Source organism: Streptomyces sp. NPDC091281 (assembly GCF_044757425.1).
Taxonomy (GTDB): domain Bacteria; phylum Actinomycetota; class Actinomycetes; order Streptomycetales; family Streptomycetaceae; genus Streptomyces.
Map to the genome: position 1 here is coordinate 369296 of NZ_JBIVUY010000001.1, position 57671 is coordinate 426966.

46 protein-coding genes and 2 tRNA genes are annotated in these 57671 nt (G+C 73.3%); 39 read left to right on the top strand and 9 right to left on the bottom strand.

The genetic code is table 11. The annotated features are described in order from the left end of the window. The first annotated feature begins 385 nt into the window (after positions 1–385). From ACIQPQ_RS01585 to ACIQPQ_RS01595, 3 genes are all read left to right on the top strand, one after another. Positions 386–1885 (top strand): SDR family NAD(P)-dependent oxidoreductase, encoded by a 1500-nt coding sequence (locus ACIQPQ_RS01585; protein ID WP_383767546.1) that lies wholly within the window; start codon positions 386–388, stop codon positions 1883–1885. Positions 1886–2041: 156 nt separating this feature from the next. Beyond that, positions 2042–4132: a hypothetical protein gene (locus ACIQPQ_RS01590; protein WP_401298290.1), complete on the top strand. Its 2091-nt coding sequence runs from the start codon at positions 2042–2044 to the stop codon at positions 4130–4132. Positions 4133–4339: 207 nt separating this feature from the next. Continuing rightward, positions 4340–5569 carry a glycosyltransferase family 2 protein gene (locus tag ACIQPQ_RS01595; protein WP_401298293.1) on the top strand — a complete coding sequence of 410 codons (1230 nt, stop codon included), beginning with the start codon at positions 4340–4342 and terminating at the stop codon, positions 5567–5569. A 99-nt stretch (positions 5570–5668) separates the two neighbouring features. On the opposite strand, the gene ACIQPQ_RS01600 is transcribed toward ACIQPQ_RS01595, so the two are convergent. Further along, positions 5669–7069: a polysaccharide pyruvyl transferase family protein gene (locus tag ACIQPQ_RS01600; protein WP_401298296.1), complete on the bottom strand. Its 1401-nt coding sequence runs from the start codon at positions 7067–7069 to the stop codon at positions 5669–5671. 240 nt (positions 7070–7309) lie between these two features. Between ACIQPQ_RS01600 and proB the strand changes: the two genes are divergently transcribed. The 5 genes from proB (at position 7310) to ACIQPQ_RS01625 (ending at position 12600) form a co-directional block, all read left to right on the top strand. After that, entirely contained in the window at positions 7310–8416 is a 1107-nt protein-coding gene (gene proB / locus ACIQPQ_RS01605) for a glutamate 5-kinase (RefSeq protein WP_401299566.1), read from the top strand. 264 nt (positions 8417–8680) lie between these two features. After that, positions 8681–9205, top strand: a complete 525-nt coding sequence (locus ACIQPQ_RS01610; RefSeq protein WP_383767535.1) for a hypothetical protein — start codon at positions 8681–8683, stop codon at positions 9203–9205. Positions 9206–9372: 167 nt separating this feature from the next. Continuing rightward, positions 9373–10659 carry a glutamate-5-semialdehyde dehydrogenase gene (locus tag ACIQPQ_RS01615; protein WP_401298299.1) on the top strand — a complete coding sequence of 429 codons (1287 nt, stop codon included), beginning with the start codon at positions 9373–9375 and terminating at the stop codon, positions 10657–10659. A gap of 108 nt (positions 10660–10767) precedes the next feature. Further along, positions 10768–11406 carry a hypothetical protein gene (locus ACIQPQ_RS01620; protein ID WP_401298302.1) on the top strand — a complete coding sequence of 213 codons (639 nt, stop codon included), beginning with the start codon at positions 10768–10770 and terminating at the stop codon, positions 11404–11406. A gap of 123 nt (positions 11407–11529) precedes the next feature. Beyond that, entirely contained in the window at positions 11530–12600 is a 1071-nt protein-coding gene (locus ACIQPQ_RS01625) for a hypothetical protein (RefSeq protein ID WP_401298304.1), read from the top strand. Between the two features lie 119 nt (positions 12601–12719). Here the strand turns inward: ACIQPQ_RS01625 and ACIQPQ_RS01630 are convergent, their stop codons facing one another. Continuing rightward, complete coding sequence (locus ACIQPQ_RS01630; RefSeq protein WP_401298307.1) at positions 12720–13814, bottom strand: M48 family metallopeptidase; 1095 nt, start codon at positions 13812–13814, stop codon at positions 12720–12722. A 143-nt stretch (positions 13815–13957) separates the two neighbouring features. Between ACIQPQ_RS01630 and ACIQPQ_RS01635 the strand changes: the two genes are divergently transcribed. The 9 genes from ACIQPQ_RS01635 to ACIQPQ_RS01675 all read left to right on the top strand — a co-directional run bounded on the left by ACIQPQ_RS01635 (position 13958) and on the right by ACIQPQ_RS01675 (position 19422). Further along, positions 13958–14110, top strand: coding sequence for a hypothetical protein (locus ACIQPQ_RS01635; RefSeq protein WP_383767521.1), 153 nt, complete (start codon positions 13958–13960; stop codon positions 14108–14110). Positions 14111–14214: 104 nt separating this feature from the next. Next, the gene (locus tag ACIQPQ_RS01640) at positions 14215–14379 is read left to right on the top strand and encodes a hypothetical protein (RefSeq protein ID WP_383767519.1); all 165 of its coding nucleotides are present in this window, start codon (positions 14215–14217) and stop codon (positions 14377–14379) included. Positions 14380–14467: 88 nt separating this feature from the next. Further along, positions 14468–15106 carry a nicotinate-nucleotide adenylyltransferase gene (gene nadD, locus ACIQPQ_RS01645; protein WP_383767516.1) on the top strand — a complete coding sequence of 213 codons (639 nt, stop codon included), beginning with the start codon at positions 14468–14470 and terminating at the stop codon, positions 15104–15106. 16 nt (positions 15107–15122) lie between these two features. After that, a complete protein-coding gene (locus ACIQPQ_RS01650) occupies positions 15123–16982 on the top strand; it encodes a LytR C-terminal domain-containing protein (RefSeq protein ID WP_401298312.1) in 1860 nt (619 codons plus the stop codon). A gap of 184 nt (positions 16983–17166) precedes the next feature. Further along, positions 17167–17628, top strand: a complete 462-nt coding sequence (rsfS, locus tag ACIQPQ_RS01655; RefSeq protein ID WP_383767511.1) for a ribosome silencing factor — start codon at positions 17167–17169, stop codon at positions 17626–17628. Continuing rightward, a complete protein-coding gene (locus tag ACIQPQ_RS01660; protein ID WP_401298315.1) occupies positions 17625–18305 on the top strand; it encodes a histidine phosphatase family protein in 681 nt (226 codons plus the stop codon). The genes rsfS and ACIQPQ_RS01660 overlap by 4 nt, the downstream gene beginning before the upstream one ends. A gap of 128 nt (positions 18306–18433) precedes the next feature. Beyond that, positions 18434–18506 (top strand) — tRNA-Ala (locus tag ACIQPQ_RS01665). A gap of 472 nt (positions 18507–18978) precedes the next feature. After that, complete coding sequence (locus tag ACIQPQ_RS01670; protein ID WP_004001335.1) at positions 18979–19152, top strand: hypothetical protein; 174 nt, start codon at positions 18979–18981, stop codon at positions 19150–19152. Between the two features lie 197 nt (positions 19153–19349). After that, positions 19350–19422, top strand: a tRNA-Ala gene (locus ACIQPQ_RS01675). Between the two features lie 106 nt (positions 19423–19528). Here the strand turns inward: ACIQPQ_RS01675 and ACIQPQ_RS01680 are convergent. Together ACIQPQ_RS01680 and ACIQPQ_RS01685 are read right to left on the bottom strand one after the other, a co-directional pair. After that, on the bottom strand, positions 19529–21139 hold the full coding sequence (locus ACIQPQ_RS01680; protein WP_383767503.1) for an NADH-ubiquinone oxidoreductase-F iron-sulfur binding region domain-containing protein: 1611 nt from the start codon (positions 21137–21139) through the stop codon (positions 19529–19531). Beyond that, entirely contained in the window at positions 21136–22443 is a 1308-nt protein-coding gene (locus ACIQPQ_RS01685) for a cytochrome b/b6 domain-containing protein (RefSeq protein WP_401298319.1), read from the bottom strand. The genes ACIQPQ_RS01680 and ACIQPQ_RS01685 overlap by 4 nt, the downstream gene beginning before the upstream one ends. Positions 22444–22978: 535 nt before the next feature. Between ACIQPQ_RS01685 and leuS the strand changes: the two genes are divergently transcribed. The 8 genes from leuS (at position 22979) to holA (ending at position 34294) form a co-directional block, all read left to right on the top strand. Next, positions 22979–25846 (top strand): leucine--tRNA ligase, encoded by a 2868-nt coding sequence (gene leuS, locus ACIQPQ_RS01690; RefSeq protein ID WP_401298322.1) that lies wholly within the window; start codon positions 22979–22981, stop codon positions 25844–25846. Between the two features lie 345 nt (positions 25847–26191). Beyond that, a complete protein-coding gene (locus tag ACIQPQ_RS01695; RefSeq protein ID WP_401298324.1) occupies positions 26192–26917 on the top strand; it encodes a hypothetical protein in 726 nt (241 codons plus the stop codon). 98 nt (positions 26918–27015) lie between these two features. Beyond that, complete coding sequence (locus ACIQPQ_RS01700; RefSeq protein ID WP_401298327.1) at positions 27016–27861, top strand: DegV family protein; 846 nt, start codon at positions 27016–27018, stop codon at positions 27859–27861. 143 nt (positions 27862–28004) lie between these two features. After that, the gene (locus ACIQPQ_RS01705) at positions 28005–29231 is read left to right on the top strand and encodes a helix-hairpin-helix domain-containing protein (RefSeq protein ID WP_401298330.1); all 1227 of its coding nucleotides are present in this window, start codon (positions 28005–28007) and stop codon (positions 29229–29231) included. 47 nt (positions 29232–29278) lie between these two features. After that, positions 29279–31852, top strand: a complete 2574-nt coding sequence (locus ACIQPQ_RS01710) for a ComEC/Rec2 family competence protein (RefSeq protein ID WP_401299569.1) — start codon at positions 29279–29281, stop codon at positions 31850–31852. A gap of 4 nt (positions 31853–31856) precedes the next feature. After that, positions 31857–32777 carry an arylamine N-acetyltransferase gene (locus tag ACIQPQ_RS01715; RefSeq protein WP_401298332.1) on the top strand — a complete coding sequence of 307 codons (921 nt, stop codon included), beginning with the start codon at positions 31857–31859 and terminating at the stop codon, positions 32775–32777. Positions 32778–32989: 212 nt separating this feature from the next. Continuing rightward, complete coding sequence (locus ACIQPQ_RS01720; RefSeq protein WP_383767480.1) at positions 32990–33235, top strand: hypothetical protein; 246 nt, start codon at positions 32990–32992, stop codon at positions 33233–33235. Between the two features lie 66 nt (positions 33236–33301). Further along, entirely contained in the window at positions 33302–34294 is a 993-nt protein-coding gene (gene holA, locus ACIQPQ_RS01725; RefSeq protein ID WP_401298337.1) for a DNA polymerase III subunit delta, read from the top strand. Between the two features lie 343 nt (positions 34295–34637). Here holA and rpsT read toward each other — a convergent pair whose 3' ends face one another. After that, on the bottom strand, positions 34638–34904 hold the full coding sequence (gene rpsT / locus ACIQPQ_RS01730; protein ID WP_133041041.1) for a 30S ribosomal protein S20: 267 nt from the start codon (positions 34902–34904) through the stop codon (positions 34638–34640). A gap of 243 nt (positions 34905–35147) precedes the next feature. On the opposite strand from rpsT, the gene lepA reads away from it, so the two are divergent. The 4 genes from lepA to hemW all read left to right on the top strand — a co-directional run bounded on the left by lepA (position 35148) and on the right by hemW (position 42703). Further along, positions 35148–37016, top strand: coding sequence for a translation elongation factor 4 (gene lepA, locus ACIQPQ_RS01735; RefSeq protein ID WP_383767473.1), 1869 nt, complete (start codon positions 35148–35150; stop codon positions 37014–37016). A 269-nt stretch (positions 37017–37285) separates the two neighbouring features. Then, on the top strand, positions 37286–39160 hold the full coding sequence (locus ACIQPQ_RS01740; RefSeq protein WP_401298342.1) for an AMP-dependent synthetase/ligase: 1875 nt from the start codon (positions 37286–37288) through the stop codon (positions 39158–39160). A gap of 371 nt (positions 39161–39531) precedes the next feature. Next, a complete protein-coding gene (locus ACIQPQ_RS01745) occupies positions 39532–41430 on the top strand; it encodes a SpoIIE family protein phosphatase (protein WP_401298345.1) in 1899 nt (632 codons plus the stop codon). A 40-nt stretch (positions 41431–41470) separates the two neighbouring features. After that, a complete protein-coding gene (gene hemW, locus ACIQPQ_RS01750; RefSeq protein ID WP_401298347.1) occupies positions 41471–42703 on the top strand; it encodes a radical SAM family heme chaperone HemW in 1233 nt (410 codons plus the stop codon). 39 nt (positions 42704–42742) lie between these two features. Here the strand turns inward: hemW and ACIQPQ_RS01755 are convergent, their stop codons facing one another. After that, the gene (locus ACIQPQ_RS01755) at positions 42743–43558 is read right to left on the bottom strand and encodes a DUF3097 domain-containing protein (RefSeq protein WP_401298350.1); all 816 of its coding nucleotides are present in this window, start codon (positions 43556–43558) and stop codon (positions 42743–42745) included. Between the two features lie 107 nt (positions 43559–43665). Then, positions 43666–44376, bottom strand: a complete 711-nt coding sequence (locus ACIQPQ_RS01760; protein WP_401298352.1) for an MBL fold metallo-hydrolase — start codon at positions 44374–44376, stop codon at positions 43666–43668. A gap of 169 nt (positions 44377–44545) precedes the next feature. On the opposite strand from ACIQPQ_RS01760, the gene hrcA reads away from it, so the two are divergent. The 7 genes from hrcA (at position 44546) to ACIQPQ_RS01795 (ending at position 53255) form a co-directional block, all read left to right on the top strand. Then, positions 44546–45562, top strand: coding sequence for a heat-inducible transcriptional repressor HrcA (gene hrcA, locus ACIQPQ_RS01765; protein WP_383767455.1), 1017 nt, complete (start codon positions 44546–44548; stop codon positions 45560–45562). Next, entirely contained in the window at positions 45563–46696 is a 1134-nt protein-coding gene (dnaJ, locus tag ACIQPQ_RS01770; RefSeq protein WP_383767452.1) for a molecular chaperone DnaJ, read from the top strand. A 226-nt stretch (positions 46697–46922) separates the two neighbouring features. Continuing rightward, positions 46923–48071, top strand: a complete 1149-nt coding sequence (locus ACIQPQ_RS01775) for a nitronate monooxygenase (RefSeq protein WP_401298356.1) — start codon at positions 46923–46925, stop codon at positions 48069–48071. Then, on the top strand, positions 48068–48814 hold the full coding sequence (locus ACIQPQ_RS01780; protein WP_401298359.1) for a 16S rRNA (uracil(1498)-N(3))-methyltransferase: 747 nt from the start codon (positions 48068–48070) through the stop codon (positions 48812–48814). Before ACIQPQ_RS01775 ends, ACIQPQ_RS01780 begins: the two co-directional genes overlap by 4 nt. Before the next feature lie 30 nt (positions 48815–48844). After that, the gene (locus ACIQPQ_RS01785) at positions 48845–49240 is read left to right on the top strand and encodes a VOC family protein (RefSeq protein ID WP_401298362.1); all 396 of its coding nucleotides are present in this window, start codon (positions 48845–48847) and stop codon (positions 49238–49240) included. A gap of 100 nt (positions 49241–49340) precedes the next feature. Further along, on the top strand, positions 49341–49949 hold the full coding sequence (locus ACIQPQ_RS01790) for a hypothetical protein (protein WP_401298364.1): 609 nt from the start codon (positions 49341–49343) through the stop codon (positions 49947–49949). Positions 49950–50015: 66 nt separating this feature from the next. Further along, a complete protein-coding gene (locus ACIQPQ_RS01795) occupies positions 50016–53255 on the top strand; it encodes a S41 family peptidase (protein WP_401298367.1) in 3240 nt (1079 codons plus the stop codon). 21 nt (positions 53256–53276) lie between these two features. On the opposite strand, the gene ACIQPQ_RS01800 is transcribed toward ACIQPQ_RS01795, so the two are convergent. Continuing rightward, on the bottom strand, positions 53277–54128 hold the full coding sequence (locus ACIQPQ_RS01800) for a DUF3626 domain-containing protein (protein ID WP_401298370.1): 852 nt from the start codon (positions 54126–54128) through the stop codon (positions 53277–53279). Positions 54129–54256: 128 nt separating this feature from the next. Here ACIQPQ_RS01800 and ACIQPQ_RS01805 point away from each other — a divergent pair, with 128 nt between their 5' ends. The 3 genes from ACIQPQ_RS01805 to ACIQPQ_RS01815 are packed head-to-tail and all read left to right on the top strand — an operon-like array spanning position 54257 to position 56536. Continuing rightward, positions 54257–54610, top strand: a complete 354-nt coding sequence (locus ACIQPQ_RS01805) for an HIT domain-containing protein (RefSeq protein WP_401298373.1) — start codon at positions 54257–54259, stop codon at positions 54608–54610. Between the two features lie 10 nt (positions 54611–54620). After that, entirely contained in the window at positions 54621–55526 is a 906-nt protein-coding gene (locus tag ACIQPQ_RS01810; protein ID WP_401298375.1) for a ribonuclease Z, read from the top strand. Between the two features lie 20 nt (positions 55527–55546). Next, positions 55547–56536 (top strand): adenosine deaminase, encoded by a 990-nt coding sequence (locus ACIQPQ_RS01815; protein ID WP_401298378.1) that lies wholly within the window; start codon positions 55547–55549, stop codon positions 56534–56536. Between the two features lie 75 nt (positions 56537–56611). Here the strand turns inward: ACIQPQ_RS01815 and ACIQPQ_RS01820 are convergent, their stop codons facing one another. After that, a complete protein-coding gene (locus tag ACIQPQ_RS01820; RefSeq protein WP_401298380.1) occupies positions 56612–57613 on the bottom strand; it encodes a hemin ABC transporter substrate-binding protein in 1002 nt (333 codons plus the stop codon). Positions 57614–57671 lie beyond the last annotated feature (58 nt).

Sequence of the window (57671 nt, forward strand, 5' to 3'; positions counted from 1 at the left end):
TTTTGGGGGGGGTGGGGGGGGGGGGGTGGGGGGGGGGGGTGTGTGGCACGCCCCCCCCCCCCCCCCCCCCCCGGGCCCCACGCACATCCGCCGCCCGCCGGCCGCCCGCTCCCACTCATCCCCCCACTCACCCACCCACCCGCGATGAGAATTCCCTAAAAGTCGCGGAGCCGTAATCATTCGTCACTCTCGGCAGCCGATTAGGCCATGTGGAGTAACTCACAAGACGTTCCGCGGCATCTCCGCGCCCTCTTCCGCATCAACAGAACCGCCAGATGAATGGGAGATGGCGTGCACATTTGCGGGAGGCGGCGCTCACCTTGCATCGTGGTTACCGCAAGTGGGACCATTTCCCCGTTCCCTGTCGCCCCAAGGTAGGTCACCTGTGTCCCAGCGCATAGCCAAGCCCCGTACCACCGCAGTCGTCCTGGCCGGCGGCACCGGCCAGCGGGTGGGTCTGTCGATCCCCAAGCAGTTGCTGAAGATCGCCGGGAAGGCAGTCATCGAGCACACGCTGACCACCTTCGAGCAGGCGGACTCGATCGACGACATCATCGTGCTGATGGCACCGGGGTACGTCCCGGACGTCGAGAAGATCGTGGCGAAGGCGGGGTTCACCAAGGTCTCCCGGATCATCGAGGGCGGCACCACGCGCAACGAGACGACCGAGCGCGCCATCAGCGCCCTGGGCGAGGGCCTCGCGGACGGCGAGGACCTCAACGTCCTCTTCCACGACGCCGTACGCCCGCTGCTGTCGCGCCGGGTCATCGACGACTGCGTCGCCGCGCTCGACCGGTACCAGGCGGTCGACGTGGCGATCCCGTCCGCCGACACGATCATCGTGACCCGCACCCACGGCGACGACGGCGAGTTCATCACCGAGATCCCGGACCGCTCCCGGCTGCGCCGCGGCCAGACCCCGCAGGCCTTCAAGCTGTCCACGATCCGGCGGGCCTACGAGGTCGCGGCGGGCGACCCCAACTTCCAGGCCACCGACGACTGCTCGGTGGTCCTGCGCTACCTGCCGGACGTGCCGATCCACGTCGTCGCGGGCGACGAGTACAACATGAAAGTCACCCAGCCGGTCGACGTGTTCATCGCCGACAAGCTGTTCCAGCTCGGCTCCACCGCCGCGCCCGAGCAGCAGGGCGAGGACGCCTACCGCGCGCTGCTCGCCGACAAGACCCTGGTCGTCTTCGGCGGGTCGTACGGCATCGGCAAGGACATCGCGGAGCTGGCCGAGTCCTACGGCGCCCGCGTCTACGCGCTGGGCCGCTCCACCACCAACACCCACGTGGAGAACCCGGAGGAGGTCGACGACGCCCTGTCCAAGGCGTACGCCGAGACCGGGCGCATCGACTACGTCGTCAACACCGCGGGCGTGCTGCGCATCGGCAAGCTCGCCGAGACCGACAACGCGACCATCGAGGAAGCCCTCAAGGTCAACTACCTGGCGCCCGTGCAGATCGCCCGGTCGGCGTACAAGTACCTCGCCGAGACCAAGGGCCAGCTGCTGCTCTACACCTCCAGCAGCTACACCCGCGGCCGCGCCGAGTACAGCCTCTACTCCTCGACCAAGGCCGCCATGGTGAACCTCACCCAGGCCCTGTCCGACGAGTGGGCCGGGGACGGCGTCCGCGTCAACTGCGTCAACCCGGAGCGCACCGCGACCCCGATGCGGACCAAGGCCTTCGGGCAGGAGCCCGCGGGCAGCCTGCTCTCCTCCGAGGCGGTCGCGCGGACCTCGCTGGACGTGCTGCTCTCCGACCTCACCGGGCATGTGATCGACGTCCGCCAGCAGGACCCCACCGCGGACGCGAGCCGCGCCACCGGATTCGAACAGGCTCTGGCCGGTGTCCTGGACCGTCAGGACGGCGTGGCATAATCAATCTCCATTAGCCTTGAAATTCAGGCCTCTGTGGGTCCCCGTTAACCGGGAATTCACAGAGGCCTGAATCCGTAAAACTCCAGAAATCTTCACAAAGGATTTTCCGGACTTTTCGGGTCACCGACCGGCACCCCTCCCAGAGCAGGTTTCTCCGTGATAACGACCGCCATTCGCGTCGCCCGGGTGGGCGGCAGGGCCGAACTGGCCGCGGCGGCCCTCATGATGCTGGGCTATCCCTGCCTCATGCTGGCCGCACTTCTCCCGAGCACCCCCGCCTTCGCCGCCGCGGCCGCCGTGACGTATCTCGCGGACCTCTACCTCCACCGCAAGGGCAGCCGTCTCGTCGGCCTCCTCACCAAGGTGGGGGCCGGGCTGCCGACGCGCTTCCTGGTCCGGGAACTGCTGCTGGTCCTGCTGCTGGCCCGGCTCGGTGTCTCCGGCGAGGCGGTCTTCTACGCGGCGATCGGCTGCTTCATCGTCTTCTTCGGCCTCCAGGCCCCGCACGGCGCCCTGATCACCCTGATCGGCAAGCGCCGCCAGATGCCGGTCGTCACCCGCAACGTCGACCTCGTCTCCCGGCTGGCCGTCCCCGACGCCCCGCCGCGCCGCCTGCTGCGCCGGGCCGGGCTCAAGATGCTCCACCTCGACCTCGCGGCCGTCGTGGGCCTCCTCGTGTACGCGCTCACCGACGAGGCCGTCGCCGGATACGTCGGCGTCGGCGTCACCCTCGTCCTCGCCGCGGTCTACGTCCTCGCCCTCGTGCCGTACGTCCGCCCCCGGCGGCTGCCGCCCAAGGCCGACAAGGTGCTCGCCACCGTCAGCTCCTGGCTGCGCGAGTACCGCCCCGAGACGGTGCTCTACTTCTCCGGCTCCGCCGACTCCGCCTACCAGGTCAACATGTGGCTGGAGACCATGGAGCAGCTGGACACCCGGCCGCTGATCATCCTGCGCGAGCGCGCCATCATGGAGCGGATGGCCGCCACCACGGTCCCCGTCGTCTGCGTCCCCGGCGGCGTCCACCTGATGAACATGGACCTCTCCACCGTCCGCGTCGCCCTCTACGCGGCGAACGTCGGCAAGAACATCCACCTGCTGCGCGTCCCCACCATGAAGCACGTCTTCATCGGCCACGGCGACAGCGACAAGCTCGCCAGCGTCAACCCGTTCAGCAAGGTCTACGACGAGGTGTGGACCGCCGGACGCGCGGGCCGCGACCGGTACGCCATCGCCGACGTCGGCATCCGCGACGAGGACATCGCCGAGGTCGGCCGTCCCCAGCTCGCCCCCATCCAGCCCTGGCGCGGCACCCCCGCCGACCGCATTCCGACCGTGCTGTACGCGCCCACCTGGGAGGGCTGGGACGACAACCCGGGCAACACGTCGATCCTCCTCGCGGGCGAGAACATCGTGAAGAAGCTGATCGCCGCCGAGCCCCCGGTCCGCGTCCTGTACAAGCCGCACCCCTTCACCGGCACCCGCAGCGCCAAGGCGGGCGCCGCCCACCGCCGGATCGTCGCCCTGGTCAAGAAGGCCGCCGCCGACCGCGCCGCCGACGCCCGCTTCACCGCGGACCCGGCCGCGCAGACGAAGGCCAAGGCCGAGCTGACCCGGCTCAAGGCCCGCCTCGACGCGCTCTCCCTCGCCCACGACGCCCAGGCCGACGAGGCCGTCACCAGCCGCGACGGCCTGGTCGACCTGCGCAAGCACGAGGAGGCCGCCCGGCTGCGGACCGAGTGGAACGAGGCCTACTGGCGCTCCTTCCCCTCCTTCGAGCACCGCGTGATCACCGGCGCCGAACCGCGCCTGTACGACTGCTTCAACGCCTCCGAGGCGATGGTCTCCGACATCTCCAGCGTCGTCTCCGACTTCATCGCCAGCGGCAAGCCGTACGCCGTCACCGACTCGGCGGAACTCGGCGCCGACGAGTTCCGGCGGCAGAACACGGCCGTCCGGGCCGCCGTGATCCTCACCAACTCCGCCGACGACCTGGACCAGCTGCTGGCCGCCGTGCGCGACCCGGCCGCCGACCCGCTCGCCGAGGACCGCCGGGACCTGAAGAAGTACCTCCTCGGCCCCGACGAGCCCACCTCGATCCAGCAGTTCAACACCGCCGTCGCCGACCTCGCCCGCCGGGCCGAGGCCCGCAACGCCGGCCAGGCGTCCCACTCCGCGCCCTCGGCGGGCGGCACCGAGCTGCCCGACGACGTCACCGCCCCGACCCCCGGCCCCGCGGCGACCGCCTGAGCGCACCGACGGCGCCCCCGGACGCCGTACGGCCCGGCCCCCGGAGACTCACTCCGGGGGCCGAACCACTTCCCCCGTCCTGTGGCGCGGGACACACGGGGGGACCCAGGATGAGAGGTAACCAGGGCAACCCCGTCCCGTAATCCACCGTCTACCGGGTTGTCAGATCCTGGACCACCGGACCGTGGCCGTGACGAGGGAGACGAAGTGACCGTGGCGGAACCCGATGTCACTGTGATCATCGGGGCGTACGAGGCGATGCCCTACCTCGTCGAGTGCCTGGCCTCCGTGGAGGCGCAGACGCTGGACCCCGCGCGCTTCGAGGTGATCGCGGTCGACGACGGCTCCACCGACGGCACCGGCGCCTGCCTGGAGGAGTTCGCCGCCCGCTCCGCCGCGCACGTCACGGTGATCCGCCAGGACAACTCCGGCGGCCCCAGCGGCCCGCGCAACGTCGGCCTCGCCAAGGCCACCGGCCGCTACGTCTTCTTCCTCGACGCCGACGACCGGCTCGGCCCCGAGGCCCTGGAACGCATGGTCGCCGCGGCCGACCGCAACGGCACGGACGTCGTCCTCGGCCGGGTCGAGGGCGTCAACCGGCAGGCGCCCAAGTCGATGTGGAAGAAGAACCTCGACCGCACCGACGTCTTCTCCTCCAACATCAAGTTCACCCTCAGCGCGCAGAAGCTGTTCCGCCGCGCCCTGCTGGAGAAGCACGGCATGCGCTTCGACGAGTCCCTGTGGACCGGCGAGGACGCGCTGTTCACCATGGAGGCGTACTTAAGAGCGGACGGCGTCTCGGTGATCGCCGACCACACCTGCTACTACCTGGTGGGCCGCACCGACGGCAAGCACGTCACCAAGAGCGGCGGCTACCGGCTGCGCTTCGACTCCGCCCGCGCCCTGATGGACCTCCTCGCCCGCATGCTGCCGCCCGGCGCCAAGCGGGACGTGCTCATGGTCCGCCCGTTCCTGGTGACCGTCCTGCCGCAGTTCGGGCCCGTGTTCCTGCGCAACGACGAGGAGACCCGGCGCACCAAGATGGAGCTGGCCCGGCCCCTGATGGACGCCCACTGGAACGAGGGCGTCGCCCAGCGGCTGCGGGTCCACGAACGGCTGCGCCTGCACCTGGTCGCCGCCCAGCGCCCGGACCTGCTGGACGACGTCATCGCGTTCCTCCGCGACAAGCGCGAGCCCGAACCCGTCCTGCGCAAGCAGCGCACCCAGCTCTATCTGGCCTACCCGCACTTCCGGTCCCGGAAGGCGCGGGTGCCCGACCGCGTCTACCTGGCCGAGCCCCGTGAGGCCAAGGCCTACCCGGGCTGGCGCGAAGGCCCCGCTGAATCCTTCCTGCGCCGGGCGGTGCGCAAGGTGCGCCGCGAGGTGCGGCGCACGGCACGCAGAGTGCGGGCCCTCAGCACGTCCCGGACAGCCTGAGGGCGCGCCGCGCCTCGTGCGAGGGCACGCCACGTCGCCGGGGGGCGTGCGTGCCCCGCGTCGTGCATGGGCGTGCCCCCGTCGCCGGGGACGGGCGGGCTACTTCGAGGGCTTGAGGGCGCGCCGCAGCGGGCCGCCCACCACGCGCCGGGCGCGGCGGTAGATCGACGGCGAGGGCAGCGCGCTGCGGGCCGCCGCGGCGGCCTTCGCACCGGCCCGGCTCTTCGCCAGGTCCCGCTTCAACTGGGTGTTGTGCGCGTCCAGTTCGGTGATCCGCTGCTGGAGCCAGCCGAACCGGCCGGCGAGCGAGGCGAGGTCGGTGTCGAGCCACGGCCGGACCCCGGGCGGGAAGGACAGCGACCGCAGGCGCTTGTCGAAGGCGGCGCCACCGTCGCCGTGCGTGAAGGTGTTGCGCAGGCCGTTGCGGTCGAGGAACCCCGTGAAGCGGTCGAAGCGCTCCTTGTGGTTACGGGTCAGCGGCCCGAAGTCGGCCTCCGCGTACAGCTCGGCCGGGTCGAGGTCGGCCGGTACCTCGTTGAGCAGCCGGTGCGGGATCTCGAAGTAGCGGCACAGCTCCAGCGTGCGGGAGTCGAAGGCCAGCACGGTCGCGGGGGTGCCCGCCAGCAGCGCCGCGATGTTGCCGTGGATGCGGGAGCCGAAGGAGTAGTCGTAGCCGCTGAGGTCGTCGAACCAGGTGACCGGGTCCATGTACACGCGGACCTTGTCCTCGCGGTACATCGGGTGGTCGGGGTGGGTGGGCATCTGGGTGACCCGGCCGTTCGCCGAGTTCACGTCCCGCCAGTGCAGCTGCTTGGCGTCGGTGAGGTTCTGGCCTATGTAGGTCAGGTTCGGGTAGCGCGCGTGGGTGCGGGTGATGACCTTGTGCAGGCCCCCGCTGCGGACGGCGGTGTGCGAGCCGTTGATCGCTATGCGGGACGCGGCGGTCAGCTCCGGGACCCGCTTCTCGACGGTGAGCGCCTCGCCGTGCAGGAAGAGCGACGGACAGCCGATGACCTCGACGTCCCGGAAGCCCATGCCGGTGAGGTACTTCTCGGTGAACTCGCCCCGGACGCCGATGGAGGCGCTGCGCTCCAGCACGGCGGAGCAGAACGCCCGCACCGTGGGCTCCATGGCCTTCAGCCGCCCCGCGTCCTGGTCCAGGCCCGCCTGCGCGCCGACGCCCAGGATGACCACCGGGATCTTCAGCTTGCCTATGAGCCGGGTCAGCCGCTGGAGGCCCGGCTCGAAGCTGGGCCGGAAGGCGTTGGCGAGCGGGACGACGAAGGCGTCGTACTCCTCGTTGATCCGCCCGGCCGCCGCGACCTCGGTCCGCATGCCGTTGGACACCACCTCGGTGCCCGGCATCGAGAGGATCTTGTGAGCGGCATCGCTGAAGATCAGGTTGCCGGAGTTGGTGGCTATCACGTCTCTGTGCAGGGCTTCTTCGAGCGACAGGACGTCGAAGGGGCTCTTCCCGGACCTCAGCAGTATGCGCTTCACACGGCGAACTTTATGTGACTCAAAGTTCAAAATGAATTTGAGTTCTCTTCAAGTTTCCGGCGGAACCGGTACAACCTTTTTGCCGTACACATAGCGTGAGCGAACGGCGTGTCCGTCGTGACTGTCCGCCTCGTGAAACCCCGGCGCGGCCTCCGCCCCCCTTCGCGTAGATTGCCTGGCGGGCAGCCGTGGGGACCGGAGCGAGAGGCGCATCACAACGTGGCAGGGGCAAGGCAGGCCGTGGGCGAGGCCCGCAGGATCGTCGTCAAGGTGGGCTCCTCGTCGCTGACGACCGCCGCGGGCGGCCTCGACGCCGACCGGGTCGACGCGCTCGTCGACGTCCTGGCCAAGAGCCGCAGCGGGGGAGAGCGCGAGATCGTCCTCGTCTCCTCCGGCGCCATCGCCGCCGGACTCGCCCCGCTGGGCCTGCGCCGCCGCCCCCGTGACCTCGCCCGCCAGCAGGCCGCCGCCAGCGTCGGCCAGGGCCTCCTCGTCGCCCGCTACACCGCCTCCTTCGCCCGCTACGCCGTCCGGGTGGGCCAGGTCCTGCTGACCTCCGACGACATGAGCCGCCGCGCCCACCACCGCAACGCCGCGCGGACCCTGGACAAGCTGCTCGCGATGGGCGCGTTCCCGATCGTCAACGAGAACGACACCGTCGCCACCGACGAGATCCGCTTCGGCGACAACGACCGCCTCGCCGCCCTCGTCGCCCACCTCGTCCACGCCGACCTCCTCGTCCTCCTCTCCGACGTGGACGGCGTCTACGACGGCGACCCCGGCCGCCCCGGCACCTCCCGCATCGCCGAGGTCCGCGACCCCGGCGACCTGGCCGGCGTCGAGATCGGCAGCAGCGGCAAGGCGGGCGTCGGCACCGGCGGCATGGTCACCAAGGTCGAGGCCGCCCGGATCGCCGCCGCCGCGGGCATCCCCGTCGTCCTCACCAGCGCCGTCCACGCCGCCGACGCGCTCTCCGGCGGCGACACCGGCACCTACTTCCACGCCACCGGCAGACGCTCCGCCGACCGCCTGCTGTGGCTCCAGCACGCCTCCACCCCGCAGGGCTCGCTCACCCTCGACGACGGCGCCGTCCGCGCCGTCGTCGACCGCCGTACGTCCCTGCTGCCCGCCGGGATCGCCGGGGTCGAGGGCGAGTTCAGCGCGGGCGACCCGGTGGAGCTGCGGGACGGCTCCGGGAAGGCGGTGGCCCGCGGACTCGTCAACTTCGACGCCCGGGAGATCCCCCGCCTGATCGGCCGGTCCACCCGCGAACTGGCGCGCGAACTCGGCGCCCAGTACGAGCGCGAGGTCGTCCACCGCGACGACCTGGTGATCCTCCAGCCCTGACACCCGGCGCCCCGCCCGCCCGGGAAACCCGCCCCACCCCTGCCCGCCCGCCGTCCCGCCCGTACGGCTCCCGCCGCGCGCGCCGTGCGCGGGCGGCGCCGGGCACCGTCGAACGCGCCCGCGCCGACCCGGTCGAACGTCCCGTGCCGGTGGGGGACGTTCCGTGAAACCGCCCCACGGAGCGCTGCGGCCTGCTCCACTTTGTCTCGGGGACACATTCCGCGGGACACGTTTCCGCGCGAGCGCCGTGTGAAGGAGGCCGTCGTGAGACGAGTACGCCCTGGGGTGGCAGCCGCCCGTGGGAGTACCGGCGCCTCCGGCGCGCCCGCACCGCGCGCGGCGACCGCGTCCCGCGCGCCGGGTGAGGAGCGGGCCCTGACCAGTGTGGCCGCCGGGGTGAGCTACCTCGGCCCGGCCGAGGACGTCGAGCGGACCCGCCCCGAGGACCTGCCCCGGCTCTGGCACGTCACCCTCAGCGTCTCCGGCGACCGGGCCCCGCTGACGGAGGTCCGCCGCGCCCTCGAACAGCTCGCCCACGACCACCCCTTCCTCCTGACCAGCCGCTACGCCGTCGACCACGCCGAGATCCGCTACTGGGAGGAGGCCCGCGACCTGCACGACGCGGCGGCCGTCGCCCTGCGGCTGTGGGGCGAGCACCGGCAGACGGCCGGGCTGCCGCCCTGGGAGATCGTCGGCCTGGAGGTCATCGACCGGCAGACCTACCACCAGCGCATCGCCGAGGGCTACGGCCCCGCCCCGGCGACCCCGGTCGGGGTCCACCCCTACTGACCGGGGCCGGGTCCCTAGGGGGAGTCCGGGGCGCGCTCGGGGGAGTCCGGGGGCGCGCGCTGCGGGGCGTCCCGCGGTGGCGCCCGTACGTCTCGGGGCGGCGCCCGTACGTCTCGGGGTGTGGAACGAGCGGTGGACGCCTCCCGGCCCCGCACTACCCTTCCCGTATGACCACGCTCTCGCCGTACGACGCCCTCTCCCCGGTGACCCAGGCCGCCTACCGCGCCAAGGCGGCCGCCGCCGACCTCGCGCCGCTGCCCCGGTCCGCCAAGGACGACGCGCTGCTCGCCATCGCGGACGCCCTGGAGGTCCGTACGGCCGAGATCGTCGAGGCCAACGCCCAGGACATCGCCAAGGCCCGCGAGGCCGGCACCAGCGAGGCGATCGTCGACCGGCTGACCCTCACCCCGGAACGGGTGCGGGCCATCGCCTCCGACGTCCGGGACGTCGTCGCGCTGCCCGACCCGGTCGGCGAGGTCGTCCGCGGCTCCACCCTCCCCAACGGCATCGACCTGCGCCAGGTCCGCGTCCCGCTCGGCGTGGTCGGCATCATCTACGAGGCCCGCCCCAACGTCACCGTCGACGCCGCCGCCCTCTGCCTCAAGTCCGGCAACGCGGTCCTGCTGCGCGGCTCGGCCTCCGCCTACGCCTCGAACACCGCCCTCGTCCGGGTGATCCGCGACGCCGTCGGCGGCGCCGGGCTGCCCGCCGACGCGGTCCAGCTGGTGCCCGGCGAGGGCCGGGAGAGCGTGCGCGAGCTGATGCGCGCCCGCGGCCTCGTCGACGTGCTGATCCCGCGCGGCGGCGCCTCGCTGATCCGTACGGTCGTATCGGAGTCCACCGTTCCGGTGATCGAGACCGGCACCGGCAACTGCCACGTCTACGTCGACGCGCAGGCCGACCTCGACATGGCCGTCGAGATCCTCGTCAACTCCAAGGCGCACCGCGTCAGCGTCTGCAACGCCGCCGAGACCCTCCTCGTCCACCAGGACATCGCCCCCGAGTTCCTGCCCCGCGCCCTCGACGCGCTCGCCGACGCCGGGGTCACCGTCCACGCCGACGAGCGCGTCCTCGCGTACGCCAAGGACTCCCGCGCGACGGTCGTCGAGGCCACGCCCGAGGACTGGGAGACCGAGTACCTCTCCCACGACATCGCCGCCGCCGTCGTCGACTCCCTCGACAAGGCGGTCGAGCACATCCGGCTGTGGACCTCCGGCCACACCGAGGCGATCGTCACCACCTCGCAGCAGGCCGCCCGCCGTTTCACCCAGTTGGTCGACTCCACCACGGTGGCCGTGAACGCCTCCACCCGCTTCACCGACGGCGGCCAGTTCGGCTTCGGCGCCGAGATCGGCATCTCCACCCAGAAGCTCCACGCCCGCGGCCCCATGGGCCTGCCGGAGCTGACCAGCACCAAGTACATCGTCACCGGCGACGGGCACGTCCGCCGCTGATCCGGCCCCGCCCGGCGGCGGCGGGTCCGCAACCGGACCCCGTCTCAGCAGGCGGATGAATTTCCGTTCCGCCTGCCCAAATTGACCCCCCAGGTCTACTCTGGACGCGTGCCGGAGGACGTGGGGGGTACGCCGTTCCCTGACGGCTGGGAGCCCGACGACGACCACGACCGCGGAGTGTCGGACGAAGAGTTCGCCTCCGTGGTGTTCGACGAGGCCTTCGTCCAGGCCGCCGCCGTCCACGAGCCGACCGCCGTCGAACGCCTGCTGGCCGCGGCCCAGGCCCGCGCCGAGGCCTCCGAGGCCGAGGCCCGCCGCTCCCGCCGCGACCGCTACGACGACCTCCACGGGCCCGCCGCCCACCGCCGCCACGGCCCCGACGGCGCCTTCGACGACGAGGACGAGTACGCCGACGATCCCGACGACCCGGACGGCTGGGACGGCCGCCACGGCCTCTTCGGGACTTACGGCAAGCAGGTCCGCTGGCACCGCCCGGTCGCCTGGATCCTCGCCCTGCTGATGGGTGTCGGCATGGTCGTGCTGGCCTTCGCCGCCGTCTACCGGGGCGCCTCCTCGCACAGCCGCGACCAGGGACCCTCGCCCGCCCCGACCGGCCTGGAGCAGGGCGCCGCCCGCATCCCCGCCGCCTCCGCCCCGCCGCCCGACGCATCCGCCGCGCCCGGCGGCCCCTCGGCCGCCGCCGAACAGTCCTGGCCACCGGTCTCCGCGGTCCCGGTCACCCCCTGACGACCGCCGCCGGACACCCCGCCCACGGGGGCGCCGGACACCTCGCCGACTGGGTGAGAACATGTCAGAACTTGTCGTACGGGCGGGCGTTTACCCGCGCGCCCCGCGACCTACTCTGAAGGTATGGGCGGATCCGGAAAGCCACCGGAGGGAACACCCGAGGGCACCCCCGGCGGGAGCGAGGACGAGTACCGATCCGTCGTCTTCGACGAATCGTTCGTCCGCGCTGCCCGCCTCCAGGAGTACTCCGCCGAGGAACGCATCGCCGACCACGCCCCGGCCGTCCGCCGCCGCCCGCCCCTGCACCGGGGGTTGTCCCGGCAGGCCCTCGCCCTGGTCGTGCTCGTCGCGCTCGCCTTCGGCACCGCGATCTTCCTGGGCGTCCGCACCCCGTACCAGAACCCGGCCGCCCGCCGCCCGGCCGAGCCGCTGCGGATGACCGTCATCCCGCTCTCCCCGCGCGGCGCCGTCCCCGGCGCGGCCGACACCGACCTCCTCTTCGCGGCGAGCCCGGCCGCGCAGTACCGGGTGGGCGCCGAGGGCATCCCGCTGCCGCCCTCGCGGCGCACCGCGCACTTCTCCGACAGCCAGGTCGTCACCGCGCTGACCACCGCCAAGGACTACATCGTGCGGTCCTCGCTCTACCCCGAGGTGCTCACCGGGCAGCAGGTCCGGCCGGTACGGGTGCTGCTCGACCCCGACCAGCTCGACCAGTTCGACGAGAGCTTCACCCATCCGGCCGCCGACGGACGGCACGCGCCCACCGGCTGGCTGGTCCGCTTCGACCCCTCGCGGGCCGAGCTGGCGGACCGCCGCGTCCGGGTCCAGGGCACCCTCCAGGCCGCCGAGACCGACGCCTCCACCCTGGAGGTCACCGCCGACCACACCTTCGTCTACGCCCTGCGCCCGGCCGGCGCCGACACGAAGGCCCCGGCCTCCCTCTTCACCGTCCGGCGCGAACTCCAGTTCCGCTTCGACCGGGACGACCTGCGGCTGCGCCAGACCCAGCTGATCGTCTCCTACGTCCAGGCCGGACCGCTGTCCTGCGCGGAGGACGCCACGAACCATCTCCGGCCGCTGCTGGCCGGCCAGACCGCCAAGGAGGGCGGCCCGGCCGGCACCGACCCGTACGCGACGGGCGGCGCCACGGCCCTGTGCGGGACGCTCGCCGCCAGCGCCCAGCCGAAGGTCTGAGCCCGCGTCCGAGCCACGAGCCCGGCGGGCCGGACGCCGGGCCCGGCGTCCGGCGGGACCACGCGGAAGCCGCCCGGCGCCGGACCGGGCCGCGCCGGGGTCGCCTCAGCGAGGTCGCCTCAGTCGCCGTCGCGCGGCGGGGCGTCCGTCGGGCGGTCCTTCGGCGGGGCGGAACCGGTGAAGCCGTCGAAGCCGCGCCGCACCCGGCCGCCCAGCGTGCCCGCACCGCCCGCGATGTCGTTGACCAGCTTCATCAGCGGGTCCTTGGACGTCTTCACGTGGTCCGCGTAGTGCGAGGCCGACTCGCGGAAGGAGTCGGTCACCGAGGTGTCCTTGTCCTCGTCCCGGCGCGGGTAGTGGCCGTCCATGATCCGCTGGTGGTCGCGGGACTCGGCCCACTTCTTCAGCTCCGCCGCGCGCACCGTGGTGAACGGGTGCGAGCGGGGCAGCACGTTCAGGATCTTCAGCACGGAGTCGCGCAGGTCGCCGCCCGCCTCGTACTCCTCGGCCTGCTCCAGGAACGCGTCCACGTTCATCTCGTGGAGGTGGTTGCCGCCCGCGATCTTCATCAGGCCGCGCATCGACGCCTGGAGGTCCTGGCCGACCAGCAGGCCCGCCCGGTCGGCCGACAGCTCCGACTTGCGGAACCACTCGCGCAGCGCCGTCACGATCGCCATGATCGCCACCGCGCCCAGCGGGATCCACGCCACCCGCAGCGCCAGGTTCGTCAGGAACAGCAGGATCGTGCGGTACACCGAGTGGCCGGAGAGGGCGTGGCCCACCTCGTGCCCGATGACCGCGCGCATCTCCTCCTCGTCGAGCAGCTCGACCAGGCCGGTGGTGACGACGATGATCGGCTCGTCCAGGCCGATGCACATCGCGTTGGGCTGCGGGTCCTGGTTGACGTACATCGGCGGGACCTTCTCCAGGTCCAGGATGTGACAGGCGTCCCGCAGCATGTCGTGCAGGTGGTGGAACTGCCGGTCGGAGACGCGCACCGAGTCGGAGAGGAACAGCAGCCGCAGACTGCGCTCGGGCAGCAGCCCGCTGAGCGCCTTGAACACCGTGTCGAAGCCGCTGAGCTTGCGCAGCGCGACCAGGGCGGAGCGGTCCGCCGGGTGCTCGTACGCGCGCGAGGAGATGCCGGGGAAGCGCCTGCGCTGCCTGCTCGGCACGTGCTCGTGCCCGTTCTGCTGGTGGCCGTCGTCGGACATGTCTTCCCCCATGTGCGTGAGAGGTTGCCTGTCTGTGTGCGGTCCCTTTGCGGACCCTTGTGCAGCCCTTTGCGCCCCCGGAGCAGGTGCCACCCTAGGCGGAGTTACCGTGGACGGGCACCACACCGAAGGAGTCCCGCGTCATGGAGCACACCCCCGCCACCGCCTGGATCGCCTCTGCCGCCGAGCAGCAAGGAGCGGGGAATCTGCTCCGGGTCGTACTGATCGTGATGGTGCTGGGTTGCGCGGTGACGGCCTGGTTCCTGTTGCGGGGCTACAAGCGGGAAGACGACTGACCCGTCGCGAAGGTTCCCGGACCCGCCGCGGGCCGTCCGGCCGGTGCCCGCATACGATGGGCCGACGTCTTTATCCCGCCCACACCGGATAGGTCCTGCCGAAGATGAGCTTCCACAGCGCCGCTGCCCAGTTGGTCACCCTCGCCGCCGAGTCTGAGGAGAAGGGCGGCAACCACGAGAGCCTGAACCCGGTGGTCACCGGCGTGGGCGCGTTCGCCGTCCTGATGCTGCTGCTGTGGATCACCACCCGCTTCAACCGCGACCGCTGAGCACCTTGTTCGTACCCGGGGCCATACCGGGGCACTCCGGGCCCGCCCCGCGCGGGGCCCGCAGAACGGGCCGGTAGGGTCTGCACGCATGGGAGAGCAGGACATGCCGACCGGCCCGTCCACCGGTCCTTCGAACCCCGGCAAGCGCCGCCTCGGCGTCATGGGCGGGACGTTCGACCCGATCCACCACGGACACCTCGTGGCGGCCAGTGAGGTCGCCGCGCGGTTCCACCTGGACGAGGTCGTGTTCGTGCCGACCGGCGAGCCCTGGCAGAAGAGCCACCGCAGGGTCTCCCCGGCCGAGGACCGCTACCTCATGACGGTCGTCGCCACCGTCGAGAACCCGCAGTTCTCCGTCAGCCGCATCGACATCGACCGGGGCGGCCCCACCTACACCGTGGACACCCTGCGGGACCTGCGCTCCCTCAACGCCGACGCCGACCTGTTCTTCATCACCGGCGCGGACGCCCTCGGCCAGATCCTGACCTGGCGGGACAGCGAGGAACTCTTCTCCCTGGCCCACTTCGTGGGCGTCACCCGGCCCGGCCACAACCTTGCCGACCCCGGCCTCCCCGAGGGCGGCGTCTCCCTCGTCGAGGTGCCCGCCCTGGCCATCTCCTCGACGGACTGCCGTGCGAGAGTCGCCAAGGGCGACCCCGTCTGGTACCTGGTGCCGGACGGTGTCGTGCGCTACATCGACAAGCGCGAGCTGTACCGCGGCGAGTGAGCCGAGAGGGGTACCGGTGAACGACCGATACGACGCGGGCTACGGGAACGACCCGTACGAGCTGGTCGGCTACGACGAGTACGGGCAGCCGGTCTACCGGCAGGTCCCGCAGCAGCCGTCCCCGCACCAGCAGGCTCCCCACCACCAGGTCCCGCCCCAGGCCCAGGACCCGTACGGGCAGCCCCAGGACCAGGGCTACGACCCGTACGGCGGCGGGAGCGACCAGCAGCAGGGCGGCTACGACCCGTACGGCACCGGCCCGCAGCAGGCCGTGCCCGGCTACGACCCGTACAACCCCTACGGCCCCGCGACCGGCCAGCAGCCCCCCGTCTTCGACCCCTACGGCACCGGCGGCGGTCACCCGGGGCAGGGCGGCGACGCCACCGCGGCCCCCTACGACCCCTACGGGCAGACCACGGCCGGGCAGACCACGGCCGGACAGAGCACGGCCGCGGGGCAGCGGCCGCGGGGCGCCGAGCAGACGGCCTACATCCCGCAGCAGACCCGCCCGGAGCCGCCCGGCGAGGAGCGGTCCGCCGCGCCCGCCGAGAGCCCCGCCGAGGGTCAGCAGGACTACCGCACCGAGCAGTTCGCGTTCGTCGAGGAGCCCGACCAGGACTCCGAGGACGTCATCGACTGGCTCAACTTCACCGAGAACCGCACCGAACGCCGCGAGGAGGCCAAGCGGCGTGCCCGCGGCCGTCTGATCGCCCTCGTCGTCGTCCTCGCCCTGGTCGCCGTCGGCGGCGTCGGCTGGCTCGCCCTCACCGGCAGGCTGCCCGGCCTGTCGTCCTCCGACGACGGCAAGACCGCCACCGGCACCCCGGCCGCCGCCCAGAAGCGCGACGTGGTCGTCGTCCACCTGCACGACACCGCCCAGGGCGGCACCTCCACGGTCCTGCTCGTCGACAACACCACCACCAAGCAGGGCACCACGGTGCTGCTGCCCAACTCCCTGGTGGTCACCACCGACGACGGCACCACCACGACACTCGCCAAGTCGGTCGACGAGGACGGCTCGGCGGGCACGCGCGCGTCGCTCGACACCGTCCTCGGCACCGAGATCCAGGGCACCTGGCGCCTGGACACCCCCTACCTCCAGAACCTCGTCGACCTCGTCGGCGCCATCGAGGTCGACGCCGACACCGACGTGCCCGACCCGGACGCCAAGAAGGGCCAGGCCCCCCTGGTCCGCAAGGGCGAGGACCGCACCCTCGGCGGCAAGGCGGCCGTCGCCTACGCCACCCACCGCGCCGAGGGCGAGGACCAGAACGCCCAGTTGGAGCGGTTCGGCCAGGTCATGCAGGGCGTACTGCGCAAGGTGTCCTCCGACCCGCAGGGCGCCACCGTCACCGTGCAGACGCTCGCCCAGATCCTCGACCCCTCGCTCACCGACAAGGACCTCGGCGCCTTCCTCGCCCGACTGGCCGACCTCGCCAAGGGCGGCGACAGCCGGACCGCCCTGCTGCCCGTCCAGGCCGACGGCACCCTCGACACCGAGGCGAGCGCCAAGGTGGTCAAGGACGTCCTCGGCGGCACCGCCAAGAGCCCCGACAAGGACGCCGCGACCAGCGTCTCGGTGCGCAACGCGGGCGGCACGCGCTCCGACACCGAGGACGCGCGCGTGGTCCTCCTCAACGGCGGCTTCACCTTCCTCGACGGCGGCACCGCCGACGACACCCGCGCCACGTCCCAGGTGCTCTACGCGGACGCCGCGAACAAGGCGAAGGCCACCGAGGTCGCCAAGACCCTCGGCCTGCCCGGCGACGCGGTGGCCAAGGGCACGGTGCCCGCCAACGCGGACGTCACCGTCGTCCTGGGCACGGACTACGAACCCGCGGCGTCCTCGGGCGGCTCGACGCCCCCGGAGTCGTAGCGGGCGACGCGCGCGTGAGCCGTACCCTCCGGGCCACGCGCGCGAGGGCCGTACGCCGTGGGTCACGCGAGTGCGAGGCGCGCCCGACCCGGTGCGCCCGGCCGGTGCGGACGTGAACATGCCGGGCGGTGTCGGCGGTCGTGAGACCCTTGAGGTCAACCGACCGCCGAGGGAAAGCCACGCAGTGACCGCCACCGACCGCTCCACCGAGCTGATCCGGACCGCCGCCCAGGCGGCGGCCGACAAGCTCGCGCACGACATCATCGCCTACGACGTCAGCGACGTGCTCTCCATCACGGACGCCTTCCTGCTGGCCTCCGCGCCCAACGACCGCCAGGTCAAGTCGATCGTCGACGAGATCGAGGAGCGCCTCCAGAAGGAACTCGGCGCCAAGCCGGTCCGCCGCGAGGGCGACCGCGAGGCCCGCTGGGTCCTCCTCGACTACGTCGACATCGTCGTGCACGTCCAGCACAGCGAGGAGCGCGTCTTCTACGCGCTGGAGCGGCTGTGGAAGGACTGCCCCGAACTCGACCTGCCCGCCGACGCCAAGGCCACCCGCGGCAAGGGCGCGGAGCACGCCGAGGCCCGCGCCGCCCAGGAGGCCGAGGCCGCCGCGGACCCGGCGGAACCGGGAGGCGCGTGGTGACGACCGCACCGGGTGCCGGGGCCGGGGCCGCGCGCGCACCGCGCCGGGGGCGGCGCGTCATCCTCTGGCGGCACGGCCAGACCTCCTGGAACGTGGAGCGCCGCTTCCAGGGCTCCACGGACGTCCCGCTGACCGACACCGGCGTGGCCCAGGCCCGCCGCGCGGCCCGGCTGCTGGCCTCCCTCGGGCCGCACGCGATCGTCGCCTCCGACCTTCAGCGGGCGGCGGACACGGCCGCCGAGCTGGCCGCGCTGACCGGCCTGGAGGTCACCCACGACGAGGCGCTGCGCGAGACGTACGCGGGCGTCTGGCAGGGCCTGACCCACGAGGAGATCGTCGCCCGGTACGGCGACGAGTACACCGCGTGGAAGCGCGGGGAGCCGGTCCGCCGGGGCGGCGGCGAACTGGAGAGCGAGGTCGCCGACCGGGCCGCTCCGGTGGTGCTGCGGCACGCCGAGAAGCTGCCCGAGGACGGCACCCTCGTCGTCGTCAGCCACGGCGGCACGATCCGCACCACCATCGGCCGGCTGCTCGGCCTGGAGGCGCGCGACTGGGAGAGCCTGGGCGGCCTCTCCAACTGCTGCTGGTCCGTCCTCGGGGAGGGCGCGCGCGGCTGGCGGCTGCTGGAGCACAACGCGGGCACGTTGCCCGAGCCGGTGCTCGGCGACGACGACTGAGCGGGTCCCCGGACCCCCGGAGGGCGCTCCGAAGGGGCCGGTGAGCTGCCCGGACCCCGGATTTCACTTTCCGGCAGGTCGCAGGCTAAAGTTCTTCTTGTTCGCCCCGCCGAGCGGGAAGAACACTCGGGGCTATAGCTCAGTTGGTAGAGCGCCTGCATGGCATGCAGGAGGTCAGGAGTTCAATTCTCCTTAGCTCCACAGATGGACCGGTTCGCCGGACCGCGCCGAAGATCCCGCCCCTCAGGGGGCGGGATCTTTCGCATTCCCCGGGTGCGGCTTGAGTCGCCCGGCCCGCGCAGGCGTATACCTCTGTGGAAGCGCTGCTCGGGGGTCCGTGTCCGGACTGGTACTGAGGCGTCGCTGACCGTGTCGGCCGGTCCGTGGCAGAATCAAACGGCCGGAAGGGGACGCGGCCCGACGGGAGGGAGTTGCGATGCCTGCGAGCATCCTCGGAGAGGGTGGCCACCTCTCCGCGGCGGCGATGACCCGGGACACGGCCGTCCGGCTCAGCTGCCCTTCCTGCGGTTCCGCGTTCGTGGCCCAAGTCCTCGGCGACAACGGAGGAATTTCCTACGTGTGCACGGCCTGCGGCCACAGCTGGAGCTGATCGATGGGCGCCCACAGGCGGAAGTGCGACTGGTGCGGCAGCGGCACCCCCATCGTCCGCGACATGGAACCGGTGAACCCCGACTACCAGTACTGGTGCGAGGAGTGCGCGCGGGCGCTGATCATAAAAGGCGACCCCATCGAGACGTACCGCGAACTGGAGGGGGAGCCGATCTACGGCCGCCTCCTGGAGGAGCACTGCACGCTCAAGCGCTTCTACTCCTTCGTCACCGCCTGACTCCCGTACGGGCCTCGCGTAAGCGCCTCTCCTGCGGGAAATGGCGCGGCGAAACCGGCGGGTAGGCGGGTGTAGAGGGGTGTAATCGGGCAAAGCGGAAACGATTTGGTGGTCCACCCCCTGGACCGTGTAATGTTGGCGTCGCCGCCGGGGGAACCGGGCGGACCGCAGGGAAGCGACGAAGTCGCTGATCGCGAGGGGCTATAGCTCAGTTGGTAGAGCGCCTGCATGGCATGCAGGAGGTCAGGAGTTCAATTCTCCTTAGCTCCACAGTGAGATGACAAAGATCCCGCCGGATTCCGATCCGGCGGGATCTTCTGCGTCCGCCCCCCGGCCCCCTCTTCCCGGCGGAGCCGGGCGTGGGGGCCGGGGACCGTCAGCGGCCCAGGGCGCGGCGGCCGCGGCCCTGGGAGAGGACCGGCAGGTTGCGGGAGGGCTCCTTCGCGCGCGTGTCCTCCTCGATGCGCAGGGCCAGCGCAGGGCAGCGGCGCACGGCGCGCAGCGCCTTGGCCTCCGCGTACCGCGGCACGTTCGCCTGGGCGACCGTGGGGAAGCCGTCCGCGCCGAGCTGGAAGACCTCCGGGAGGATGTCCGCGCACAGGCCGTGGCCCCGGCACAGGGTCCAGTCCACGTAGATCTTCTGGCGGCTGTCGCCGGTGTCCGCGGGCTCGCCGCCGGCCGTGATGCCCGCCGGGCCCATCCCGCCCTCGAACAGCGGCAGGACGCCCTCCACGGGCCGTCCGCAGCCGTTGCCGAGGACGTGGGCCGCCAGGTCGTCGGTGAACGCCTTCACGGTCGACTCCAGGAACATCGCGGAGCCGTCCGGGTGCGAGCACGCGCCGCGCCGCTTCACGTTCTTGGCGACCTGCTTGAGCGCTTCGAGGGCGGCCGGACCGCCGCCGTTGATGATGTCCTCCAGCCCGCGCGCGGCGGCCGGGAGTCCGAGGTAGCAGGGGCCGCACTGGCCCGCGCTCTCCTCCGCCAGCCACTGCGCGACCCGCAGCGACTCGCCGAGCGGGCAGGTCTCCTGGCTGATCGGCAGGATCGCGCCCGCGCCCAGCGCGCCGCCCACCGCGTCCAGGGAGTTGCGCGAGACGACCGCCTCGTTCACGGTCGCCGCGTCGATCCACTTGCCGTGGTAGCCGCCGGTCAGCACGCCCTGCGGGACCGGCGGGGCGCCCGCCAACTGGAGGACGTAGCGCAGCGGGACGCCGGTGGGGACCTCGATGACCATCGGGCGGGCGACCGCGCCGGAGACGGTCAGCATGACGGTGCCGGGCTCGTCGTACAGGCCGGTGTTGCCGTAGCGCTCGGGGCCGATGCGGGCGCCGATGGCGAGCTGGGCGAAGGTCTCGGCGTTGGAGAGCAGGGTGGGGGCGCCGCCGACGCCGTTCTGCGAGGCGCTGACCTTGCGGCCGGGCGGGATGGCCGGGCCGCCGTCGATGGAGCGGATCACGGACGCGGCGGCGCCGGTGACCATGCGGACCGGATTGCGCTGCACGAACGCCTTGAGCGCCGAGCGGCGGCCGTTGCTCAGGCCGCGTTCGGCGAGGGCCGCCTCCATGGAGCGCTGGGTCGACTCACGGGTGACCGCCACCACGAGCGTGCGGGCACCGAGGGCCTCGGCGACCAGCAGGGCGCCGTCCAGGATGAGGTGCGGGGCACGGTTGATGAGCACCGTGTCCTTGCGGCAGGCCGGTTCGTCCTCGCTGCCGTTGACCACGACGACCGGCCGGACGCCGCGTTTGATCGCCGCGTCGGCCACCGACCGCAGCTTCTTGTGGAAGGGGAAGCCCGCCCCGCCGCGGCCCTTCAGGTTGATGCGCTCGGAGAGCTGCGCGAGCTTCTCCCCGCCCATCGGTTCGAGCGGCCCGTGCACCTTGAGGTGCATGGGCAGGTCGAGTCGCTCGACAAGGTCGAAGCCGGACGTGAGCTGCGGAAGTCCCACCACGCGGACTTCCGGGACGTCGGGCAGGGCCTCGTTCACCTATAGCCTCCGGAAGGCGTGTTCCAAGGTTCGCCCGAACCCGGCGCGTCGAAAGGCGCTCCGGGGGTTGGTTCATCGGCGGCACCGCTGTTGTACGTGTCGTTCGGGTTGTACGCGCCATACCGGCCGTTTGTCTCACCGGTGTCGTACACGTCACTTCCGCCGTAGCCCGGATTGCCCTGGTTGTCATAGACCGGGATGTTGAATCCCGTGTCCTGGAGCGGGTCGTAGACCGACTGCGGGGCCTCGCCGACCGGCGGCGGGGACGGGACGGGCCAGTTGCCCGAGACGCTGCCGCCGGTGTCCTGGCGGGGGAAGGTCTCGGTGGGCTGGAGGTCGAACGGCAGGTCCATGCGCGCGGTCTGGTCGACGTACGGCTGCTGCGGGGGAGGCGTGGAGACGGCGCGGTAGGCGGCGGCGAAGCCGTTCGCGGGCTCCTGGGTGGCCGCCTCGAAGGAGGCCGTCGAGGCGAACGTGGGCGGGACCGCCCCGCGCGCGGGACCCCGGTCACCGGCGCCCGGTCGGCCCCGGTCGGGGCGGCTCTCGTAGCCCGGCAGCGAGTTGCTCTCCGCCATGCGCGCGCGGCTCGCCTCCAGGGAGTCCCGCCCGCTCGGCTCGTCGGAGCCCAGCACCGTGGCGAACCGGTCGGCGATCTTCCGCTTGATCGGGCGCGGGGCTGCGCGCAGCGCCAGGGCGGCCATGACGCCGAGCAGGCACAGGCTGTACATGACGACGAAGACGGGCTTGGCCGCGCGACCCGCGTAGAGCCCGTGGATCAGCGCGGCGCACCAGGCCGGGTAGGCCAGCATGTGCATCGCGCGCCAGCGGGCCGCGACGGGGGCGGGCGAGGCGAACCGGCTGCGCAGCGCGCCGGTCACGCCGACGAAGATCATCAGCAGTCCGGCCAGCGAGCCGAGGCCGATCAGGCCGCCGATGCCGGTGACGCCCAGCGAGAACGGGATGACCGCCGCGATGAACTCGGTGTGGTCCAGGGCGATCTTGGTGGTGATGTGCAGCAGCAGGAACGCGATGGACGCGACCGCCGTCGTCCGGTGCACCGCCTGGCCGATGAGCCGCTGGCGGGTGTCGAGGAAGATCCGGTCCTGTGCGACCAGGCCCCAGATCACCGAGCAGCTCAGGGAGACGAGGGACAGCACGCCCGCGCCGAAGTTGAGGAAGTCGCGGAACCGGTCGCCGCCGACCAGCACGACCACGGGTATGAGGATCAGGACGACAGCCGACGCCACCCCGTAGACCGAGGGGCCCGGCTGGGGGAGCGAGCTGTTGTTACGACGAGGGTTCATGGGGGCAACTCCGAGCAGTCCGGGAAAGCGGTCCCGCTGCCGAACTCTAAGTGGGCGCCATACCGATGGGTACGAGGTTCCAGTGATTGGGGTGCGATGAAAGGACAATGTGGCCGGGGTGGTGTCTTGATGTCCTTCCGGGTCCCCTTAGGGGCCCTAGGTGCTGTTACGCGGAGTAATCTCTGGGTGGTCGCTGGTCTCTCGTGGCCCGACGGTCGGTTCCGGCGCGATTCGATACGTGTCTCCCAGGCATACGGAAGCGCGTCGCGGCGTGCTCAAGCGCTGCGGTACTCTGAGGCCATGCGTGCCGTACGCCTTCTGCTTAGCGAGCCGCGCTGATCACTCCCGGACACCGGCCGAAGCGAACGGCCCCCACGGTTCGGAATCGGCGCGGCATCCCCTCCTGTGCGAGGGGATTTTTCGTTTCCCGGGTGAACCCGAGATCCTTGGTGGTCCCGAGTGCACCCAGGGTGATCCCGAGTGTGACAGCCGCCGGAAGCCGCGGGCAGAGACGATCGATGGAGCTTAGAGGACCATGAGCGAGACGAACCCCGCCGCCGACGAGACGGCCGCGCCGCACCGCTACACGGCTGCCGTGGCCGCCGAGATCGAGGCGCGCTGGCAGGACGTCTGGGACGCGGAGGGCACCTACGCCGCGCCGAACCCCACGGGCGACCTGGCGGGCGACCCCGAGGTCGTCGCCCGCCCCAAGAAGTTCATCATGGACATGTTCCCGTACCCCTCCGGTGCGGGCCTGCACGTCGGCCACCCCCTGGGCTACATCGCCACCGACGTCTTCGCGCGCTTCCAGCGCATGACCGGCCACAACGTCCTGCACACCCTGGGCTTCGACGCCTTCGGCCTGCCCGCCGAGCAGTACGCCGTGCAGACCGGCACCCACCCCAGGGTCTCCACCGAGGCCAACATGGAGAACATGAAGGTCCAGCTGCGGCGGCTGGGCCTGGGCCACGACAAGCGGCGGTCGTTCGCCACGATCGACCCCGAGTACTACAAGTGGACCCAGTGGATCTTCGTCCAGATCTTCAACTCCTGGTACGACCGGGAGGCGAACCGGGCCCGCCCGATCGCCGAGCTGATCGAGCAGTTCGCCACCGGTGAGCGCGCCGTCCCCGGCGACCGCCCCTGGGACGGGCTGACCGAGGCCGAGCGCGCCGACGTCCTGGGCGAGTACCGGCTGGCGTACGCCTCCGAGGCGCCCGTCAACTGGTGCCCCGGCCTGGGCACCGTGCTGGCCAACGAGGAGGTCACCGCCGACGGCCGCTCCGAGCGCGGCAACTTCCCCGTCTTCAAGGCGAAGCTGCGCCAGTGGAACATGCGCATCACCGCCTACGCCGACCGGCTGCTGGACGACCTGGACGCCCTGGACTGGCCCGAGGCCATCAAGCTCCAGCAGCGCAACTGGATCGGCCGCTCCGAGGGCGCCCGCGTCGACTTCCCCGTCGACGGCGACCACATCACCGTCTTCACCACCCGCCCCGACACCCTGTTCGGTGCCACCTACATGGTCCTGGCGCCCGAACACCCCCTGGTCGAGAAGATCACCGCCGACACCTGGCCCGAGGGCACGCGCGCGCCGTGGACCGGCGGGCACCCCACCCCGGCCGCCGCCGTCGCCGCGTACCGCGCGCAGGCCACCGCCAAGTCCGACGTCGAGCGCCAGGCCGAGGCCAAGGACAAGACCGGCGTCTTCACCGGCGCGTACGCCACCAACCCGGTCAACGGCGAGCAGGTCCCCGTCTTCGTCGCCGACTACGTCCTGATGGGCTATGGCACGGGCGCCATCATGGCCGTCCCCGCGGGCGACCAGCGCGACTTCGAGTTCGCGCGCGCCTTCGAACTGCCCGTCCACTGCATCGTCGAGCCGACCGACGGCCGCGGCACGGACACCTCGACGTGGGAGAACGCCTTCTCCTCCTACGACGCGAAGATCATCAACTCGGCCAACGAGCAGATCTCCCTGGACGGCCTGGACGTCGCCGAGGCCAAGGCGCGCATCACCGCCTGGCTGGAGACCTCCGGCATCGGCGCGGGCACCGTCAACTTCCGGCTGCGCGACTGGCTGTTCAGCCGCCAGCGCTACTGGGGCGAGCCCTTCCCGATCGTCTACGACGAGCAGGGCGTCGCGCACTCCCTGCCCGAGTCGATGCTGCCGCTGGAGCTGCCCGAGGTCGAGGACTACTCCCCGCGCACCTTCGACCCGGACGACGCCGACACCCAGCCCGAGCCGCCCCTGTCCCGCAACGCGGACTGGGTCCACGTCACCCTGGACCTGGGCGACGGCCCGAAGAAGTACCGCCGCGAGACCAACACCATGCCCAACTGGGCCGGTTCCTGCTGGTACGAACTGCGCTACCTGGACCCGCACAACAGCGAGCGCCTGGTCGACCCCGCGATCGAGCAGTACTGGATGGGCCCGCGCGAGGGCCAGCCGCACGGCGGCGTCGACCTGTACGTCGGCGGCGCCGAACACGCCGTGCTGCACCTGCTGTACGCCCGCTTCTGGTCCAAGGTCCTCTTCGACCTGGGGCACGTCTCCTCCGCCGAGCCGTTCCACAAGCTGTTCAACCAGGGCATGATCCAGGCCTACGTCTACCGCGACAGCCGCGGCATCGCGGTGCCCGCCGCCGAGGTCGAGGAACGCGACGGCGCCTGGTACTTCCAGGGCGAGAAGGTCTCCCGGCTGCTGGGCAAGATGGGCAAGTCCCTCAAGAACGCGGTCACCCCGGACGAGATCTGCGCCGAGTACGGCGCCGACACCCTGCGCCTGTACGAGATGGCGATGGGCCCCCTGGACGTCTCCCGGCCGTGGGACACGCGCGCCGTCGTCGGCCAGTTCCGGCTGCTGCAACGGCTGTGGCGCAACGTCGTCGACGAGGCGACCGGCCAGGTCACCGTCACCGACGGCGAGCCCGACGAGGCCACCCTGCGCGCGCTGCACAAGGCCATCGACGGCGTCCGCCAGGACCTGGAGGGCATGCGCTTCAACACCGCCATCGCCAAGGTCACCGAGCTGAACAACCACCTGACCAAGGCGGGCGGCCCGCTGCCGCGCGCGGTCGCCGAGCCGCTGGTCCTGCTGGTCGCGCCGCTGGCCCCGCACATCGCCGAGGAGCTGTGGCGGCGACTGGGCCACACCGACTCCGTCGTCCACCGGGACTTCCCCGTCGCCGACCCGGCGTACGTGGTCGACGAGACCGTCACCTGCGTCGTGCAGATCAAGGGCAAGGTCCGGGCCCGGCTGGAGGTCTCGCCCGCCATCTCCGACGAGGAACTGGAGAAGGTGGCGCTGGGCGACGAACACGTGGTCACCGCGCTGGGCGGGGCGGCGATCCGGAAGGTGATTGTCCGGGCGCCGAAGCTGGTGAACATCGTTACTGGGTAGCGGTAGCGGGGCCCGAGCCTCTGGGCTGGGGCTGGGTGGCCGGCCGGGGCGCCCGGTTGACAGGTGGCCGGGTGCCAGGGGGTGAAGCCGGGCGGCGTCGGTGCGTTGCCGTGGTGCCGGTCCGGCCTCGCGGAGGGCTCCGGGGCGGTTGCGGCCGTCCGCGGGGCGGTGGTTTCCGGGGTTTCCGGCGCGGTGCGGCCGTCCGCACGGCTGGCGCGGGGCACGGGGTCGGGGTAGTCCCCTACGGGCAGGTTCGGGGTTCTGGTGGAACTCCGGGCCTGCCCGCCTCGTTTACCGTGGAAGAACGGCGCGTGGGGTGCCGTGGCCGGTCTGGAGGAGACGCCCGTGGAAGCCGTGATCGCAGTCGTGGCACTGCTCTTCGTGCTCCTCCTGGTGCTCGGCGCGTACGCCACGGTGAAGGTGGTCGGTGCCGCCAAGCGCGGCGTGGACCGCACGATCTCCCAGGCCCGCCGCACCGTCGAGGACCACACCCTGCGGGCCAAGTCCTTCGCCCAGCCCGGACCGGCCGGGGAGGTCGCCCAGCTCCGGCTGAAGCTACGCACCTCGATGCGCTCCACCCAGGACGCCCTCCAGGCGGGCGCCGCCGAGGACGCGTCCCTCGGGGAGTCCGTCGCCCTGTTCCAGCGCCTCAGCGCCCACGGCCACGAACTCGACGCCGAGCTGCGCCGCCTGGAGTCCGACCCCGACCGGGCCACCCTCGCCGCCCGGCTGCCGTCGCTGCGCGAGCGCACCGAGCGGATCACGGCCTCCGCCGACGCCCTGCGCTGGGCGGCCCGCGACCGCGCCCAGCGCTTCGCCGCCGACGACCTCGACACCCTGCACGCCCAGATCGACGTCGAGGCCGACGCCCTGCGGCACTGGACCACTCCCGACACCGCCGGGGCGCCGCCCGCCTGGCCCGCCGCCGACCCCGGAACGGCGGACCGCGCCCGGTCGGAGGAGTCCGCCCCGCGCCCGGCGACCGAGCCCGCCCGGCCCGCGATCACCCCGCCTACACCCCGGCCCACCTACTCCTGGCAGAAGAAGCCCCGGCCGGAGAGCACCGCCTGATCCCTACGTGAGCGGTGCCGGGGCCGATCCGGACCCCTCCGCTCCGGGGTGAGGGGCCGGGCTCCCGCCCGGCCGACCCGGCAGGTAATCTCCAGCTCATGTCCCGCCATGTCGCGATCGTCACGGATTCCACGGCCTATCTGCCGCAGCCGACGATGGAGCGTCATGGCATCACCTCGGTACCCCTGACCGTCGTCCTCGGCGATCAGGCGCTCGAAGAGGGCACCGAGATCTCGACCCGCTCCCTGGCCCAGGCCCTCCAGAAACGACGTTCCGTCACCACCTCGCGGCCCAGCCCCCAGCTCTTCGCGGAGACCTACCGCAAGGCCGCCGAGGCGGGCGCCACCGGCATCGTCTCCCTCCACCTCTCCGCCGAACTCTCCGGCACCTACGACGCGGCCGTCCTCGCCGCGCGGGAGGCGCCGGTGCCGGTACGGGTGGTGGACACCGGGATGATCGCCATGGCCCTCGGCTTCTGCGCCCTGGCCGCCGCCGAGACCGCGCGGGCGGGCGGCACGGTCGACGAGGCGGTCGCCGCGGCGGAGAAACGGGCCGCGGCCACCTCCGCGTACTTCTACGTCGACACCCTCGACTATCTGCGCCGGGGCGGCCGGATCGGCGCCGCCCAGGCCCTCCTCGGCTCCGCGCTCGCGGTGAAGCCCCTGCTCCAGCTCGACGGAGGGCGCATCGAGCCCCTGGAGAAGGTGCGGACGGCGTCGAAGGCGATCGCCCGCCTGGAGGAGCTGGCGGCCGAGCGGGCCGGGAGCACGCCCGTCGACATCGCCGTCCACCATCTCGCCGCCCAGGAACGGGCGTCGGCCCTCGCCGACCGGCTCCGGGCCCGGGTGCCCGACCTGGGCGTGCTGCACGTGAGCGAGGTGGGCGCGGTCATCGGGGCGCACACGGGGCCGGGGTTGCTGGCGGTCGTGGTCTCGGAGCGGTGAGGACGCCGCGGGGGCGGCGGGAAGTGGCTTGGCGGGGCGGTCGGTTCACTCGGCAGGGTGATCGAGTTATCCACAACTGGTCCGTTCTCCACGGATATTGAGCAAGATCATCGCCGATCGGGGAGATCTCCGATGCTCGGGGCATGGCACTTCGACCTCACTCACGTACGACGACCGCGACCAGTGGACCCGGGCGACCGCCCGGCTCCGACGGGCGCCTGCGCCCACGCCGTTCACCGGCCCACGGCCGGGCCCGCACCCGAGCCGTCCCGGCGGCCGAGCTGCGCCGCCGGGCGGAGGCCCTGTTCTCCCCCGGGGGCGGCGAAGGGGAGGCTGCGCCGCCCGAAGTACGACGGGGGGTGCGGGGGCCTGGTCCGCCGGAGACCGTGCCGGTGCCGGGGGCGCCGCTGGCGGGTTCGCTGACGCGGGCGGGTACGGGGGCGGGCGTCGGTACGGGTGTGGGTGCGGGGGCTGACGGCGGCACCCGTGCGGGTGCGGGGTCGGACGCGGGTGACGGTGGTCGCCGGGCCGACCCGGTTGATGAGGCTGGTGAGGGCGCCGAGGGCGTTGGGGGCGTTGGGGGCGTCTCGGGTGTGGGGTGGCGGGAGCGGTTCGGGCCCGCGCTGCGGGAACGGATGCCGGTGTGGGTGCAGGCGCGCTGCGGGCTGGAACTCAGGAGCGTGCTGGCGCTGGCCGTCGTGGTGGTGGCCGTGGCCGCCTTCGCCCTCCAGCACTTCTGGGCGGGGCGCAGCCGCGCGGTGGCGACCCCCGAGGTGGTGCGGGCGTCGGCACCGTACGACGGGGAGACCGGGCGGGGGTCTGCGGTGCCGTCGGGTCTTGCGACCCCCGTGCACCCCTCGTCCCCCTCGTCCCTGTCCGGCGGCGGCGCCCCCGCCGCCGAGATCGTCGTGGACGTCAGCGGCAAGGTGCGCCGTCCGGGGATTCACCGGCTTCCGGCTGGGGCCCGGGTGGTCGACGCGCTGAACGCGGCGGGTGGGGTGCGGCCGGGGACGGACACGGACGGGCTGAACCGGGCACGGTTCCTGGTGGACGGCGAGCAGGTGGTCGTCGGGGGACCGCAGCCGCCTGGGGGACCGGTGGGGCCCGGTGCGGGCGCCGCAGGATCGGGTGCGGGTGCGGGGAGCGGTGCTGGTGGGGTGGGCCCGGGGCTTCCGGTAGCGCCGCTCTCCCTCAGTACGGCCACTCTGGAGCAGCTGGACACGTTGCCCGGTGTGGGGCCCGTGCTGGCACAGCACATCATCGAGCACCGCACCCGGCACGGAGGCTTCCGCTCGGTCGACGAACTGCGCGAGGTGAACGGCATCGGGGAGCGGCGCTTCTCCGATCTGCGGAACCTGGTGCGGCCGTGAGCGCGGGGACTGCCGGTGGCGGGGTCCGCAGCCGCGCCCGCCCGGATGTGCACGCCGCCTCCGGGCACCGGCTCGGTGCCTCGCACCCCCGGCGGGAAGGGGCGGTGGACCTGCGACTGGTCCCGCCCGCACTGGCGGCGTGGGGCATGGCCGCCTGGGCGGTGGACGCCTCCGTAGGAGTGGTGGGGACGGTCGTCGTCGGGTGCCTGATCGGGGCGGTTCTCCTGCTGTGGTCCGGTCGTGGGACGGGGACGGTGCGTGAGCCGGGGGCTGGACGGTGGCGGAGCGGCGCGGTGCGGGCGCCCGGTTCGGGTGCCTCGGGTGCGTGGTCCCGGGTGACCGGTGCGGGTGTGCTGCTCTGCGCGGCGGCGGCCGCACTCTCCGCGGCGCTGCATGGCGCGGATCTGCGCCGGGGGCCGGTGCCCGCGCTGGCGCGGGAGTCCGTGACGGTGACCGCCGAGGTGGAACTGACCTCCGATCCCCGGCTTGCCCGGCCCAGGGTGCGGGGGGACCGGATGAGCCAGGACTCGGTGCTGATCGACGCGGAGGTGCGAGAGGTCGGCTCGGGCGGGAGGCGGACGGTGACGCGGACGCCGGTGCTGCTCGTCGTGGATGTGCGAGAGAGAGGAGGGAAGACCGATCTCCGGTCGGCCCGGTCGGCGCAGTCGCCTGGGGCTGGACGGGCGGCGTGGCTCGGGTTGCTGCCGTCCACCCAGGTCCGTGTCACCGGGCGGCTGGCGGCCCCGCTGACCGGCGGGGACCGGATCGCGGCCGTGCTGCGGGTGCGGACAGGGCGCGACGCGCCACCCGACGTGGTGCGGGGGCCGACGGCGGCGCAGCGGACGGCCGGGCGGTTGCGGGCGGGGCTGCGCGCCGCCACCGACGGGCTGCCGCCGGACGCGCGGGCGCTGCTGCCGGGGCTGGTGGTCGGGGACACCGCGCGGATCACTCCGGAGCTGGACGAGGCGTTCCGGGCGACCGACCTCACCCACATCCTCGCCGTCTCCGGCAGCAACCTCACGATCATGCTGGCCCTGCTCCTCGGCCCGCCCGGCGTGGCGCAGTCGGCGGAGCGGCGGGGGCTGGCGCCCCGGCTCGGTGTGCCGCTGCGGACGACCGCACTGCTGGGCGGCGCGCTGACCCTCGGGTTCGTGGTGGTGTGCCGACCGGACCCGAGCGTGCTGCGGGCGGCGGCCTGCGGCGCGGTCGTCCTGCTGGCCCTGGCGACCGGCCGCCGCAGATCGCTGATCCCGGCACTGGCCACGGCCGTCCTGCTGCTGGTGCTCTACGACCCGTGGCTGGCCCGGAGTTACGGCTTCCTGCTGTCCGTGCTGGCCACGGGGGCGCTGCTGACGCTGGCGCCGCGCCTGAGTGCCGGGCTGCGGCGGCGCCGGGTGCCGCCCCGGCTGGCGGAGGCACTTGGGGCGGCGGGGGCCGCGCAGCTGGTGTGCGCGCCGGTCGTGGCGGTGCTGTCGGCGCGGGTGAGCCTGGTGGCGGTGCCGTGCAACCTTCTCGTGGAGTTCGCGGTGGCTCCGGCGACCGTGCTGGGGTTCGCGGCGCTGGCGGCGGCACCGTGGGCGATGCCGGTCGCGCGGGCGCTGGCCTGGTGCGCGGGATGGCCGGCGGAGTGGATCGCCGGGGTGGCGCGGGCCGGGGCCGCGCTGCCGGGGGCGGGGGTGGACTGGCCGGGCAGTTGGGCCGGTGCGCTGCTGCTCGCGCTCGTCGGGGCCGGACTGGTGCCGGTCGGGCGGCGGGTGGCCCGGCATCCCTGGCTGTGTGCGGCGTGCGCGGTGCTGCTCCTGCTGGCGGTGGTGCGTCCGCCGCCACTGACCCGGGCCCTCACCGGCTGGCCCCCGCCGGGCTGGCGGCTGGCGATGTGCGACGTGGGGCAGGGGGACGCGCTGGTCCTCGCGGCCGGGGACGGTGCCGGTGTCGTGGTGGACGCGGGGCCCGACCCGGTGCTGGTCGACCGGTGTCTGCGGACGCTGGGCGTGACCCGGGTCCCGTACCTGGTGCTGACCCACTTCCACGCCGACCATGTCGCCGGACTGCCCGGGGTGTTGAAGGGGCGGGCGGTGGGGGAGATCGGGACGACCGGGTTCGCGGAGCCCGCCGATCAGGCGGCGTTCGTGCGGAGGGAGGCGGAGGCGGCCGGGGTGCCGGTCGTGCCGGTGGCGGCCGGGGAGCGGCGGCGGCTGGGCGCGCTGGACTGGGAGGTGCTGTGGCCGCCCGCCCCGCAGGTGCCGGGACCGGAGGGGCCGAACGACGCGAGCGTGACGCTGCTGGTGCGGTCGGCGGGGCTGCGGATGCTCCTGCTGGGGGACCTGGAACCCCCGGCCCAGGAGGCGCTGGCACGGTCACCGGCGGCGGCCGGGCTGGGCGGGGTCGATGTGCTGAAGGTGGCGCATCACGGCTCGGCGTACCAGCATCCGGGGCTGTTGGGGGCGGTGGCGCCGAGGCTGGCGTTGATCTCGGTGGGCGCGGACAACCCGTACGGGCATCCGGCGCCCGGGACCGTCGCCGCGCTGCGGGCGGCCGGGGCGACGGTGCTGCGGACGGACCGGGACGGGGCGCTCGCCGTGGCGGGTGCGGGCGCCGGACTGCGGGTGGCGGGAGACTGAGGCCATGACTTCCGTACAGGCAGACACCGGACCGCTGGACGCGGGGTTGGTCGAGGACTATCTGCGCCGGCTGGGGGTGGAGTACCCGGCGTGGCCCACCGTCGACGTGCTGCGGGAGCTGCATCTGCGGCATCTGCGGACCGTGCCCTTCGAGAACCTGTCGGTGCATCTCGGGGAGGAGATCGTGCTGGAGGAGCGGCGGCTGGCGTGGAAGGTCGCGGGGCCGGGCGGCCGGGGCGGCTTCTGCTACGAACTGAACGGGGCGTTCGGGGCGCTGCTCAAGGCGCTGGGCTTCGACGTGACGCTGCTCGCCGCACGGGTGTACGGCAGGGACGGGCGGCTCGGCATCCCGTACGACCATCTCGCGCTGCTGGTGCGGACGGTGGACGCGGGGGAGTGGCTGGCCGACGTCGGGTTCGGGGCGCACAGCCACGGGCCGCTGTGCTGGGAGCACCGGGGTGAGCAGGAGGACCCCGCGGGCACGTTCCGGATCATGGAGGCGGGGCCGGACGCAGCGGGCGTCAAGGGCGGCGCGGGACGGCCGTCGCGGGAGGGCGGCGGCGTGTCCGGGGCGGCCGACCTGGACGTGGTGCACGACGGGGCGCGGGTGTACCGGCTGGAGGCGAGACCCCGGGCGCTGGCCGACTTCGCGGCGGGCGCCTGGTGGCACCGCACCTCCCCGGAGTCGCACTTCACGCAGTCTTTGATCTGCTCCCGGATCACCCGGGACGGCGGCCGCGTCACCCTCAGCGGGCGCCGCCTGAAGACGACGGCACCCGACGGGACCAGCGAGGAGAGGGAGTTGGAGAAGGACGAGGAGGTGCTGCGCGTGTACCGGGAGGAGTTCGGGATGGAGTGGGTGCGGGTGCCCGAGGTGAGGACGGAGGTGAGGACGCAGGGCGCGGGGCCCTCCGGGGGCTGGTAGGGGGCGTCCGGCCGCGTGGAGGCGTGCCTGCGCGGCCCTGCCTGCGGAGCCCCGGCCTGCGCCCCGGAGGTCTCCGTAGCTCCGACCTGTCCCGGAGGCCCCCGTAGCCCCGGCCTGTCCCGGAGGCCTCCGGAGACCCGACGCGCCCCGCAGGCCCCCGTAGTTCTCGCCCCGCTCCCGGACTCCGTCGGATGGTGCCGGAAGATGGGTGGGTGAGTGATGTGAGACATGTGCTGGTGCTGCCCGACCGCGAGGCCGCCGAGGAGGTCGTCGAGGCGTTGGCGGAGCGGTTCGGGGTGCGGGAGGAGCCGCAGGTCGTGCGGGACGCGCTGGCTGGGGAGGACGACGCGGAGGACGCGCAGTGGCTGGTGGTGCTGCGGGACGAGGAGGAGCGCCTGGACGGGGCCGAGCTGGACGCGTTCGCGGGGGAGTGGGACGGGTGGCGCGAGGAGCCGTAGCGGCGGCTGCCCGCGGGGACGGCGGGCGGGACGGCGGTGTCGGTGGCGCGTGCCATGCTGGGGGCGATGGCCAGGAAGACTGCGAATGACGACCCGCTCGCCCCGGTGACCCTTGCCGTGGGCCAGGAGGACCTGCTGCTGGACCGTGCCGTGCAGGAGGTGGTGGCCGCCGCGCGGGCCGCCGACGCCGACACGGACGTACGGGATCTGACGCACGACCAGGTGCAGCCCGGCACGCTCGCCGAGCTGACCAGTCCGTCGCTCTTCGCGGAGCGCAAGGTCGTGGTCGTGCGGAACGCGCAGGATCTGTCGGCGGACTCGGTGAAGGACGTGAAGGGGTATCTGGGGGCGCCCGCCGAGGAGATCACGCTGGTGCTGCTGCACGCGGGCGGGGTCAAGGGCAAGGCGTTGCTGGACGCGGCGCGCAAGGCGGGTGCGCGGGAGGTCGCCTGCCCGAAGATGACGAAGCCCGCGGACCGGCTGGCCTTCGTGCGGGCCGAGTTCCGGGCCACCGGCCGTTCGGCGACGCCCGAGGCGTGCCAGGCGCTGGTGGACTCCATCGGCAGTGATCTGCGGGAGCTGGCGTCCGCGGTGTCGCAGCTCGCCGCCGACATCGAGGGGACGATCGACGAGGCTGTCGTGGGGCGGTACTACACGGGCCGGGCCGAGGCGTCGAGCTTCACCGTCGCGGACCGGGCCGTCGAGGGGCGGGCCGCGGAGGCGCTGGAGGCGCTGCGCTGGTCGCTGTCGACGGGGGTGGCGCCGGTGCTGATCACCAGCGCGCTCGCGCAGGGCGTCCGGGCCATCGGCAAGCTGTCCTCCGCGCGCGGCGGCCGCCCCGCCGACCTGGCGCGCGAGCTGGGCATGCCGCCCTGGAAGATCGACCGGGTCCGGCAGCAGATGCGCGGCTGGACCCCGGACGGCGTCGCGGAGGCCCTGCGCGCGGTCGCCGACGCGGACGCGGGCGTGAAGGGTGGCGGCGACGACCCGGAGTACGCGCTGGAGAAAGCCGTGGTCGCGATCGCCCGCGCGGCCCGGGGCCGAGGGGCGGGCCGCTGAGCCGCACCGGGGAGGCGGGCCGCTGAGCCCGCCACCGCGACGCGTGCCCCTGCCCCCGACCGAGGCACGAGCCCCCACCGGAGCACACCCCCGCCCCCACCAACCCCCCACCCCACCAAATCCCCCACCCCCCACCCCCGCTCCACGCCGAAGGCCCCCGCTCCTCCCTGGGGAAGGGAGGGAGGCGGGGGCCTTCGGTTCAAGCAAGGTCAGCAGGCTGTGCTGCCGGGCGAGTCCGCACCCGCGTGGCGAACGCAGGCCGCGTGCGGACTCGGGGGCCGGGAGGGAGCGGAGGAGAGAGGGCCCGCTCGGGGTCCTTCCGGCGGTCAGATCAAGAAAGGGTTCAGCCCTGGAGGGACGCGACCTTCGAAGCGAGCGCCGACTTCTTGTTGGCGGCCTGGTTCTTGTGGATGACACCCTTGGAGACGGCCTTGTCGAGCTGACGCGCGGCAGCGCGCTGGTACTCGGTGGCCTTCTCGACGTCACCCGCGGCAGCGGCCTCGCGGGCCTTGCGGATCGCGGTCTTGAGGGAGGACTTGACGGCCTTGTTGCGCAGTCGCGCCTTCTCGTTGGTCTTGATCCGCTTGATCTGGGACTTGATGTTCGCCACGAAAGAGCCTTTGCAGGTTCAGGCACGGGGCCGCGAGGGTCCCGCACCAGGTGATTTCTTGGGTGTGCCTCGCGCTGAGAGGGCATGAGACACAGCCACCCAGGCTACCAGCGGCCCCCCGGCCCGCCCAAACCGGTCCCCGGGCGGCCCGCACCGGCTTCCCGGTCGCCGCCCGTGGGACCATGGAACCTACGTATCGATCCGACCCGAGGCACGAAGGCGCCTCAAGAGACAGGACCCTGCGTGCCCGCGACCCCTAAGAATGTGCCCGAGCCGAGCCGTACCGACCCGGCTCTGATCCGCAATTTCTGCATCATCGCGCACATCGACCACGGCAAGTCCACGCTCGCCGACCGGATGCTCCAGCTGACCGGTGTGGTCGAGCAGCGACAGATGCGTGCTCAGTACCTCGACCGCATGGACATCGAGCGCGAGCGCGGCATCACGATCAAGTCCCAGGCGGTGCGGCTGCCGTGGGCTCCGAGCCAGGACCCCGACCGTACGCACATCCTCAACATGATCGACACCCCCGGGCACGTCGACTTCACCTATGAGGTCTCGCGGTCGCTGGCCGCCTGTGAGGGCACCGTCCTGCTCGTGGACGCCGCTCAGGGCATCGAGGCGCAGACCCTCGCCAACCTGTACCTGGCGATGGAGAACGACCTCACGATCATCCCCGTGCTGAACAAGATCGACCTGCCGGCCGCGCAGCCGGAGAAGTTCGCCGAGGAGCTGGCGAACCTGGTCGGCTGCGACCCCGACGACGTGCTGCGGGTCTCGGCGAAGACCGGCGTCGGCGTCGACGCGCTGCTCGACCGGGTGGTCCGGGAGGTCCCGGCGCCGGTCGGTGTCGCGGACGCCCCCGCCCGCGCCATGATCTTCGACTCGGTCTACGACTCCTACCGCGGCGTCGTCACCTACGTCCGGGTCATCGACGGCCAGCTCAACAAGCGTGAGCGCATCCGCATGATGTCGACGAACGCCACCCACGAGCTGCTGGAGATCGGCACCAACTCGCCCGAGATGCTGGGCGCGGACGGTCTCGGCGTCGGCGAGGTGGGCTACCTCATCACCGGTGTGAAGGACGTCCGCCAGTCCAAGGTCGGCGACACCGTCACCAGCCAGGCCAAGGGCGCCACCGAGGCCCTGGGCGGGTACAAGGACCCCAAGCCGATGGTCTTCTCCGGCCTGTATCCGCTGGACGGCTCCGACTACCCCGAGCTGCGCGAGGCCCTGGACAAGCTCCAGCTCAACGACGCCGCGCTCGTCTACGAGCCGGAGACCTCCGCCGCCCTCGGCTTCGGTTTCCGCGTCGGCTTCCTCGGCCTGCTCCACCTCGACGTGATCCGCGAGCGGCTGGAGCGCGAGTTCGGCCTCGACCTCATCGCCACCGCGCCGAACGTGGTCTACCGCGTGGTGATGGAGGACGGCGCCGAGCACGTCGTCACCAACCCGAGCGAGTTCCCCGAAGGCAAGATCAACGAGGTGTACGAGCCGGTCGTACGGGCCACGATCCTCGCGCCGACCGAGTTCATCGGCTCGATCATGGAGCTGTGCCAGACGCGGCGCGGCACCCTGCTCGGCATGGACTACCTCTCCGAGGACCGCGTCGAGATCCGCTACACGCTGCCCCTCGCGGAGATCGTCTTCGACTTCTTCGACCAGCTGAAGTCCAAGACCCGCGGCTACGCCTCCCTCGACTACGAGCCCACCGGCGAGCAGACCTCCAGCCTGGTCAAGGTCGACATCCTGCTGCACGGCGACAAGGTCGACGCCTTCTCGGCGATCACCCACAAGGACGCCGCGTACGCCTACGGGGTGCGGCTCGTCGCCAAGCTGCGCGAGCTGATCCCGCGGCAGGCCTTCGAGGTGCCGATCCAGGCCGCCGTCGGCTCCCGCGTCATCGCCCGCGAGACGATCCGCGCCATCCGCAAGGACGTCCTCGCCAAGTGCTACGGCGGTGACATCTCCCGGAAGCGGAAGCTGCTGGAGAAGCAGAAGGAAGGCAAGAAGCGGATGAAGATGGTGGGTTCGGTGGAGGTTCCCCAGGAGGCCTTCATCGCCGTCCTGAGCAGCGAGGAGAACGCGGGCTCGGGCAAGGGCAAGAAGTAGCCCGCTGTAACCGGCGGTATCGGGGCCCCTCGCGCAGCGGCGCGGGGGGCCCCGCGTCGTCCGTCGGTCCGTCCCGACCCGCCGGGCGCGGCGGCACGGCCTCGCGGGGGGAGGTGTGCGGGGCCCCTGTTCTGTGAAAAGTGACCGTACGTGACCCCTTACGTGCCGGGCGGTCGCCCTTTACGCTGATCCCCTGCTCGATAGTTACTCGTGAGTTAAACAACAGCCGCGCTGAGCCAGCCGCAACGTCGCGGGCCCCGGAGGATGTCGTGAGCGACACACAGACACTGATCGAGAACCGTCCGCCGTCCGTCGCGGGCCTCTTCCTGGACCGGGTGGCGGCCACGCCGGACGCGGAGGCCTACCGCCACCCCGTCCCGGCCGCCGCCGCGGAGGGCCCCGACACCTGGAAGACGCTGACCTGGGCGCAGGCCGCGCAGCGGGTGTACGCCATCGCCGCCGGGCTGATCGAGCTGGGCATCCAGCCGGAGCAGCGCGTCGCGCTCGCCTCCTCCACCCGCGTCGAGTGGATCCTCGCCGACCTCGGCATCATGTGCGCGGGCGCGGCGACCACCACGGTCTATCCGCAGACCAACGCCGACGAGTCGGCGTTCATCCTCTCCGACTCCGGCAGCCGGGTGCTGATCGCCGAGGACGCGGCGCAGCTCGCCAAGGCCGTGGAGAAGCGCCAGGAGCTGCCCGAGCTGACCCATGTCGTGGTGATCGACCCGGCCGGGGTGGAGGCCGCCGACTGGATCCTCACCCTCGACGAGCTGGAGCAGCGCGGCGCCGCCCGGCTGGAGAAGGACGCCGGGCTGATCAAGGAGCGGGTCGCCGCGATCACCGCCGACCAGCTCGCCACCCTCATCTACACCTCCGGCACCACCGGCCGCCCCAAGGGCGTACGCCTGCCGCACGACAACTGGTCGTACATGGCGAAGGCGATCGCCGCGACCGGGCTGGTGAGCGCGGAGGACGTGCAGTACCTGTGGCTGCCGCTCGCGCACGTCTTCGGCAAGGTGCTGATCTCCGGGCAGATCGAGGTCGGTCACGTCACCGCCGTCGACGGCCGCGTCGACAAGATCATCGAGAATCTGCCGGTCGTGCAGCCGACGTACATGGCGGCCGTGCCGCGCATCTTCGAGAAGGTCTACAACGGGGTCGCCGCGAAGGCCCGCGCGGGCGGCGGCGCCAAGTACAAGATCTTCCAGTGGGCCGCCGAGGTCGCCCGCGAGTACGCCAAGGTCACCCAGGACAACTTCAAGCGCACCGGCGTACGCACCGCGCCGTTCGGCCTCACCGCCAAGCACAAGGTCGCCGACACCCTCGTCTACGCCAAGATCCGCGAGGCGTTCGGCGGCAACCTCCGCGCCTGCATCTCCGGCTCCGCCGCCCTCGCGCCCGACATCGGCTTCTTCTTCGCGGGCGCCGGCATCCACATCCTGGAGGGCTACGGCCTCACCGAGACCTCCGCCGCCTCCTTCGTCAACCCCGGCGAGGCCTACCGCACCGGCACCGTCGGCAAGCCGCTGCCCGGTACGGAGGTGCGGATCGCCGACGACGGGGAGATCCTGCTGCGCGGGCCCGGTGTCATGGAGGGGTACCACGGGCTGCCCGAGAAGACCGCCGAGGTGCTGGAGGCCGACGGCTGGTTCCACACCGGGGACATCGGCGAGCTGTCGCCCGACGGGTACCTGCGGATCACCGACCGCAAGAAGGACCTCATCAAGACGTCCGGCGGCAAGTACATCGCGCCCGCGGAGGTGGAGGGGCAGTTCAAGGCGATCTGCCCGTACGTCTCCAACATCCTCGTGCACGGCGCCGACCGGAACTACTGCACCGCGCTCATCGCCCTCGACGAGGTGGCGATCCTCGCGTGGGCGGAGGAGAACGGGCTCGGCGGGAAGCCGTACGCGGAGGTCGTCGCCGCGTCCGCGACGGTGGGGATGGTCGAGGAGTACGTCACGCAGCTCAACCAGGGGCTGCAGAAGTGGCAGACGATCAAGAAGTTCCGGCTGCTGCCGCGGGATCTCGATGTGGAGCACGGGGAGATCACGCCGAGTCTGAAGCTGAAGCGGCCGGTGGTGGAGCGGGAGTACAAGGGGTTGATCGAGGAGATGTACGTGGGCTCTCGCGAGGCGTAGGGGGGCGCCTTCGGTGGGGCTGGTTGAGGTTGCGGCGGCGGGTGCGGGTGGGTGGGGGCTGGTCGCGCAGTTCCCCGCGCCCCTGAGGAGCGGGCTGCGCCCTGCTCAGGTGGGCGGGTGCGGGTCGTGGGGGGCTGGGCGCGCAGTTCCCCGCGCCCCTGGGGGGTGGGCTGCGCCCTGCCCCCAGGGGGTCCGGCTTACCCATGGAGTGGCTTGTTCCGGTCGGAAAGGGTCAGTTCCGTAACTCCTTGCTTGGGGGTGGGCACGGTCTGCCACCCTGGCGGGAACCGGGTGGGGTGTCGTGATCGTCGGAACATCGGACGACGGCGTTCCCCGGCCGGGTCCGCGTAGCCGACCGGCGGGAGCTGCCCATGGGGGCCATTCCGACGCAACGGGAGATCGTGTCCCGTGCCGACGGACCGCCCGTGTCCCCGGGCGGGCAGCCGCACCTGCGCGCGACCCTGGTCGGCAGCTCGCTCGCGCCCGGCGCCGCCCGCGACCTCGTGCGGGCCGCGCTCACCGAGTGGCGGGCGGCCGGTGTCCCGGGCGCCCCCGACCTCTCCGACCTGCTCGCCGAGGACGCCATACTCGTCGTCAGCGAGCTGGTCACCAACGCCGTCGTGCACGCCGGCACCGAGGTCGACGTGGACTGCCGGCTGGAGACCGCGCCGGCCGCCGGCGCGGCCGGCCCGGACGGTCCCGCCGTCGTCGTCGAGGTCACCGACCACCACCCCTCCCGCGCCCCGCGCGACGGCGCGCCCGAGGCGTCGTACGAGACACCGGAGTACGGGCGCGGGCTGCGGCTCGTCGCCGCGCTCGCGGAGGCCTGGGGCGTCACCTACCGGCGCGGCACCAAGAGCGTGTGGGCGCGGCTGCCGTCCCGGACCGGGGACGACGACGGCCCGCTCGGCGCCACCCGGCTGCCCGCCGACCCCCACCTCGCCTTCGCGGAGGCCCTCGCCCCCGACCCCGGCCCCGCCGCCCGCGCCCGCGACTGGCTCGGCCGGGGCGCCCTCACCTTCCTCGCCGAGGCCTCCGACCTGCTCGCCGGACAGCTCGACGAGGACCATGTGGCCGCGCTCACCGGACAGTTGATCGTGCCGCGGCTCGCCGACTGGTGCGCGGTCTGGCTGGAGGACGAGCTGGACGGCCGCGGCTGGGACGACGGCACCGGGCCGCGCCTCGCCCGCGTCTGGCACGGCGCGGAGCACCTCATCGAGGAGCTGCGCCGCGCCCTGGAGAAGGAGCCGCCCGCGCCGCCCGACGCCCCGCACGCCGGTCCGGCCGCCCACCCGTGGCCCGCCGCCGTCCTCGGCCCGGACGGCGCGGCCCTCGCGTACCGCCTCGTCGCGGGCGGCCGGCCGCTCGGCACGCTGGTCATCGGGCGGGCCGGACTGCTCCGCTTCCCCGACGAGGTCACCGGCCTGGTCGAGGACCTGGGCCGCCGGGTCGCGCTCGCCATCAACGCGGCCCGCCAGTACGCCCGCCAGGTCACCATCAGCTCCGTCCTCCAGCGTGGCCTGCTGCCCGGCGCCGTCGCCCAGATCCCCGGCCTGCGCAGCGCCCTCGTCCACGAGCCGCGCGAGCAGGGCGGGCCCAGCGGCGACTTCTACGACCTGTTCCCGGCGGGCGACGGCCGCTGGTGCTTCGCCGTCGGCGACGTGCAGGGCAAGGGCCCGGAGGCGGCCGTCGTCATCGGCCTCGCCCGGCCCTGGCTGAGACTGCTGGCCCGCGAGGGGTACGGCGTCGCCGACGTCCTCGACCGGCTCAACCAGCTCCTCCTCGACGACGCCACCGAGACCGCCGACGCCGCCGCCCGCGCCTACGTCGGCCCCGCCCGCCCCGGCGACGGCCCGCAGACCCGCTTCCTCTCCCTCCTCTACGGCGAGCTGGCCCCCTTCGAGGGCGGCGTCCGCGTCACCCTCGCCTCCGCCGGGCACCCGCTGCCGCTGCTCCTCGCCGCCGACGGCACCGTCACCACGGCCGCGCAGCCGCAGACCCTCCTCGGGGTCGTCGAGGACGCCACGTACGTCAGCGAGACCCTGTCGCTGCGGGCCGGGGACAGCCTGCTGTGCGTGACGGACGGGGTCACCGAGCGGCGCTCGGGCATGCGCCAGTTCGACGACGGCGACGGCCTCGCCACCGCGCTCGGCGGCTGCGCCGGGCTGGACGCGGAGCTGATCGCCGACCGCATCCGGCGGCTCGTGCACGACTTCGGCACCCAGCCGCCGGAGGACGACCTCGCTCTGCTGGTCCTCCAGGCGGAGTGACCGGGGCGGGCCGCGTCCCCCGTACGGGACAATGGAGGACATGCCTTCCGCTCTTCCCGACGGCGAGCCCGTCCCCGACGACGGCGCGCTGCCCGCGTCCGCGCTGGCCGGGGCCGCCGACCGCCCGCTCGGGTTCTACCTGCACGTCCCGTACTGCGCGACCCGCTGCGGCTACTGCGACTTCAACACCTACACCGCGACCGAGCTGCGCGGCACCGGCGGCGTCCTCGCCTCCCGCGACAACTACGCCGACACCCTGACCGACGAGGTCCGCCTCGCCCGCAAGGTCCTCGGCGACGACCCGCGCGAGGTCCGTACGGTCTTCGTCGGCGGCGGTACGCCGACCCTGCTCGCGGCGGACGACCTGGTGCGGATGCTGGGCGCGATCCGGGACGAGTTCGGGCTCGCCGCCGACGCCGAGGTCACCACCGAGGCCAACCCGGAGTCCGTCGACCCCGCCTACCTCGCGACGCTCCGCGCGGGCGGCTTCAACCGGGTCTCGTTCGGCATGCAGAGCGCCCGGCAGCACGTGCTGAAGGTCCTCGACCGCACGCACACCCCCGGCCGCCCCGAGGCCTGTGTCGCGGAGGCGCGCGCGGCCGGGTTCGACCACGTCAACCTCGACCTGATCTACGGCACCCCCGGTGAGTCCGACGACGACTGGCGGGCCACCCTGGACGCGGCGCTCGGCGCGGGCCCCGACCACGTCAGCGCGTACGCCCTGATCGTCGAGGAGGGCACCCAGCTGGCCCGGCGCATCCGGCGCGGCGAGGTCCCCATGACCGACGACGACGTGCACGCGGACCGCTACCTCATCGCCGAGGAGACGATGAGCGCGGCGGGCTTCGACTGGTACGAGGTGTCGAACTGGGCGACCTCCGAGGCCGCCCGCTGCCTCCACAACGAGCTGTACTGGCGCGGTGCCGACTGGTGGGGCGCCGGACCGGGCGCCCACAGTCACGTCGGCGGCGTCCGCTGGTGGAACGTCAAGCACCCCGGCGCCTACGCCGCCGCCCTCGCCGGAGGCCGCTCCCCGGGCGCGGGCCGCGAACTCCTCTCCGACGAGGACCGCCGGGTGGAGCGCGTCCTCCTCGAACTCCGCCTCCGCGACGGCGTCCCCCTCGACCTCCTGCGCCCCGCGGGCCGCGCCGCCGCCGACCGGGCCCGCACCGACGGCCTCCTCGCCCCGGAACCGTACGCACGCGGCCACGCGGCCCTCACCCTGCGCGGAAGGCTCCTCGCGGACGCCGTGGTGCGGGATCTGGTCGACTGAGGTTCCGTCGACCGGGCCCGGTCGGGGCCACCGTTCCCGTCAGGCCGCGCCGCCGTCCGTGACGAAGTCGATCAGTTCCTCGACGCGGCCCAGGAGTTCCGGTTCCAGGTCCTTGTACGACGTGACGCGGGCCAGGATCGCCTGCCAGACGGCGCCCGTGTTGTCGTGGGGCCAGCCCAGGGCGCGGCAGACGCCCGTCTTCCAGTCCTGGCCGCGGGGCACACGGGGCCAGGCGGGGATGCCGACCGCGGACGGCTTCACGGCCTCCCAGATGTCGATGTAGGGGTGGCCCACCACCAGGGCGTGTGCGCTGGTCACCGAGGCCGCGATGCGGGACTCCTTCGAGCCGGGGACCAGATGGTCCACCAGGACGCCGAGGCGGGCGTCGGGGCCAGGGGCGAACCCGTCGACGATCGACGGCAGGTCGTCCACGCCCTCCAGGTACTCCACCACCACGCCCTCGACGCGCAGGTCGTCGCCCCAGACCTTCTCGACCAGCTCGGCGTCGTGGCGGCCCTCGACGTAGATCCGGCCCGCACGCGCGACCCGGGCGCGCGCGCCGGGCACGGCCACCGAGCCGGAGGCGGTCCGGGTGGGGCGTACGGGGGCGGTGGACGCCGGGCGGACCAGGGTGACCGCCCTGCCCTCCAGCAGGAAGCCGCGCGGCTCCAGCGGGAACACGCGGTGCTTGCCGAACCGGTCCTCCAGGGTGACCGTGCCCGCCTCGCAGCGGATCACCGCCCCGCAGAATCCGGTGCCGGGCTCCTCCACCACCAGGCCGGGATCGGCCGGGACCTCGGGGGCGGGCGCCTGCTTCTTCCAGGGCGGGGTCAGGTCGGCGGAGTACGAGCGCATTCGGATGACGATAGGAGAAGCGGCGGGGCCGGGGGAGCGACACGCCGGGGGAGGGGCGGGGAGTGCCTGCCGGGCGGGGGCGGTGACACGCCGGGGGCGGGTGGCTGTCATCCGCCGTAGCGGGCCGCCAGCGCGTCGCGTTGGGCCCGTACGTACGCGGCGTCCACCACCGCGCCGTGGCCGGGGACGTAGCGCGCGTCCTCGCCGCCCAGCGCGAGCAGGCGGTCCAGCGCGGCGGGCCAGCGGGCCGGGACCGCGTCCGGGCCCGCCTGCGGCTCCCCGGACTCCTCCACCAGGTCGCCGCAGAACACCGTCCCCGGCGAGCCGGGGACCAGGACGGCCAGGTCGTGCGCGGTGTGGCCGGGGCCGACGTTCGCCAGCAGCACCCGCAGGCCGCCGCCCAGGTCGAGGGTCCGCTCCCCGGAGACCAGGTGGCCGGGGCGGACCAGGCGCCGCGCGGCCTCCGCCGCCTCCGCCGCCGCCAGCCCGTGCCGTACCGCGTCCGCCCGCAGCTCCTCCGCCGGGACCGTCTCCAGCCCCACCGCGCCGTACACCTCCGCGTCCGCGAACGCCGCCGCCCCGAACACGTGGTCGAAATGGGCGTGGGTCAGCGCGAGATCCGTCACACGCCCGCCCGCCGCCTCCTCCGCCCGCGCCCGCAGCAGCGCCCCCTCCGCCAGGCTCGACCCCGCGTCCACCACCAGCACCCGGTCCGCCCCGACGACCAGCCCCACCGTGCAGTCCCAGCCCGGCAGCCGGCGCCGCCCCACCCCCGGCGCCACCCGATCCCACCCGGCCTCTTCCCAAGTCACCGTCATGCGGCGACGCTAACGTGGCGGGCACCCGGTGCGCGGGCGGGCGCGTGCGCGACCTTGCCCCGGGTGTACCCCACCGCCGTACACTGGGCCGGGGAACGCTGGCACTCGGAAGTGACGAGTGCCAGGCCGGGCGCCCAGGACACTGGGGGACGACTTCTGGAGGTGTGCGGTGCTGAGCGAACGACGTCTTCAGGTGCTGCGCGCCATCGTCCAGGACTACGTGGGCACCGAGGAGCCGGTCGGCTCCAAAGCCCTCACCGAGCGGCACAACCTCGGCGTCTCCCCGGCCACCGTCCGCAACGACATGGCCGTCCTGGAGGACGAGGGCTTCATCGCCCAGCCCCACACCAGCGCCGGGCGCATCCCCACCGACAAGGGCTACCGGCTCTTCGTCGACAAACTGGCCGGCGTCAAACCGATGACGGCCCCCGAACGCCGCGCCATCCAGAACTTCCTGGACGGCGCCGTCGACCTCGACGACGTCGTGGCCCGCACGGTCCGGCTGCTCGCGCAGCTCACCCGGCAGGTCGCCGTCGTGCAGTACCCGTCGCTGACCCGCTCCACCGTCCGCCACGTCGAACTGCTGTCGCTCGCGCCCGCCCGCCTGATGCTCGTGCTGATCACGGACACCGGCCGGGTCGAACAGCGGCTCGTGGACTGCCCGGCGCCGTTCGGCGAGGCCTCGGTGGCGGACCTGCGGGCCCGCCTCAACAGCCGGGTCGCGGGCCGCCGCTTCACCGACGTCCCGCGCCTGGTCGAAGACCTCGCGGACGCCTTCGAGGCCGAGGACCGGGGCACCGTCACGACCGTGCTCTCCACCCTCCTGGAGACACTCGTCGAGGAGAACGAGGAGCGGCTGATGATCGGCGGCACCGCCAATCTCACCCGCTTCGGACATGACTTCCCTCTCACCATCCGGCCCGTCCTGGAGGCCCTGGAGGAACAGGTCGTCCTCCTGAAACTCCTGGGCGAGGCCGGTGATTCGGGCATGACCGTACGCATCGGTCACGAGAACGCCTACGAGGGACTCAACTCCACGTCCGTGGTCTCGGTCGGCTACGGTTCGGGCGGCGAGGCAGTCGCCAAGCTCGGCGTGGTCGGACCGACCCGCATGGATTACCCGGGAACGATGGGAGCGGTACGCGCAGTGGCACGGTACGTCGGACAGATCCTGGCGGAGTCGTAAGTGGCCACGGACTACTACGCCGTTCTCGGCGTGCGCCGCGACGCGTCGCAGGAAGAGATCAAGAAGGCCTTCCGGCGGCTCGCACGCGAGCTGCACCCGGACGTCAACCCCGATCCGAAGACCCAGGAGCGGTTCAAGGAGATCAACGCCGCCTACGAGGTGCTGTCGGACCCGCAGAAGAAGCAGGTCTACGACCTCGGCGGCGACCCCCTCTCCCAGGCGGGCGGCGCGGCCGGCGGCTTCGGCGCGGGCGGCTTCGGCAACTTCTCCGACATCATGGACGCCTTCTTCGGCACGGCGTCCCAGCGCGGGCCCCGCTCGCGCACCCGGCGGGGCCAGGACGCGATGATCCGGCTGGAGGTCGACCTCGACGAGGCCGCCTTCGGCACCACCAAGGACATCCAGGTCGACACCGCCATCGTCTGCACCACGTGCAGCGGCGAAGGCGCCGCGCCCGGGACCTCCGCGCAGACCTGCGACATGTGCCGCGGACGCGGCGAGGTGTCCCAGGTGACGCGGTCCTTCCTCGGCCAGGTCATGACCTCCCGCCCCTGCCCCCAGTGCCAGGGCTTCGGCACCGTCGTCCCCACCCCGTGCCCCGAGTGCGCCGGTGACGGACGCGTACGGTCCCGGCGGACGCTGACCGTCAAGATCCCCGCCGGTGTCGACAACGGCACCCGCATCCAGCTCGCCGGTGAGGGCGAGGTCGGGCCCGGTGGCGGCCCCGCCGGTGACCTCTACGTCGAGATCCACGAGCTGCCGCACGCCATGTTCCAGCGGCGCGGGGACGACCTGCACTGCACGGTCACCCTCCCGATGACGGCGGCGGCCCTCGGCACGAAGGTGCCGCTGGAGACGCTCGACGGGCTGGAGGAGGTCGACATCCGGCCCGGCACCCAGTCCGGGCAGTCCATCCCGCTGCACGGGCGGGGCGTCACCCACCTGCGGGGCGGGGGACGCGGCGATCTCATCGTGCACGTCGAGGTGCAGACGCCGACCAAGCTCGACCCCGAGCAGGAGCGGTTGTTGCGGGAGCTGGCGAAGCTGCGGGGGGAGGAGCGGCCGCTCGGGCAGTTCCAGCCGGGGCAGCAGGGGCTGTTCTCGCGGTTGAAGGACGCGTTCAACGGGCGGTGAGGCCTGGGTGACGGGGCCTCGCGCCAGGTCTGGGGGCTGCCGCCCCCAGGCCCCCGCTTCGGCCCTGAAGGGGCCTTGTCCTCAAACGCCGGACGGGCTGGAGTGGGCGGGCGCGGGCTGTCGCTGTGACCGTCGGACGGACTGAAAAGCCCAGGCCCGCCTCAGCCCCCGGAGCCGGAGCGGCACCCGATTCGGAGCCGTTCCCGTGACGTGACACCATGCCGTCATGTCCTCCGCGCTGACCGATCTCCTGCCCTGTCCGATCGTGCAGGCCCCCATGGCGGGCGGCGTCTCCTTGCCTCAGTTGGCGGCCGCTGTCTGTGAGGCCGGGGGGCTCGGGTTTCTCGCCGCCGGGTACAAGACGGCCGACGGGGTGTACCAGGAGATCAAACAGCTGCGGAGTCTGACCGCGCGGCCGTTCGGGGTGAACCTGTTCATGCCGCAGGCCGAGGCGGGGACGGTCACCGCGACCGGGGAGGCCGCGGGGCTGCCCGCCTCGTCGGGGGCGGTCGAGGTGTACGCGCACCAGCTCGCCGGGGAGGCCACCTGGTACGAGACCGAGCTGGGCGATCCGGACAGCGGGCGGGACGACGGCTACGACGCCAAGCTGGCGGTGTTGCTCGACAACCCGGTGGCCGTGGCCTCCTTCCACTTCGGGGTGCCGAGCCCGGAGGCGCTGGAGGCGCTGCGCCGGGTCGGCACCGTGACGCTGGCGACCGCGACCACCGTCGACGAGGCGCTCGCCGTGGAACGGGCGGGCGCCGACGGGGTGATCGTGCAGGGCGTCGAGGCGGGCGGCCACCAGGGCACCCACCGCGACCACCCGGAGAACGACGGCGCCGGGATCGGGCTGCTGGCGCTGCTCGCCCAGGTGCGGGAGGCCGTGAGCCTGCCGCTGGTCGCCGCGGGCGGCATCATGCGCGGCAGCCAGATCGCCGCCGTCCTCGCCGCGGGCGCGAGCGCCGCCCAGCTCGGCACGGCGTTCCTCGCCACCCCGGAGTCCGGCGCGCCGGCCGTCCACAAGGCCGCCCTGACCAACCCGCTCTTCGTCCGCACCGAGCTGACCCGCGCCTTCTCCGGGCGGCCCGCCCGCGGCCTCGTCAACCGGTTCCTGCGCGAGCACGGGCCCTACGCCCCCGCCGCCTACCCGGAGGTCCACCACCTCACCTCGCCGCTGCGCAAGGCCGCCGCCAAGGCCGGTGACCCGCAGGGCATGGCGCTGTGGGCGGGGCAGGGGCACCGGCTCGTGCGGGAGCTGCCCGCCGGGCAGCTCGTCGAGGTCCTCGCGGCCGAGCTGGAGCAGGCGCGGACAGCGTTGTCGGAGGGGCGGCGGCTCGGCCGCGACGGGGGTTACGGCGAGGGGGGCGTGCGATGACCGCGCCTGTCTTCGTCGTGGGTGAACTGCCGGACGCGGGCGGGGTCTTCGTGCTCGACGGGGCCGAGGGGCGGCATGCCGTGTCCGTGAAGCGGCTGCGCGCCGGGGAGGGCGTCGTCCTCACCGACGGGGCCGGACGCTGGGCGCCGGGCGCCGTCACGGCCGCCGAGGGCAAGGACCGGCTCGTCGTCGCGCTGGAACGGGCCGTGGACGAGCCCGCCGAGGAGCCGCGCCTCACCGTCGTACAGGCGCTGCCCAAGGGCGACCGGGGGGAGGTCGCCGTCGAGACGATGACCGAGACCGGGGTGGACGCGATCGTGCCGTGGGCCGCCGCCCGCTGCGTCACCCAGTGGAAGGCCGAGCGCGGGCTGAAAGCGCTCGCCAAGTGGCGGGCCACGGCCCGCGAGGCGGGCAAGCAGTCCCGCCGGGTCCGGTTCCCCGAGGTCACCGACCTGGCGAGCACCAAGCAGGTCGCCCGGCTGCTCGCGGACGCCGACTTCGCCGCCGTGCTGCACGAGGACCGCGACTACGGCAGCACCCCGCTGGCGTCCGCGCCGCTGCCGGTCACCGGGTCGGTCGTCCTCGTCGTCGGGCCCGAAGGGGGCGTCTCCCCGGACGAGTTGGCGCTCTTCGAGGCGGCCGGGGCGACGGCCCACCGGCTCGGGCGCAGCGTGCTGCGCACCTCGACCGCCGGTACGGCCGCCGCCGCCCTGATCCTGGGCCGGACCGGCCGCTGGTCCTGACCCCCACCACCCGCACCCAGGGAGGCCACCGTGGAACTCGCCCAAGTACGGCTTCTGGTCACCGACTTCGCCGCCTGCTACCACTTCTACGCCGATGTCCTCGGCCTCAAGCCGCAGTCCGGCGCGGTCGACGGCCCGTACGAGAAGTTCTCGCCCGCGACCGGGGCCGCCGGGATCGCCGTGCAGGACCGGGCAGTGATGGCCGGGCTCCTCGGGGAGCTGGGCGAGGACGTCCACGGGCACCGCTCGCTGGTCGCGCTGCGCGTCGACGACCTCGACGACTACTGCGCGCGGATCACCGCCCGCGGTGCCGAACTCGTCCACGGGCCCGCCCTGTTCACCGACCGGATGCGCGTCGCCCACCTCAAGGACCCCGAGGGCAACCTGGTCGAACTCCAGGAATGGCTGCTGCTCGGCGGCGGCTGAGCCACCGCGTCCGCCGGGATCCGCCGCCGCTGTCACCGGGACGGGTGAGTGGCGACAACTGCACTGTCGCGGGCGGCGCGTGAGTGGCACGCTGCTTCCCATGGGGGCATGGAGCACAGGGAGAGCACGGTCCCGCAAGCCGTCGCGCGCACGCGTGCGCGGCCTGGCCGCGGCGGGGCTCGCGGTACTGGCGGGGACCGCGGTGACGGCCTGCGAACCGGGCGGCGGACTCACCTCCGCGTCCGTGGCGTACACCACCGACCAGGTCGCTACCGCCGAACTCGGGCGCCGGGACGTCGACGTGCGCTGGCTGACCTGCGCGGCCCGCTACGACGACGCCCGCGCCCGCGCCGCGTCCGTGGACTGCGAGGGCGCGACCGGCGACGGGCGGGACATCACCGTCTCCGGGCAGGTCTCCCGCGCCGTCGACGGCTCCTGCGTGCGCGGCGACCTCAAGGCGGTGCTGGGGGACAAGCAGCTGTTCCGGGTCAGCGGCCTCGGCGACTGCGCCTCCGCCACCCCCTCCCCGGTCGACCCGCCCCGCAGCGGAGGCAACGGGAACTCCGGCGGCGGGAGCGGCGGCGGCACCTCCGGCGGTGGCGGCGCGAAGGACGACGGGGGCGGTGCGCGGCCCGAGGTCACCGTGACCGTCACGAAGACCGTGTGGTGCGACGCCGACGGCGCCTGCGGCCCCTCCCAGCGGAAATGAGCCGTCGCGGCCGGTAAGTGATCGGAACCCCTGCCGGACGCGTCTACCCCTGCCTACAGTGATCAGGTGACACAGCCCGTGACGCCTGCCGCGTACTTCCGACACCCGCATCTGCACGGCGAGTTCGTGACCTTCACCGCCGAGGACGACGTCTGGCTCGCCCCGCTGGACGGTGGCCGCGCCTGGCGGGTCAGCGCCGACAACATGCCGGTCACCGCGCCCCGGATCTCCCCCGACGGCACCCTCGTCGCCTGGACCTCCACCCGCGACGGCGCCCCCGAGGTGCACCTCGCCCCGGTCGACGGCGGCCCCGCGACCCGGCTCACCCACTGGGGCAACGCCCGCACCCGCGTCCTCGGCTGGACCCCGGACGGCCAGGTCCTCGTCCTGAGCGCGCACGATCAGGCCAGCCTGCGCCGCACCTGGGCCCGCGCGCTGCCCGTCGACGGCGGACCCGCCACCACCCTGCCGTACGGGCCGGTCGGCGCCGTCGCCCACGGCCCGCACACCGTGCTGCTGTCGGCGACCATGGGCCGCGAGGCCGCCCACTGGAAGCGCTACCGGGGCGGCACGGCGGGCAAACTGTGGATCGACCGCGACGGCGACGGCGCGTTCGTCCGCCTCCACCAGGACCTCGACGGCAACCTGGAACACCCCGTGTGGGCGGGGGAGCGGATCGCGTTCCTCTCCGACCACGAAGGCGTCGGCGCCCTGTACTCCTCCCTCGCCGACGGCTCCGACCTGCGCCGCCACACCCCCCTCGACACCGGGTTCTACGCCCGGCACGCGGCCGGGGACGGCACCCGCGTCGTCTACGCGAGCGCGGGCGAGCTGTGGATCGTCGACGACCTCACCGACCCCGACGGGGCGCCCCGCCGGCTGGAGATCCGCCTCGGCGGGCAGCGCGCCGACCGGCGGCCCCGGCCCGTCAACGCCGCCCGCTGGTTCGGCGCCGCCGCCCCCGACCACACCGCGCGCGGCAGCGCCGTCGCCGTCCGCGGCGCCGTCCACTGGGTCACCCACCGGGGCGGGCCCGCCCGCGCCCTCGCCGCCGAACCCGGCGTCCGCGCCCGGCTGCCCCGCGTGTTCCGCGCCGACGGCGAGGAGTGGGTGGTGTGGGTGACCGACGCCGAGGGCGACGACGCGCTGGAGTTCGCGCCCGCCACCGGCCGCACCCCCGGCGCGGGCCCCCGCCGCCTCGCCGCCGGACAGCTCGGCCGGGTCCTCGGCCTCGCCGTCGCGCCCGACGGCGGACGGGCCGCCGTCGCCGCCCACGACGGGCGCGTCCTGCTCGTCGAGCGGGAGACCGGCGAGGTCCGCGAGGTCGACCGCAGCGAGGAGGGCGAGGTCAGCGGGCTGGTCTTCTCCCCCGACTCCGCCTGGCTCGCCTGGTCCCACCCCGGCCCCGGCCCGCTGCGGCAACTGCGCCTCGCCAACACCACCGACCTCGCCGTCACCGAGGCCACCCCGCTGCGCTTCCACGACCACGCGCCCGCCTTCACCCTCGACGGCAAACACCTCGCCTTCCTCTCCAACCGCTCCTTCGACCCCGTCTACGACGAGCACGTCTTCGACCTGGCCTTCGTCGTCGGCGACCGGCCGCACCTGATCCCGCTCGCCGCGACGACACCCTCGCCGTTCGGGCCGCAGCGGCACGGGCGGCCCTTCGACGCCCCCGACAAGGACGAGACCCCCGACAGCGAGGGCACTCCCGCCACCCGCGTCGACCTGGAGGGCCTGGCCGACCGGATCGTGCCGTTCCCCGTCGAGGCCGCCCGCTACTCCGGGCTGCGCGCGGCGAAGGACGGCGTGCTGTGGCTGCGCCACCCCGTGCAGGGCGTCCTCGGCTCGTCGCGGGCCACGCCCGACGACCCCGATCCGCAGACCGAGCTGGAGCGCTTCGACCTCGTCCACCAGCACCTGGAGCACCTCGCGGCCGACGCGGACGCCTTCAGGGTCAGCGGCGACGGCAAGCGGGTCCTGCTGTGGACCGACGGGCGGCTCAAGGTCGTACCGAGCGACCGGCGGGCGTCCAAGGACGACGACAGCGACACCAACATCACCGTCGACCTCGGCCGGGTCCGGCAGATCCTCGACCCGGCCGCCGAGTGGCGGCAGATGTACGAGGAGACCGGCCGCATCATGCGCGACCACTTCTGGCGGTCCGACATGAGCGGCACCGACTGGCCGGCCGTCCTCGACCGCTACCGCCCGGTCCTGGACCGGGTCACCACCCACGACGACCTGGTCGACCTGCTCTGGGAGGTCCAGGGCGAACTGGGCACCTCGCACGCCTACGTCATCCCGCGCGGCGGGTCCGGCGGCGGGCCCCGGCAGGGGCTGCTCGGCGCGGACATCTCCCGCCACGAGGACGGCAGTTGGCGCGTCGACCGGATTCTGCCGCCGGAGACCTCCGACCCGGACGCCCGCTCCCCGCTGGCCGCGCCCGGCGTCGCGATCCGCGCCGGGGACGCCATCGTGGCCGTCGCGGGACTGCCGGTCGACCCGGTGACCGGGCCCGCGCCGCTCCTCGACGGCACGGCGGGCAAGCCGGTGGAGCTGACGGTCTCACCGGCCGGCGGCGGCGAGCTGCGGCACGCGGTGGTCGTCCCGACCGCGTCGGAGGAGCCGCTGCGCTACCACGCCTGGGTCGCCGACCGGCGGGCGTACGTCCACGAGAAGTCCGGCGGACGCCTCGGCTACCTGCACATCCCCGACATGCAGGCGCCCGGCTGGGCGCAGATCCATCGGGACCTGCGGGTCGAGGTGGCCCGCGAGGGCCTGGTCGTCGACGTCCGCGAGAACCGGGGCGGCCACACCTCCCAGCTCATCGTGGAGAAGCTCGCCCGCCGCATCGTCGGCTGGTCCGTGCCGCGCGGCATGCGCCCCTACAGCTATCCGCAGGACGCGCCGCGCGGCCCGGTCGTCGCCGTCGCCGACGAGTTCTCCGGCTCCGACGGCGACATCGTCAACGCGGCGATCAAGGCCCTCGGGATCGGCCCGGTCGTCGGTACCCGCACCTGGGGCGGCGTCATCGGCATCGACAACCGCTACCGCCTCGTCGACGGCACCCTCGTCACGCAGCCCAAGTACGCCTTCTGGCTGGAGGGGTACGACTGGGGCGTCGAGAACCACGGCGTCGACCCCGACATCGAGGTCGTCACCCGCCCCCAGGACCACGCCACCGCCCACGACCCCCAACTCGACGAGGCCGTCAACGTAGCCCTCGCCACCCTGGAACAGACCCCGGCGAAAACCCCACCGGAGCTGCCGGAACTGCCGGAACTGCCGGAGCGGCGGGGGTAGGGCCGGGGCCGCGCCCGCCTCTCAGGGGCCCGCTCCGGCCGTCCTGCCGAAGCGGGCCACGAGGTGCCACACCTTCTTCAGGTCCTGGGGGTCGTGGCGCCCCGTGCGCACGGCGTCCCCGATCGTCCGCGGGTCGAGGCGGCCCCGGACGGCGATCTCGGCGCCCAGGTCGACGTACTCCCGCCCCCGGTACTCCGGATGCCGCCGCAGCTCGGGCACGGTGAGGGCGAATCCCGGATGCCAGGCGACCGGGCACGGCAGGCGTCGCGCCGCGTCCTCGACGGGCGTGCCCCGGTAGCTGGGGTCCAGGACCAGCGCCTCCACGTCCCGGTCGAAGCGGACGGGGCCGTGCAGGTGCGCCTCCACATGGTCGTCCAGGAGGTCCCGGCCCTCCGCCTCGGCCAGCGCGGCGAGCGCGCAGCGGTCCGCCGTACCGAAGTCCGACGGGTCGGTCGAGCTGTCGGGATAGCAGAACGTGGTGCGCGCCAGGGTGTCGGCGGTGAGCCGGAAGTAGGACGAGCCGAAGCGCGGGGCGGCGCCCCTGACGTCCCGGCGGTGGTTCAACGCCCCGTAGACCGGGCGCTGTACGGCCGGTGCGTCGTCGTAGGCCCCCGCGAACAGCCTGCTCTCCCAGCGCCAGCGGTCCCCGCCCGGCCGGGCCGTGAGGCCGCCGTTGCCCGTGCCGGTCACGAACTGCGAGAGGTAGACGCCGTCCCGCGCCATGCCGGTCAGTACCGGCAGGCCGTCGGCCGCCCGGTCGGGGTGGAAGTGCAGCGTCACCCGCAGGTCCGGGGCGAGCGGCCCGCCGCGCGACCGGGCCGCGACGTGGCGCAGGGCCCTGTCCTGGGGCGAGACCTCGGTTCCGGGGCGCATGCCGGGAGTGTGCCGGGCGGAGGCGACCCCCCGCCTCCGATTTCCCGTACGCACCCCCCACCCCCGCTCGCTACGATGCACGCGGAGATCACCACCCGTACCGCACGCCCGGTCGAAGGAGCAGACGTATGTCAGGGGAGCCGCAGGACGACTGTCTGTTCTGCAAGATCTCGGCGGGGACGATCCCGGCGACGATCGTGCGGGAGACGGCGACGACCGTCGCGTTCCGCGACATCAGCCCGCAGGCGCCGACGCATGTGCTGGTGATCCCGCGGGCGCACCACGAGAACGCCGCCGCGCTCGCCGTCGCCGCGCCGGAGGTCGCCGCGGACGTGCTGCGGGAGGCGCAGGCCGTCGCCGACGAGGAGAAGCTCGACAGCTACCGCATCGTGTTCAACACGGGCAGCGGCGCCGGGCAGACCGTCTGGCACGCGCACGCCCACGTCCTGGGCGGCCGCGGCCTCCAGTGGCCTCCGGGATAGGCGGCGACCGATGTCCGTCCGTGAACTCGTCGTCCTCGGCACCGCCAGCCAGGTGCCCACCCGGCACCGCAACCACAACGGCTATCTGCTGCGCTGGGACGGCGAGGGCATCCTCTTCGACCCGGGTGAGGGCACCCAGCGGCAGATGGTGCGCGCCGGGGTCGCCGCCCACGACCTGAACCGGATCTGCGTCACGCACTTCCACGGCGACCACAGCCTCGGTCTGGCCGGGGTGATCCAGCGCATCAACCTGGACCAGGTCCCGCACCCCGTGACCGCCCACTTCCCGCGCTCCGGCCAGCGGTTCTTCGACCGGCTGCGGTACTCCACCGCGTACCGGGAGACCGTCGGCGTCACCGAGGAGCCGGTCGACCGGGACGGGCCCCTCGCCACGACCCCGTCGTACACGCTCGACGCGCGCCTCCTGTCGCACCCCGTGGAGTCCTACGGCTACCGGCTGACCGAGCCCGACGGGCGCCGGATGCTGCCCGAGCGGCTCGCCGCGCTCGGGGTGCGCGGCCCGGACGTGGGGCGTCTCCAGCGCGACGGCGCGGTCGGCGGGGTCACGCTGGACGAGGTGAGCGAGGTGCGGCGCGGGCAGCGGTTCGCGTTCGTCATGGACACCCGGCTCTGCGACGGCGTCCACGCCCTCGCCGACGGCTGCGACCTGCTGGTCATCGAGTCGACCTTCCTCGACGAGGACGAGCGGCTCGCCGTCGACCACGGCCACCTCACCGCCGGGCAGGCCGCCCGCGTGGCCCGCGACGCGGGCGTCCGCCACCTCGTCCTCACCCACTTCAGCCAGCGCTACGCTGACCCCGACGCCTTCGAGCGGCAGGCCCGCGCCGCCGGGTTCGAGGGCGAGCTGACCGTGGCCTCCGACCTCCTCCGGGTGCCGGTTCCGAAACGACGGTGAAACCGCCGTACGATGCTTTGATGCCCCTCCCCAAAGCCGAACTGTACCTGCACATCGAAGGAACCCTGGAGCCGGAGCTGGCGTTCGCGCTGGCCGACCGGAACGGGGTCGCCCTGCCCTGGGCGGACACCGACGCGCTGCGCGAGGCCTACCGGTTCGAGGACCTCCAGTCCTTCCTGGACCTGTACTACGCGCTGATGGCGGTCCTGCGCACCGAGCGCGACTTCGAGGACCTGGCGGAGGCGTACCTCGCCCGCGCCGCCGCCCAGGGCGTGCGGCACGCGGAGATCTTCTTCGACCCGCAGGCCCACCTCGCGCGGGGCGTGGCGATGGGGACGGTCGTCGAGGGGCTGTGGCGGGCGCTCGGCCGCAGCCGTGAGCGGCACGGCGTCTCCACCCGGCTCATCCTCTGCTTCCTGCGCGACGAGTCCGCCGCGTCGGCCCTCGCCACCCTGGACGCCGCGAAGCCGTACCTCGACCGCATCACCGGCGTCGGCCTGGACTCCGCCGAGGTCGGCCACCCGCCCGCGAAGTTCCGTGAGGTGTACGAGGCCGCCGCCGCCCTCGGCCTGCGGCGCGTCGCGCACGCGGGCGAGGAGGGGCCGCCGGAGTACGTCACCGAGGCCCTGGACGTCCTCGGCGTCGAGCGCGTCGACCACGGCCTGCGCTGCGTGGAGGACCCGGCGCTGGTGGCCCGGCTGGTCCGCGACCGCGTCCCGCTGACCCTGTGCCCGCTGTCCAACGTGCGGCTGCGCGTCGTCGACCGCCTCGCCGACCACCCGCTGCCCGCCATGCTCGACGCGGGTCTGCTCTGCACCGTCAACTCCGACGACCCCGCCTACTTCGGCGGCTACGTCGGCGACGCCTTCGACGCCGTCCGCGACACCCTGGGCCTCGGCGAGGCGCGGCTGCGCGAACTGGCCCGCAACTCCTTCACCGCCGCCTTCCTGGACGACGACGAGGAGCTGCGGGCCGCGTATCTGGCCGAGGTGGAGGCGTACGTGTTCTGACCCGCGTCTCCGACCCGCGTCCGCTGATCCGGCCGGTCCGGCAGGGGGCCCGCGGCGGTGCCGGGTGCCGGTCCGTCAGGTGCGGTGGACGCGGTCCACCAGGATGTCGATGACCAGCGGGGTGCGCGGGCCGAAGCCGAGCAGGACGCCGTCCTCCATGTCGACCACCCGGCGGTTCATGCCCGCCGGGGTCTGCGCGATCCCGGGGATCTTCAGCAGCCCGTCGAGGCCGCCGACCGACTCCAGCCCCTTGGTCATCATCAGGATGACGTCCGGCCGGGCCGCCGCGAGCGCCTCGGTGGTGATCGGCGTGAACGGCTTGTCCAGCCCCGCCGCCACGCCCGCGTCCTCCGCGCCCGCCGCCGCGAGCAGCGAGTCCGCGCCGGAGCCCTTGCCGCCGATCAGATAGACGGCCGCGCTGCCGCGCATGTAGAGGAACGCCACCTTCGGGCGGCTGCCCTTCGGCACGGCGGCGCGGGCGGCGGCCAGTTCGCCGTTCATCCGCCGGTTCAGCGCCTCGCCCGCGCCGGGCACACCGAGCGCCTGCGCGATCCGGGTGGTCCGGGTGGTCACGTCGGCCAGTTCGGTCGCCGTGTCGAGGACGACGACCGGGATTCCGGCGTCCCGGATCTGCTGCACGGCCTCCTTCGGCCCGGTGTCGGTGTCAGCCAGCACCACGCTCGGCCGCAGCGACAGCACGCCCTCCGCGCTGACGTCGTGCGCCTTGGTGACCAGCGGGAGCTTCTTCGCCTCGTCGAAGGTGGCGGTGACGTCCCGGCCGACGACCCGGTCACCGAGCCCGAGCGTGAACACGATCTCGGACACCCCGCCGTTGAGCGGCAGGATGCGCGAGGCGTCCTTCACGGTCACTTTCCGGCCGTCGGCGGAGTCCACGGTGACCGGCAGCGCGGGAGCGGGCGGCGCGCCATCGAGCGGCACGATCTCGTGGGACGCGAGCTGCTTCTGCGCGGCGGCGGCCCGTGCGGAGGCGGACGTGGGGGCGGTGTCCGACGCGCCGCCGGAGGCGGAGTCCGACCCCGTCCCGGCCGTCGAGCAGGCACCCGTCAGCAGGGCCACGGCGAGCCCGAGGGCGGCGAGGCGTCCTGGGCGACGGCCGGGACGGGCGCGGCCCGTG

Excerpts from the sequence above, each read along its gene's own strand:
- ACIQPQ_RS01815 (WP_401298378.1), top strand. The coding sequence starts at position 55,547 with ATGCCCCTCCCCAAAGCCGAACTGTACCTGCACATCGAAGGAACCCTG.
- ACIQPQ_RS01630 (WP_401298307.1), bottom strand. The coding sequence starts at position 13,814 with ATGTCCGACGACGGCCACCAGCAGAACGGGCACGAGCACGTGCCGAGC.
- ACIQPQ_RS01790 (WP_401298364.1), top strand. The coding sequence starts at position 49,341 with ATGGGGGCATGGAGCACAGGGAGAGCACGGTCCCGCAAGCCGTCGCGC.
- ACIQPQ_RS01700 (WP_401298327.1), top strand. The coding sequence starts at position 27,016 with ATGTCCCGCCATGTCGCGATCGTCACGGATTCCACGGCCTATCTGCCG.
- ACIQPQ_RS01615 (WP_401298299.1), top strand. The coding sequence starts at position 9,373 with ATGACCACGCTCTCGCCGTACGACGCCCTCTCCCCGGTGACCCAGGCC.
- ACIQPQ_RS01775 (WP_401298356.1), top strand. The coding sequence starts at position 46,923 with ATGTCCTCCGCGCTGACCGATCTCCTGCCCTGTCCGATCGTGCAGGCC.
- nadD (WP_383767516.1), top strand. The coding sequence starts at position 14,468 with ATGGGAGAGCAGGACATGCCGACCGGCCCGTCCACCGGTCCTTCGAAC.
- ACIQPQ_RS01715 (WP_401298332.1), top strand. The coding sequence starts at position 31,857 with ATGACTTCCGTACAGGCAGACACCGGACCGCTGGACGCGGGGTTGGTC.
- ACIQPQ_RS01625 (WP_401298304.1), top strand. The coding sequence starts at position 11,530 with ATGGGCGGATCCGGAAAGCCACCGGAGGGAACACCCGAGGGCACCCCC.
- ACIQPQ_RS01635 (WP_383767521.1), top strand. The coding sequence starts at position 13,958 with ATGGAGCACACCCCCGCCACCGCCTGGATCGCCTCTGCCGCCGAGCAG.
- ACIQPQ_RS01640 (WP_383767519.1), top strand. The coding sequence starts at position 14,215 with ATGAGCTTCCACAGCGCCGCTGCCCAGTTGGTCACCCTCGCCGCCGAG.
- ACIQPQ_RS01810 (WP_401298375.1), top strand. The coding sequence starts at position 54,621 with ATGTCCGTCCGTGAACTCGTCGTCCTCGGCACCGCCAGCCAGGTGCCC.
- ACIQPQ_RS01745 (WP_401298345.1), top strand. The coding sequence starts at position 39,532 with ATGGGGGCCATTCCGACGCAACGGGAGATCGTGTCCCGTGCCGACGGA.
- ACIQPQ_RS01685 (WP_401298319.1), bottom strand. The coding sequence starts at position 22,443 with ATGAACCCTCGTCGTAACAACAGCTCGCTCCCCCAGCCGGGCCCCTCG.
- ACIQPQ_RS01800 (WP_401298370.1), bottom strand. The coding sequence starts at position 54,128 with ATGCGCCCCGGAACCGAGGTCTCGCCCCAGGACAGGGCCCTGCGCCAC.
- ACIQPQ_RS01805 (WP_401298373.1), top strand. The coding sequence starts at position 54,257 with ATGTCAGGGGAGCCGCAGGACGACTGTCTGTTCTGCAAGATCTCGGCG.
- leuS (WP_401298322.1), top strand. The coding sequence starts at position 22,979 with ATGAGCGAGACGAACCCCGCCGCCGACGAGACGGCCGCGCCGCACCGC.
- ACIQPQ_RS01780 (WP_401298359.1), top strand. The coding sequence starts at position 48,068 with ATGACCGCGCCTGTCTTCGTCGTGGGTGAACTGCCGGACGCGGGCGGG.
- ACIQPQ_RS01705 (WP_401298330.1), top strand. The coding sequence starts at position 28,005 with ATGGCACTTCGACCTCACTCACGTACGACGACCGCGACCAGTGGACCC.
- hemW (WP_401298347.1), top strand. The coding sequence starts at position 41,471 with ATGCCTTCCGCTCTTCCCGACGGCGAGCCCGTCCCCGACGACGGCGCG.
- ACIQPQ_RS01670 (WP_004001335.1), top strand. The coding sequence starts at position 18,979 with ATGGAACCGGTGAACCCCGACTACCAGTACTGGTGCGAGGAGTGCGCG.
- holA (WP_401298337.1), top strand. The coding sequence starts at position 33,302 with ATGGCCAGGAAGACTGCGAATGACGACCCGCTCGCCCCGGTGACCCTT.
- ACIQPQ_RS01755 (WP_401298350.1), bottom strand. The coding sequence starts at position 43,558 with ATGCGCTCGTACTCCGCCGACCTGACCCCGCCCTGGAAGAAGCAGGCG.
- ACIQPQ_RS01760 (WP_401298352.1), bottom strand. The coding sequence starts at position 44,376 with ATGACGGTGACTTGGGAAGAGGCCGGGTGGGATCGGGTGGCGCCGGGG.